General features: G+C 64.8%; 59 protein-coding genes (2 of these 59 cut by a window edge). 47 read left to right on the plus strand and 12 right to left on the minus strand.

The features are described from left to right. A protein-coding gene (gene ribA, locus AO684_RS03670; RefSeq protein ID WP_054301389.1) for a GTP cyclohydrolase II crosses the window boundary here: on the minus strand, nucleotides 1–601 show its 5' portion. 503 nt of this gene lie to the left of the window's left edge; 601 of the gene's 1104 nt are visible here — the first part of the coding sequence; the start codon lies at nucleotides 599–601; its stop codon lies off the left edge, out of view. Nucleotides 602–754: 153 nt separating this feature from the next. Here ribA and AO684_RS03675 point away from each other — a divergent pair, with 153 nt between their 5' ends. The 3 genes from AO684_RS03675 to AO684_RS03685 all read left to right on the plus strand — a co-directional run bounded on the left by AO684_RS03675 (nucleotide 755) and on the right by AO684_RS03685 (nucleotide 3004). After that, the gene (locus AO684_RS03675) at nucleotides 755–1441 is read left to right on the plus strand and encodes a response regulator transcription factor (RefSeq protein ID WP_054301390.1); all 687 of its coding nucleotides are present in this window, start codon (nucleotides 755–757) and stop codon (nucleotides 1439–1441) included. Between the two features lie 364 nt (nucleotides 1442–1805). After that, nucleotides 1806–2114: a hypothetical protein gene (locus tag AO684_RS03680; protein ID WP_108128716.1), complete on the plus strand. Its 309-nt coding sequence runs from the start codon at nucleotides 1806–1808 to the stop codon at nucleotides 2112–2114. Nucleotides 2115–2215: 101 nt separating this feature from the next. Beyond that, the gene (locus tag AO684_RS03685) at nucleotides 2216–3004 is read left to right on the plus strand and encodes an exodeoxyribonuclease III (protein ID WP_054301392.1); all 789 of its coding nucleotides are present in this window, start codon (nucleotides 2216–2218) and stop codon (nucleotides 3002–3004) included. Here AO684_RS03685 and AO684_RS03690 read toward each other — a convergent pair whose 3' ends face one another. Both AO684_RS03690 and pedF read right to left on the minus strand, forming a co-directional pair. Further along, entirely contained in the window at nucleotides 3005–3937 is a 933-nt protein-coding gene (locus tag AO684_RS03690; protein WP_054301393.1) for a transporter substrate-binding domain-containing protein, read from the minus strand. A gap of 1 nt (nucleotide 3938) precedes the next feature. Continuing rightward, on the minus strand, nucleotides 3939–4619 hold the full coding sequence (gene pedF, locus AO684_RS03695; protein ID WP_108128718.1) for a cytochrome c-550 PedF: 681 nt from the start codon (nucleotides 4617–4619) through the stop codon (nucleotides 3939–3941). A gap of 151 nt (nucleotides 4620–4770) precedes the next feature. Here pedF and AO684_RS03700 point away from each other — a divergent pair, with 151 nt between their 5' ends. The 8 genes from AO684_RS03700 (at nucleotide 4771) to AO684_RS03735 (ending at nucleotide 12074) form a co-directional block, all read left to right on the plus strand. Continuing rightward, nucleotides 4771–5961 carry an ABC transporter substrate-binding protein gene (locus tag AO684_RS03700; RefSeq protein WP_054301394.1) on the plus strand — a complete coding sequence of 397 codons (1191 nt, stop codon included), beginning with the start codon at nucleotides 4771–4773 and terminating at the stop codon, nucleotides 5959–5961. Nucleotides 5962–5965: 4 nt separating this feature from the next. Continuing rightward, nucleotides 5966–6934: a YVTN family beta-propeller repeat protein gene (locus AO684_RS03705; protein ID WP_054301395.1), complete on the plus strand. Its 969-nt coding sequence runs from the start codon at nucleotides 5966–5968 to the stop codon at nucleotides 6932–6934. A gap of 17 nt (nucleotides 6935–6951) precedes the next feature. Then, nucleotides 6952–7401, plus strand: coding sequence for a hypothetical protein (locus tag AO684_RS03710; RefSeq protein ID WP_054301396.1), 450 nt, complete (start codon nucleotides 6952–6954; stop codon nucleotides 7399–7401). Beyond that, nucleotides 7398–8117, plus strand: coding sequence for an ABC transporter ATP-binding protein (locus AO684_RS03715; RefSeq protein WP_054301397.1), 720 nt, complete (start codon nucleotides 7398–7400; stop codon nucleotides 8115–8117). Before AO684_RS03710 ends, AO684_RS03715 begins: the two co-directional genes overlap by 4 nt. Beyond that, the gene (locus AO684_RS03720; protein WP_054301398.1) at nucleotides 8114–8905 is read left to right on the plus strand and encodes an ABC transporter permease; all 792 of its coding nucleotides are present in this window, start codon (nucleotides 8114–8116) and stop codon (nucleotides 8903–8905) included. Before AO684_RS03715 ends, AO684_RS03720 begins: the two co-directional genes overlap by 4 nt. A gap of 114 nt (nucleotides 8906–9019) precedes the next feature. After that, on the plus strand, nucleotides 9020–9481 hold the full coding sequence (locus AO684_RS03725) for an Hsp20 family protein (protein ID WP_054301399.1): 462 nt from the start codon (nucleotides 9020–9022) through the stop codon (nucleotides 9479–9481). Between the two features lie 119 nt (nucleotides 9482–9600). Continuing rightward, nucleotides 9601–10140 carry an RNA polymerase sigma factor gene (locus AO684_RS03730; protein WP_054301449.1) on the plus strand — a complete coding sequence of 180 codons (540 nt, stop codon included), beginning with the start codon at nucleotides 9601–9603 and terminating at the stop codon, nucleotides 10138–10140. Beyond that, entirely contained in the window at nucleotides 10137–12074 is a 1938-nt protein-coding gene (locus AO684_RS03735; protein ID WP_054301400.1) for a VWA domain-containing protein, read from the plus strand. Before AO684_RS03730 ends, AO684_RS03735 begins: the two co-directional genes overlap by 4 nt. Nucleotides 12075–12090: 16 nt before the next feature. Here AO684_RS03735 and ade read toward each other — a convergent pair whose 3' ends face one another. Then, entirely contained in the window at nucleotides 12091–13791 is a 1701-nt protein-coding gene (gene ade / locus AO684_RS03740) for an adenine deaminase (RefSeq protein ID WP_054301401.1), read from the minus strand. 113 nt (nucleotides 13792–13904) lie between these two features. Between ade and AO684_RS03745 the strand changes: the two genes are divergently transcribed. Beyond that, nucleotides 13905–14819: a DMT family transporter gene (locus AO684_RS03745; RefSeq protein WP_108128724.1), complete on the plus strand. Its 915-nt coding sequence runs from the start codon at nucleotides 13905–13907 to the stop codon at nucleotides 14817–14819. On the opposite strand, the gene AO684_RS03750 is transcribed toward AO684_RS03745, so the two are convergent. After that, on the minus strand, nucleotides 14820–15641 hold the full coding sequence (locus tag AO684_RS03750; protein ID WP_054301403.1) for a uracil-DNA glycosylase family protein: 822 nt from the start codon (nucleotides 15639–15641) through the stop codon (nucleotides 14820–14822). Nucleotides 15642–15721: 80 nt separating this feature from the next. On the opposite strand from AO684_RS03750, the gene AO684_RS03755 reads away from it, so the two are divergent. From AO684_RS03755 to plsY, 15 genes are all read left to right on the plus strand, one after another. Then, entirely contained in the window at nucleotides 15722–16402 is a 681-nt protein-coding gene (locus AO684_RS03755) for an HAD family phosphatase (RefSeq protein WP_054301404.1), read from the plus strand. Continuing rightward, a complete protein-coding gene (locus AO684_RS03760; protein ID WP_054301405.1) occupies nucleotides 16399–17355 on the plus strand; it encodes a sugar-binding transcriptional regulator in 957 nt (318 codons plus the stop codon). The genes AO684_RS03755 and AO684_RS03760 overlap by 4 nt, the downstream gene beginning before the upstream one ends. A 119-nt stretch (nucleotides 17356–17474) precedes the next feature. Next, a complete protein-coding gene (locus AO684_RS03765) occupies nucleotides 17475–18782 on the plus strand; it encodes a sugar ABC transporter substrate-binding protein (RefSeq protein ID WP_054301450.1) in 1308 nt (435 codons plus the stop codon). Nucleotides 18783–18873: 91 nt separating this feature from the next. Beyond that, on the plus strand, nucleotides 18874–19746 hold the full coding sequence (locus AO684_RS03770) for a carbohydrate ABC transporter permease (RefSeq protein WP_054301406.1): 873 nt from the start codon (nucleotides 18874–18876) through the stop codon (nucleotides 19744–19746). A gap of 3 nt (nucleotides 19747–19749) precedes the next feature. Beyond that, complete coding sequence (locus AO684_RS03775) at nucleotides 19750–20580, plus strand: carbohydrate ABC transporter permease (protein WP_054301407.1); 831 nt, start codon at nucleotides 19750–19752, stop codon at nucleotides 20578–20580. Nucleotides 20581–20588: 8 nt separating this feature from the next. Then, on the plus strand, nucleotides 20589–21584 hold the full coding sequence (locus tag AO684_RS03780) for an ABC transporter ATP-binding protein (protein WP_054301408.1): 996 nt from the start codon (nucleotides 20589–20591) through the stop codon (nucleotides 21582–21584). Further along, nucleotides 21584–22354 carry an L-iditol 2-dehydrogenase gene (locus tag AO684_RS03785; protein WP_054301409.1) on the plus strand — a complete coding sequence of 257 codons (771 nt, stop codon included), beginning with the start codon at nucleotides 21584–21586 and terminating at the stop codon, nucleotides 22352–22354. The genes AO684_RS03780 and AO684_RS03785 overlap by 1 nt, the downstream gene beginning before the upstream one ends. Nucleotides 22355–22356: 2 nt before the next feature. After that, complete coding sequence (locus AO684_RS03790; RefSeq protein WP_054301410.1) at nucleotides 22357–23790, plus strand: mannitol dehydrogenase family protein; 1434 nt, start codon at nucleotides 22357–22359, stop codon at nucleotides 23788–23790. A 177-nt stretch (nucleotides 23791–23967) separates the two neighbouring features. Further along, on the plus strand, nucleotides 23968–26655 hold the full coding sequence (locus AO684_RS03795) for a calcium-binding protein (RefSeq protein WP_054301411.1): 2688 nt from the start codon (nucleotides 23968–23970) through the stop codon (nucleotides 26653–26655). A 78-nt stretch (nucleotides 26656–26733) separates the two neighbouring features. Further along, complete coding sequence (locus AO684_RS03800; RefSeq protein WP_054301412.1) at nucleotides 26734–27696, plus strand: aspartate carbamoyltransferase catalytic subunit; 963 nt, start codon at nucleotides 26734–26736, stop codon at nucleotides 27694–27696. Next, nucleotides 27693–28148: a hypothetical protein gene (locus tag AO684_RS03805; RefSeq protein WP_054301413.1), complete on the plus strand. Its 456-nt coding sequence runs from the start codon at nucleotides 27693–27695 to the stop codon at nucleotides 28146–28148. The genes AO684_RS03800 and AO684_RS03805 overlap by 4 nt, the downstream gene beginning before the upstream one ends. Continuing rightward, on the plus strand, nucleotides 28145–28639 hold the full coding sequence (locus AO684_RS03810; protein WP_054301414.1) for a hypothetical protein: 495 nt from the start codon (nucleotides 28145–28147) through the stop codon (nucleotides 28637–28639). Before AO684_RS03805 ends, AO684_RS03810 begins: the two co-directional genes overlap by 4 nt. Continuing rightward, a complete protein-coding gene (locus AO684_RS22480) occupies nucleotides 28636–28758 on the plus strand; it encodes a hypothetical protein (RefSeq protein WP_255349794.1) in 123 nt (40 codons plus the stop codon). Before AO684_RS03810 ends, AO684_RS22480 begins: the two co-directional genes overlap by 4 nt. 42 nt (nucleotides 28759–28800) lie before the next feature. After that, nucleotides 28801–30075 (plus strand): dihydroorotase, encoded by a 1275-nt coding sequence (pyrC, locus tag AO684_RS03815; RefSeq protein ID WP_054301415.1) that lies wholly within the window; start codon nucleotides 28801–28803, stop codon nucleotides 30073–30075. 3 nt (nucleotides 30076–30078) lie between these two features. Next, a complete protein-coding gene (plsY, locus tag AO684_RS03820; RefSeq protein ID WP_054301416.1) occupies nucleotides 30079–30684 on the plus strand; it encodes a glycerol-3-phosphate 1-O-acyltransferase PlsY in 606 nt (201 codons plus the stop codon). 33 nt (nucleotides 30685–30717) lie between these two features. On the opposite strand, the gene AO684_RS03825 is transcribed toward plsY, so the two are convergent. Genes AO684_RS03825 through AO684_RS03835 form a run of 3 tightly spaced genes read right to left on the minus strand, consistent with a single transcriptional unit; the run spans nucleotide 30718 to nucleotide 33393 of the window. After that, a complete protein-coding gene (locus AO684_RS03825; protein WP_054301417.1) occupies nucleotides 30718–32067 on the minus strand; it encodes a glutamate--cysteine ligase in 1350 nt (449 codons plus the stop codon). Between the two features lie 55 nt (nucleotides 32068–32122). Continuing rightward, a complete protein-coding gene (locus tag AO684_RS03830) occupies nucleotides 32123–32671 on the minus strand; it encodes a hypothetical protein (RefSeq protein WP_054301418.1) in 549 nt (182 codons plus the stop codon). Next, nucleotides 32668–33393, minus strand: a complete 726-nt coding sequence (locus AO684_RS03835; protein WP_054301419.1) for a 16S rRNA (uracil(1498)-N(3))-methyltransferase — start codon at nucleotides 33391–33393, stop codon at nucleotides 32668–32670. Before AO684_RS03835 ends, AO684_RS03830 begins: the two co-directional genes overlap by 4 nt. A 14-nt stretch (nucleotides 33394–33407) precedes the next feature. Here AO684_RS03835 and ubiA point away from each other — a divergent pair, with 14 nt between their 5' ends. From ubiA to AO684_RS03855, 4 genes are all read left to right on the plus strand, one after another. Continuing rightward, the gene (gene ubiA / locus AO684_RS03840) at nucleotides 33408–34382 is read left to right on the plus strand and encodes a 4-hydroxybenzoate octaprenyltransferase (protein WP_054301420.1); all 975 of its coding nucleotides are present in this window, start codon (nucleotides 33408–33410) and stop codon (nucleotides 34380–34382) included. Between the two features lie 61 nt (nucleotides 34383–34443). Continuing rightward, on the plus strand, nucleotides 34444–36480 hold the full coding sequence (locus AO684_RS03845; protein WP_054301421.1) for an OmpA family protein: 2037 nt from the start codon (nucleotides 34444–34446) through the stop codon (nucleotides 36478–36480). Nucleotides 36481–36513: 33 nt separating this feature from the next. Continuing rightward, complete coding sequence (locus tag AO684_RS03850) at nucleotides 36514–36843, plus strand: hypothetical protein (protein ID WP_054301422.1); 330 nt, start codon at nucleotides 36514–36516, stop codon at nucleotides 36841–36843. 118 nt (nucleotides 36844–36961) lie between these two features. Continuing rightward, the gene (locus AO684_RS03855) at nucleotides 36962–38440 is read left to right on the plus strand and encodes an NAD-dependent succinate-semialdehyde dehydrogenase (protein WP_054301451.1); all 1479 of its coding nucleotides are present in this window, start codon (nucleotides 36962–36964) and stop codon (nucleotides 38438–38440) included. A 54-nt stretch (nucleotides 38441–38494) separates the two neighbouring features. Here AO684_RS03855 and AO684_RS03860 read toward each other — a convergent pair whose 3' ends face one another. Continuing rightward, nucleotides 38495–39253 (minus strand): alpha/beta hydrolase, encoded by a 759-nt coding sequence (locus AO684_RS03860; protein WP_235451203.1) that lies wholly within the window; start codon nucleotides 39251–39253, stop codon nucleotides 38495–38497. Between AO684_RS03860 and AO684_RS03865 the strand changes: the two genes are divergently transcribed. From AO684_RS03865 to AO684_RS03875, 3 genes are read left to right on the plus strand one after another with little or no spacing between them, the layout of a single operon-like run. Beyond that, nucleotides 39252–39734 carry an NUDIX hydrolase gene (locus tag AO684_RS03865; protein ID WP_054301423.1) on the plus strand — a complete coding sequence of 161 codons (483 nt, stop codon included), beginning with the start codon at nucleotides 39252–39254 and terminating at the stop codon, nucleotides 39732–39734. The two genes, AO684_RS03860 and AO684_RS03865, sit on opposite strands and share 2 nt — an antisense overlap. Continuing rightward, nucleotides 39731–40231, plus strand: a complete 501-nt coding sequence (locus AO684_RS03870) for a GreA/GreB family elongation factor (RefSeq protein WP_054301424.1) — start codon at nucleotides 39731–39733, stop codon at nucleotides 40229–40231. The genes AO684_RS03865 and AO684_RS03870 overlap by 4 nt, the downstream gene beginning before the upstream one ends. After that, nucleotides 40221–40709 carry a GNAT family N-acetyltransferase gene (locus AO684_RS03875; RefSeq protein ID WP_054301425.1) on the plus strand — a complete coding sequence of 163 codons (489 nt, stop codon included), beginning with the start codon at nucleotides 40221–40223 and terminating at the stop codon, nucleotides 40707–40709. The genes AO684_RS03870 and AO684_RS03875 overlap by 11 nt, the downstream gene beginning before the upstream one ends. A 3-nt stretch (nucleotides 40710–40712) precedes the next feature. Here the strand turns inward: AO684_RS03875 and AO684_RS03880 are convergent, their stop codons facing one another. Further along, nucleotides 40713–42311 (minus strand): alpha-glucosidase, encoded by a 1599-nt coding sequence (locus AO684_RS03880; protein ID WP_054301453.1) that lies wholly within the window; start codon nucleotides 42309–42311, stop codon nucleotides 40713–40715. A gap of 47 nt (nucleotides 42312–42358) precedes the next feature. Here AO684_RS03880 and AO684_RS21755 point away from each other — a divergent pair, with 47 nt between their 5' ends. From AO684_RS21755 to AO684_RS03940, 13 genes are all read left to right on the plus strand, one after another. Next, complete coding sequence (locus AO684_RS21755) at nucleotides 42359–42529, plus strand: hypothetical protein (RefSeq protein WP_161805983.1); 171 nt, start codon at nucleotides 42359–42361, stop codon at nucleotides 42527–42529. Further along, a complete protein-coding gene (locus AO684_RS03885) occupies nucleotides 42526–43761 on the plus strand; it encodes an MFS transporter (RefSeq protein WP_054301454.1) in 1236 nt (411 codons plus the stop codon). The genes AO684_RS21755 and AO684_RS03885 overlap by 4 nt, the downstream gene beginning before the upstream one ends. Further along, the gene (locus AO684_RS03890; protein ID WP_054301426.1) at nucleotides 43761–44933 is read left to right on the plus strand and encodes an MFS transporter; all 1173 of its coding nucleotides are present in this window, start codon (nucleotides 43761–43763) and stop codon (nucleotides 44931–44933) included. The genes AO684_RS03885 and AO684_RS03890 overlap by 1 nt, the downstream gene beginning before the upstream one ends. Before the next feature lie 51 nt (nucleotides 44934–44984). Next, nucleotides 44985–46115, plus strand: a complete 1131-nt coding sequence (locus AO684_RS03895; protein WP_054301427.1) for a capsular biosynthesis protein — start codon at nucleotides 44985–44987, stop codon at nucleotides 46113–46115. Next, nucleotides 46112–46729, plus strand: coding sequence for a glycosyltransferase family 29 protein (locus AO684_RS03900; RefSeq protein ID WP_054301428.1), 618 nt, complete (start codon nucleotides 46112–46114; stop codon nucleotides 46727–46729). The genes AO684_RS03895 and AO684_RS03900 overlap by 4 nt, the downstream gene beginning before the upstream one ends. A gap of 69 nt (nucleotides 46730–46798) precedes the next feature. Then, a complete protein-coding gene (locus AO684_RS03905) occupies nucleotides 46799–47821 on the plus strand; it encodes an aspartate-semialdehyde dehydrogenase (RefSeq protein ID WP_054301455.1) in 1023 nt (340 codons plus the stop codon). Between the two features lie 125 nt (nucleotides 47822–47946). Next, nucleotides 47947–48561 (plus strand): ribonuclease D, encoded by a 615-nt coding sequence (locus AO684_RS03910; RefSeq protein ID WP_054301429.1) that lies wholly within the window; start codon nucleotides 47947–47949, stop codon nucleotides 48559–48561. Continuing rightward, nucleotides 48542–49507, plus strand: a complete 966-nt coding sequence (locus AO684_RS03915) for an SIS domain-containing protein (protein ID WP_054301430.1) — start codon at nucleotides 48542–48544, stop codon at nucleotides 49505–49507. The genes AO684_RS03910 and AO684_RS03915 overlap by 20 nt, the downstream gene beginning before the upstream one ends. 3 nt (nucleotides 49508–49510) lie before the next feature. After that, entirely contained in the window at nucleotides 49511–50110 is a 600-nt protein-coding gene (gene lptC / locus AO684_RS03920; RefSeq protein ID WP_054301431.1) for an LPS export ABC transporter periplasmic protein LptC, read from the plus strand. Nucleotides 50111–50122: 12 nt separating this feature from the next. Beyond that, nucleotides 50123–50614 carry a lipopolysaccharide transport periplasmic protein LptA gene (gene lptA / locus AO684_RS03925; RefSeq protein ID WP_054301432.1) on the plus strand — a complete coding sequence of 164 codons (492 nt, stop codon included), beginning with the start codon at nucleotides 50123–50125 and terminating at the stop codon, nucleotides 50612–50614. After that, nucleotides 50614–51366, plus strand: a complete 753-nt coding sequence (gene lptB / locus AO684_RS03930) for an LPS export ABC transporter ATP-binding protein (RefSeq protein WP_054301433.1) — start codon at nucleotides 50614–50616, stop codon at nucleotides 51364–51366. The genes lptA and lptB overlap by 1 nt, the downstream gene beginning before the upstream one ends. Before the next feature lie 240 nt (nucleotides 51367–51606). Further along, nucleotides 51607–52182: a ribosome hibernation-promoting factor, HPF/YfiA family gene (gene hpf / locus AO684_RS03935; RefSeq protein ID WP_054301434.1), complete on the plus strand. Its 576-nt coding sequence runs from the start codon at nucleotides 51607–51609 to the stop codon at nucleotides 52180–52182. Nucleotides 52183–52215: 33 nt separating this feature from the next. After that, on the plus strand, nucleotides 52216–52680 hold the full coding sequence (locus AO684_RS03940) for a PTS sugar transporter subunit IIA (protein WP_054301435.1): 465 nt from the start codon (nucleotides 52216–52218) through the stop codon (nucleotides 52678–52680). Nucleotides 52681–52683: 3 nt separating this feature from the next. On the opposite strand, the gene AO684_RS03945 is transcribed toward AO684_RS03940, so the two are convergent. Both AO684_RS03945 and AO684_RS03950 read right to left on the minus strand, forming a co-directional pair. Beyond that, entirely contained in the window at nucleotides 52684–54081 is a 1398-nt protein-coding gene (locus AO684_RS03945; protein ID WP_369814576.1) for a nodulation protein NodH, read from the minus strand. Nucleotide 54082: 1 nt separating this feature from the next. Further along, nucleotides 54083–55230, minus strand: the 3' portion of a protein-coding gene (locus AO684_RS03950) for a beta-1,6-N-acetylglucosaminyltransferase (RefSeq protein ID WP_054301437.1). It continues 550 nt past the right edge of the window; 1148 of the gene's 1698 nt are visible here — the last part of the coding sequence; the start codon falls outside the window, past its right edge; the stop codon is at nucleotides 54083–54085.

Below are 55230 nucleotides of genomic sequence, written 5' to 3' on the forward strand. Positions count from 1 at the left end.
CGTCCTCGGGACGAAAGATATGCACCCGCCCCGCCGCACTTGCGACCATCGGCAGGCGGGCCGAAACGACCTCGGACAGCGGCGAGGCGCGGTCCAGCTCCACCGCCGCTTCTGCAATGTCGATCACCGTCAGATCGGCGGCACGCGCCAGGGCAGCACCCTGCACCACCGGCACCACCACGACCGCAGGCAGCAGACGTGCCGATTTCGCCAGGGCGATGGCCGCGCGGTGCAGGCCCGGCCTGCCCCCCCGGATTTCGTGAAACGGTCCTTTCATCGGCAGGCGCAGGTCATCGGCCGGATCGGCCATGGCCGACAGCCAGTCCAGCCCCGCGTCGGCGGGCAAGGCCAGCCGCGCCAGATCGCCGTCGTAAACCCTGATCTTCAGCGTCTCCGCCCGCCGGACGGTCAACGCAAGTTCCGGCTGGCCCAGACGGCGCAGCTCCTCCAGCCGCGCGGAGCCAAGCGACTCGACCGGCACCGCGACCGCTGCGGCCTCGCCTTCGGTCAGCATCACGGGAACGCCCATGCGCAGATCGCCGCGCGCGCGGGCAAGCCGTTCGATGATGCCGGGGCCGGCGATGGCGGGGGTGCTGGTCATGCTGCGTCCTCTTGCGCCCTATGTAACGATCCGGGTGGGAAAGTGAAACATTTCCCCCCGTTGCGACACGAGGCCGTGACTCCTTCGTCGCAAATCTTGCCGGAACCGTGAAGGGGGCTCATGTGTTGGGCAAGCAACCACGGAGGCCGCACGATGGCAACGCTGCGCAAAATTCTTCTGGTCGACGACGACGACGATCTGCGCGAGGCGCTGAGCGAACAGCTTGTGATGACCGAGGATTTCGATGTTTTCGAAGCCTCTACCGGCCTTGAGGGTCTGGAGAAAGCCAAGGGCGGCGGGCATGATCTGGTGATCCTCGACGTCGGCCTGCCCGATACGGACGGGCGCGAACTGTGCCGCCGGATGCGCAAGGCGGGCGTGAAATGCCCGATCATGATGCTTACCGGACACGATACCGATGCCGATACGATCCTCGGGCTTGATTCGGGCGCAAATGACTATGTGACCAAGCCGTTCAAATTTCCTGTGCTGCTGGCCCGCATCCGGGCGCAGTTGCGGCAGCACGAACAATCCGAAGATGCGGTGTTCCAGCTTGGCCCCTATACGTTCAAACCGGCCCAGAAGCTTCTGGTGGACGAAAAGGAACGCAAGGTTCGCCTGACCGAGAAGGAAACCAATATCCTGAAGTACCTTTACCGCGCGCAACAAGGTGTTGTGGCTCGGGATGTGCTTCTCCACGAAGTCTGGGGTTATAACGCGGGGGTTACCACCCACACACTTGAAACCCACATCTATCGTCTGCGCCAGAAGATCGAGCCGGACCCCTCCAATGCACGTCTGCTGGTGACCGAATCCGGCGGATATCGGCTGGTCGCTTGACCAGTTGGAAAAAAATGGGCGACGATGGTCTTATTGTTGCCGGAATGCGTGATTATATCATGCGACAGGTTCCCCTCGCCGCGTCGGGGTCATGACGCGGCATCCTCCCTGTTGGACTAGGCCGGGCAATGCCCGGCCTTTTTTTTCCGAACAGATGTGATACAATCTATGGATGTGCTTCGAGGTGGCCTTTTCGCCCGATTCACATTCTCCCTGTTGGAAGCCTGGCCGGGCCTTGTGCCCGGCGTCTCTTCCGCCCGACAATTCCGCAGCGGCATTTGCTGGTGATGTTGGAATCCTGCATCGCGCATCCTACATATGATCAGGTGTCTGCGGCGCTTTTGCCCGAGGAGGTCCGGTGTCGATGCGATTTTCCCTTGTCTGTCTTGCCCTTGCGGGCACGACCCTTCCAGCGGCGGCGGAAAGCCTGTCCTTCACGCTGTCGAATCAATCCAATGCCGATCTCACGGAATTTTACGCCTCGCCCGTGGGCACAGAGTCCTGGGAGGAAAACATCCTGTCCACCGGCGCCTTGCCCGCCGGAGCCAGCGGCGACATCACCATCGCCGAAGCCAAGGGATGCGAATATGACTTCCGCATGGTCTTCGCCGATGGCGACGTGCTGGAAGACCGCAGCAACATCTGCGACAGCGGCGCCTATACCATCCAGTGACATCCTGGCCAGCCATCATGGTGCCTGACACCGGCGGGGCCGTTCCGGCGCTTTACGTCACGCGCCGCGCCGCCTAGACAGGTTGGCGAAAGGAAACCGCCATGCCCTTTACACTTGCCACCTGGAACATCAATTCGGTCCGTCTGCGCGAGGCAATCGTCTCGCGGCTGATGCAGGAGGAGGCGCCCGACGTCCTTTGCCTGCAAGAGATCAAGACCCCGATCGACAAATTCCCCCGCGAGGCGTTCGAGGCGCTTGGCTACCGCTATATGGTTGCGCGCGGGCAGAAGGGCTATAACGGCGTCGCCATCCTGTCGCGCCTGCCGCTGGAAGATGCGGGCGACCGCGATTTCGCCGCGCTGGGTCATGCCCGGCACGTTGCCGCGCGGCTGGAAAACGGCGTGACGGTGCACAATTTCTATGTACCCGCCGGCGGGGATATTCCCGACCGTGAGGCCAATGTGAAATTCGGGCAGAAGCTGGATTTCCTGACCGAGATGCGCGACTGGGCTCATGCGGAAAAGCCGTCGAAAGCCATTCTTGTCGGCGACCTGAACATCGCCCCGCGCGAGGATGACGTCTGGAACCACAAGGCCCTGCTGAAAATCGTCAGCCACACGCCCATCGAGGTAGAGCATCTGGGTGCGGCGCAGGACGCCGGTGGCTGGGTGGACGTGACCCGCAAGGATATCCCCGAAGGGCGACTTTATTCGTGGTGGAGCTATCGCTCCCCCGACTGGGATGCCGCTGACAAGGGCCGCCGGCTGGACCACGTCTGGGCGACGCCCGATATTGCGGGCGCCGCGCATGGCAGCCGCATTCTGCGGCCCTGCCGGGGCTGGGAGCAGCCCTCGGACCATGTGCCGGTCTTCGCCACCTTCGACCTGTGATCACCGCTCGGGCGGAGTGAAGGTCAGCCCGTAGGCAGCATAGGCGGCGGCGATACGCCCGTCGGCCAGTGCCGCCGCAACGGCATCGTCCAGCGCATAGGCAAGGTCGCGGTGGCTTTGATGAACCGCGATACCGACGGTCCAGCTTGCCAGGGCAAAGCCCGCCAGCGGCGGCTGATGCACAGCGATCCCTTCCGTCGCGCCATATTGCAGTTGCGCGCGAGGGCCCATGGCCGCCATGACCTCACCCGCCGCCAGCGCCTTCATCGCCTTGGCCATATCGGGAAAGCGATGGATGTTCGGCCCGATCTGCCCCCCCGGAAAGGCGGTCAGATAGAAGTCAGAGATTGAATCATTCTCCACCGCCACGGTGTCAAAACGGAAATAGGCGGGCACCGGCCCGCCTTCATGCCGGGGTTTGTCGGAAGGCACCGCATCCGGATAGGCGTCAAGCCGGTAGGCAATGGCCACCTCTTCCTTGGCATACTGGCCGGTAAAGACCACCTGTTCGACAAGGCAGGTGAACTCGCTGTTGTAGGGCACCCGCATCATCACATTCGATACGGGCTCCTTCTGCACGGTGCCACGCCAGATGTAGGACATCAGATCGGTCTGCACATTCTCGCCCGCCTGCACGAAGCGATATTCCGGCTTCACGCCCAGCCCCTCGGCCAGAATACGCCCGACCTCGACATCCACGCCGCGCGGCGTACCCGCGTCATCCCAGCTGTAGGGCGGAAAATCCTCGTAGACCGCAATGTTCAGGGTTCCGCGTGCAACGATATCGTCCAGCGTCTGCCCGACATACTGGCGCGAAGTGTTCTGCGGGCGGGCGCCCGGCGCCACACCTTCGCAACGGCCAAAAACGGGTGCGGCGGCGAGGCTGAAAAACCCCGCCGCCAGCCCCGCAACAAATGCGGAACGCCGATCCATGTCAGTGTGCCGCCGAAAGCCCGACCGTCAGCGCGTCGGCCGCATGTTTCGCCCCGAGGTCAGAGCCGTCCAGCAGCTTCGCCGCCCGGCTCGCCGCGCTGTCCGCCACCGGCGCCCCGGAGGCCGTCTTGACCTCGACGGCAATGGCTCCGAGTTCTTCTTTCAGTGCCGGTTGATCCGCCCCACCGGCCATCAGCGCGTCGCGGATCGCTGTCAGCCGTGCGGAATGGCCATCCAGCGCGCCATCCTCGGGCCGCGTCTCGATATAGGTGCGGATCGCCCAGCCTGCCTTCTGGCCCAGGACCTCGCCAAATGCCGGCATCTTGGTCACGCCGTCCTGGGTATAGCCGTGCTGGAACCGCTCCATGAACCATTCATCGCCATATTCCTCGGCCTCCAGAAAGCGCAGATCAGGGGCAAGACCGCCCGAAACCGCGCCGAGGCCATGGCAGCGCGCGCAGTTCTGATTGAAGGCGCTGTCGCCGATCTCGACCGCCTTGGCCCAGACCTCGTCCCCTGCCGCCGCTGCACGATAGGGATTTTCGGTCAGCCATTCCTCACCCACATCGGGCAGCGCATCGGTATTTACCGGCTGCGGGGCCACATCGCCGTGGGCAAAAGCCATGGTCGCAAGCCCCGCGAGGGCCACAGCGGCAACGAAGCCGCGGGTCATGTTCGTCATTGCGCATCCTCCCTGAGCACTTGAGCCGAGCTAACCCGTCAATGCCGCACCGCGGTATTGGACTTTCGTGCAAAGCGGCAGGGTCTTGCGACCAATGTCCAATACCCTCGGGCCGTCCCGCCGCCCAACATCCCTCTCAGGGAGACGAACGATGCCGAAAAAGACCTTGTGCCGGGTGGCCGTGGCTGCCGTGAGCGGCTTTTGCCTGATGCCCGCCAGCCGCCTGCACGCCGAGCCTCTTGCCGTCGAGGTCGTCTATCTGCGCCAGCAAGAAATGCGCCCGCCTGTGCTGTCGAACCTTGATCCGGTGCCGGAAGATCTGGGCATTGCCGGCGCCGAAGTCGCAATGGCCGACAATGCCACCACCGGCAAATTCCTTGGCCAGACCTATACGTTAAACGTGATCGACATTGCGCCGGAAGGCGATCTGCCCACCGCCGCGCGCGACGCGCTGGCCGGGGCCGGGCTGGTGCTGGTCGACGGCACCGCCGCCGAAATTCTGGCCGTGGCGGACATGCCAGAAGCCGCAGGCAAGCTGCTGTTCAATGTCGCTTCGGGGGACGAGGCGCTGCGGTCCGCCGATTGCCGGGCCAACCTGTTGCACACAATCCCCGAGGATGGTGCGCGCACCGATGCGCTGATGCAGGTTCTTGCCGCGAAACGCTGGTCAAAGCTGGCGATGATCACTGGGCCGAAGCCCGCCGATCTGGCCTATGCCGATCATTTGCGCCGGTCCGCCGCCAAGTTCGGCCTCACGCTGGTGGGTGAAAAGGCGTGGAGCTTCGACACCGACCTGCGCCGCGCCGCCACGGTTGAACTGCCGCCCTTCACGCAGGATCTGCCCGACCATGACGTGCTGCTGGTGGCGGACGAGACCGACGATTTCGGCCGTTATGTGGAAAACAACACATGGCTGCCCCGGCCCATCGCCGGGTCGGAAGGGCTGGAGCCGCAGGGCTGGACGCATGTGATGGAACAATGGGGCGCCGTGCAGTTGCAGAACCGATTTGAACAGACGGCGGGCCGCGACATGCGCAGCCGCGACTATGCCGCCTGGACCGCCGTACGCGCAATCGGCGAAGCTGTTACCCGAACCGGCAGCGCCGACCCCGCCACCCTGCGCGATTACATGCTGTCCGATGCGTTCCAGCTCGACGGATTCAAAGGGCGCGGGCTCAGCTTCCGGTCGTGGAACGGCCAGTTGCGCCAGCCCATCGCGGTGGCCAATGCCCGCGCGCTTGTGACGCTCGCCCCGGTCGAGGGGTTCCTGCACCAGCGCAACGAAACCGACACGCTTGGCCTCGACGAACCGGAGAGCCAGTGCCACGCCTTCACGGAGTAACCCGATGCGCCGCCTTGCTGCTGCCCTGCTGCTGACTGCCACGCCGCTGATCCCTGCCCCGATCCATGCCGGAGAAATCTGGGTCACCAATGAAAAGGATGACACGGTCAGCGTGATCGACACCGATACGCTGGAGGTCATCAAGACCTATCCCACCGGCGAGCGCCCGCGTGGCGTGACCTTCTCCAAGGATTTCAAGCGGCTCTACATCTGCGCTTCGGATAGTGACACCGTGCAGGTGATGGACCCCGACACCGGCGAGATCCTGCATGACCTGCCGTCGGGCGAAGACCCCGAACAATTCGTGCTCGCCCCCGATGACCGGCATCTCTACATTGCCAACGAGGATGATGCGATCACCACGGTCGTCGATACCGAAACCCGTCAGGTGGTGGCGCAGATCGACGTGGGGGTGGAACCCGAAGGCATGGCCATCAGCCCCGATGGCAAGATCGCCATTACCACCTCTGAAACCACCAATATGGCGCACTGGATCGACACGGCGACGCACAAGCTGTTTGCCAATACGCTGGTCGACAGCCGCCCGCGTCATGCCGAATTTACCGCCGATGGCAGCCAGCTTTGGGTCAGCGCCGAAATCGGCGGCACGGTCACGGTGTTTTCGGTGGCCGACCAGCGCGAGCGGGGCAAGGTGCATTTCGCCATTTCCGGGGTGAATGACGATCTGATCCAGCCCGTCGGCTTCAAGTTCTCGCCCGATGGCAAGCGTGCCTTCGTGGCGCTTGGCCCCGCCAATCATGTCGCGGTCATAGACACCGCCAGCTTCGAGGTGACGAATTACATCCTCACCGGACGGCGGGTCTGGCATATGGCCTGGTCCCCCGATCAAAGCCAGCTTTTCACCACCAACGGCGTGTCCGGCGACGTGACGGTGATCGACGTTGCCAGCGAAACACCTGTCAAATCCATCAAGGTCGGCCGCTTCCCCTGGGGCGCGGCGATGCGGCCGTAACCTGGAAAGGAAATTCCATGAAACCACTGATCCTTGCCGCGCTGCTGGCCGCCCTGCCTGTTGTCGTTCATGCCGAGGCAGAAGATGACGATGATACGGCCCTGGGCGCTGCCGGTCTGATGTCCAAAGGCAATAAAAGCGAACTGCCGCCGATCCTGTTGTCCGCCGGTACGCCGCTGGCCGATGCGCCCTGGAAGCTGAAATCCGGCCATTACTACGAGGTCGAGATCGAGGCCGATGGCAGCCAGGAGCTTGGCCTTGTCGCGCCGGAATTTTTCCGCGCCATCTGGATCGACGAAATCGTCATCGAGGGGCTGGAAGTGCGGCCGCTGGGCCTCGATTCCGTCGAGTTTGACGAGGCGGGCACCATGGAAATCGGCTTTATCGCCGTGAAGCCCGGCAGCTATGTCATGCGCGTGCCCGGCACCAAGGGCGATACGCAGAAGCTGGACATCGTCATCGAATGACCCCCGGCCTCGGCATCCATGCGGTCAGCTACAGCTATGGCGCGAAAGTGGCGCTGAGCGAGGTGACGCTTGAGGTGCCGAAGGGCCGGTTCTGTGCGCTCCTCGGGCCGAACGGGGCAGGAAAATCGACGCTGTTTTCCCTGCTCACACGGCTGTTTACCACGCGGACAGGCCGCATCGCCGTGGCGGGTCAGGATCTGGCCCGCGCGCCCCGCGCCGCGCTGGCGCGCATGGGCGTGGTGTTCCAGCAACCAACGCTGGATCTTGACCTGACGGTGCGGCGCAACCTGCTGTATTTCGCAGCCCTGCACGGCATCGGCGGGCGCGAGGCCGAGATCCGCACCGCCGAGGCGCTGGAGCGTCTGGGCATGGCCGAACGCGCGGCCGAACCCGTCCATGCCCTGAACGGTGGCCACCGCCGCCGGATGGAACTGGCGCGCGCCCTGATCCACCGGCCCGAGGTCTTGCTGCTGGACGAACCGACGGTCGGCCTTGATGCCGCCGCACGGGCAGCGATCACCGCACATGTCCACGATCTTGCCGATCAGGGGCTGGCCGTGCTCTGGGCCACGCATCTGACGGACGAGGTGCGCGACAGCGACCAGCTTGCCATTCTGCATCGCGGTCGCCTGCTCGCCTCCGGCACCACCGGCGACCTGCGCGGGGACGAGCCGCTGCGCGAGATGTTCCTGCGTCTGACGGGGGTCGAGGCATGATCTGGTGGCTGGCCTTCCGCGCCATCCTGCACCGCGAGGCGCTGCGCTTTCTGGGTCAGCGCGGACGGCTGGTTGCCGCACTGGTGCGACCGCTGGTATGGCTTCTGGTCTTTGCCGCCGGGTTCCGCGCGGCACTGGGCCTGTCGATCATCCCGCCCTACCAGACCTATATCACTTACGAAATCTACATCACCCCCGGCCTCTGCGGCATGATCTGCCTGTTCAACGGCATGCAAAGCTCGTTGAGCCTCGTCTATGACCGCGAGATGGGGTCGATGCGCCTGCTGCTGACCGCACCCTTGCCGCGCTGGTGGCTGCTGCTTGCCAAGGTCACGGCGGGGGCGATGATTTCGCTGCTGCAATGCGCGGCCTTCCTTGCCATCGCGGCGGCTTTCGGCATCCGCATGCCATGGCCGGGCTATATCGCCGCCATTCCTGCCATTCTGCTGGCCGGGCTGATGCTGGGGGCGCTGGGTCTGATGCTGTCCTCCTTCATCCGCCAGCTTGAAAACTTCGCGGGGGTGATGAACTTCGTCATCTTCCCGATGTTCTTCCTGTCCTCGGCGCTTTACCCGCTGTGGAAGATGAAAGAGGCAAGCCCCCTTCTGGCCCGGCTTTGCGCCGTGAACCCCTTTACCCATGCGGTCGAGCTGATCCGCTTCGCGCTGTACCTGCAACCCAATGCGGCGGCTGCGGGATGGGTCTTGCTGGCGCTCATGGTGTTCGGCACGGCAGCGCTTTGGGGCTATGATCCGGCGCGGGGAATGCAGGCGCGCAAAGGGTCTTGAAACCGCGAGACCGGCTTCCCAGATCACTGGAGCGGGTGCCAGTACGGGCCCGCGCTTCAACCCCGGCCCGCCCGTAACGGGGGGCCAGACAGACATCGCTCCAAGAGGATGACCATGCGTAATCTCGATTTCGCACCGCTTTACCGTGCCACCGTGGGTTTTGACCGGATCGCCGATCTGATGGATCGTGCCCTCAGCGCCGACGTGGCCCAGCCGACCTATCCCCCCTACAATATCGAAAAGACTGACGAGAACGCTTATCGCATCTCAATCGCTGTCGCGGGCTTCACGCCCGAGGAACTGAGCGTCGAGGTCAAGGAAGGCGCGCTGTTCGTGTCGGCCCGCAAGGCACCGGAAGAGGCCGAACGCAGCTACCTGCATCGCGGCATCGCCACCCGCGCGTTTGAACGCCGCTTCGCGCTGGCTGATCATGTGCGCGTCACCGGCGCCACCCATGAACACGGCATGCTGCACATCGACCTCGTGCGCGAAACGCCCGAGGCGCTGAAACCCCGCCGCATCGAAATCGCCCGCCCCGCCGGGGTGGCGCAGGTGGTGGATGCCGCCGTCAACTGACCCCGCCCGCAAGGACGGCAAGGCCCGGAGATTTCTCCGGGCCTTTTGCATTGGCGCGAAATTTTCAGGCCGCAGGCCAAGGATTGCGCAGCCCGTCGCGTCTGAATAGCGTCATGCGCATGGAAACACCGGATGAAACCCTTGCTCTGGCCGCCGCAGGCGGCGACCGCGCCGCCTTCGCGGCGCTGGTGACGCGGCATTACGACCGGGTTTACGGTCTGGGCTGGCGGCTGACCGGCTCGGCCGCGGATGCGCAGGATCTGGCGCAGGAGATTTGCGCCGCCCTGCCCGCCAAGCTGGCAAACTGGCGGGGCGAGGCGCGGTTCACCACGTGGCTTTACCGTGTCGTCGTCAATGCCGCCTCCGATCTGCGGCGGCGGCAGGCGACGCGGGCACGGGCCGCTGATGGCTGGGGCGATTGGGAAATCGCCCGTCAGGCCGAAATGGAGGAATCCCGCGCCGCGCGGCAGTGGCTGGAAGGCGCCATGGCCCGGCTGTCGCCGGAACTGCGCGAAACCGTCGCGCTGGTTCTGGGCGAGGAACTGACCCAGGCCGAGGCGGCCGAGGTGCTGGGCCTTTCCGAAGGCACGGTCGCCTGGCGCATGTCCGAGGTGAAAAAGCGGCTGCGCCGCATCGCAGCAGAGGACGAGGCGCAATGACCGATGATTTCGACAAGCTGAAATCGGCCCTGCGCGCCGCCCCGCCACCGCCCGGTGATGCGGCGCGGATGGCGGCGCTGGATGCCGCGTTGCAAAATTTCGATCTTTTGCAGGACAGCCGCCAAGAAACCGCTGCGCCCGCACGTCCCAATCCGGCAAGCCCTGAAAGGAAGGGCTTTCTGACCGGAGTCAAAGACATGCTGAAATCCCTTTCCCCCGCCGGGCTTCTGGCGGCAACGACCTCTGTCGCCGCGCTGGCCGTGGCGGTAATCGCCCTTTCCCCTGCGCTGCACCAGCCGCCCGAACCGGCGCTGGTGCGCCTTGCGCCGCAACCCGCCACGCCGGAGGCGGCCGAAGACATGGCGCCCCTCGCCGCCCCCGCGCCGCAAGCCGCCCCGCCTGCTTTGACCGCACGCAAGGCCGCTCCGACCAGCATGCCCTCCGCTGATGCGCCAATGGTGTTCGAAGCCGCGCCGGAAGCGATGATCGCGGCTGGCGGCGGAATGGCCCCGACGGACATGGTGGCCGCGCCCGAACCCGATACCTCGGCCTTCGCCAATGCCGATGCGAATCCGGTGAAATCGGTCGAGACTGACCCGGTTTCCACCTTCTCGGTCGATGTGGATACGGCCTCTTACGCCGTGATCCGCCGCGATCTGGAAGCGGGCACCCTGGCCCCGCCCGAGGCGGTGCGGATCGAGGAGATGGTGAATTACTTCCCCTATGCCTATCCCGCACCGGAAGGCGACGCGCCGTTCCGCGCCGATGTTTCGGTCATGCCGACGCCGTGGAATGCGGGCACCCGGCTGGTGCGGATCGGGTTGCAGGGCCGCCTGCCCGCGCTGGCCGACCGTCCGCCGCTCAATCTGGTGTTTCTGGTGGATACCTCGGGCAGCATGGACGAACCTGACAAGCTGCCGCTGCTGAAACAGGCGCTGCGGCTGGTGCTGCCGCAACTGCGCCCCGAGGATGAGGTGGCCATCGTCGCCTATGCCGGTTCGGCCGGTGTGGTTCTGCCGCCCACGCCCGCCCGCGAAACCGCCGCGATTTCCGCCGTGCTGGATGATCTGGCGCCCGGCGGAGGCACGGCGGGTGCCGAAGGGCTGGCCGAAGCCTATCGTCTGGCCGACCAGATGCGCGGCGAGGGTGAAATCAGCCGCGTGCTGCTGGCGACCGATGGCGATTTCAACCTCGGGATTTCCGACCCTAAGGAGCTTGAGACCTTCATCGCCAGGGAACGTGCCGGTGGCAGCTATCTGTCGGTGCTGGGCTTCGGGCGTGGCAATCTGGACGATGCCACCATGCAGGCGCTGGCACAAAGCGGCAATGGCATGGCGGCCTATATCGACACCGCACAAGAGGCCCGCAAGGTGCTGGTGGATCAGCTGTCTGGCGCGCTGTTCCCGATTGCCGACGATGTGAAGATGCAGGTCGAATGGAACCCCGCGCAGGTCGCGGAATACCGGCTGATCGGCTATGAAACCCGTGCCCTGCGGCGCGAGGATTTCAGCAATGACAAAGTGGATGCGGGCGAAATCGGCGCCGGACATCAGGTGACTGCGCTATACGAGATCACCGCGCCGGACAGCCCCGCCCGCCTGAACGAACCGCTGCGCTATGGCACGGCGACCGAGGCCACCGGACCCGCGGGGGAACTGGGCTTCCTGCGGCTGCGCTATAAGGCGCCGGGTGCGGCAGAAAGCCAGCTGATCGAAACCCCTATCCTTTCGAGCGACTTGGCCCCCGACGCGGATGCCCGCTTCGCCGCCGCTATTGCAGGCTTCGGCCAGCTTCTGACCGGCGCGACCTATCTGGGCGACTGGAGCTGGGACGATGCCATCCGACTTGCCGACGGCTCGCGGGGCGATGACCCGTTCGGCTATCGTGTCGAGGCGGTTAACCTGATGCGTCTGGCAAAAAGCCTGAACCGCTGACGCGGGTGATGCCCGCTCAGGGCATCACCTCGAAACGGTCCACGTCGATCATGCCATGGTCGGTGATCTTCAGATGTGGGATCACCGGCAGCGCAAGGAAGGCGAGTTGCAGGAACGGCTCTTCCAGCTCCACACCCAGCGACCGGGCGGCAGCGCGCAGCGTGATCAGTTCGTCACGCACCACCTCGAACGGCTGAAGGCTCATCAGCCCGGCGACGGGCAGCGCGAGTTCGGCCAGCACCTTGCCACCTTCCGTCACCACAAAGCCGCCCTCGATCTCGCCCAGCCGGTTGGCGGCCAGCGCCATATCGGCATAGTCGGCGCCAACCACTGCGATATTGTGGTGATCGTGACAGACGGTCGAGGCGATGGCGCCGCGCTTCAGGCCAAAGCCCTTGACGAAGCCGGTGGCGCGGTTGCCGTTCTTGCCGTGACGTTCGATCACCGCGATCTTGACCAGATCGCGCGCGAGGTCAGGGCGCTTGTCGCCGTCGGTCGGCGCGATGTCATAGGTCAGATGTTCGGTGATGATCTTGCCGGGCAGGAGGCCGATGACCGGAGTTTCGGCGCGGTTGCCGCCGGTGCGGAAATCCTCGGCGCGCACCGGCGGCGCCTTCACCGAATGGCGTGCGACCGGCGGCACGATCTGGCGGGTGGCGAAGGCGGCATCCCCCACCCGCACCCCGCCGGTGAACACCATTTCAGGGCGGCAGGTGGCCAGATCCTGTAGCACCACGATGTCGGCCCGCTTGCCCGGCGCGATCAGGCCCCGGTCCTTCAGGCCAAACGCCTCGGCCGCCGAAAGGCTTGCGGCGCGGTAAGCGGCCAGTGGCGGGCAGCCCAGCGCGATGGCGGTGCGGATCAGGTAATCCAGATGGCCGTGCTCGGCGATATCGAGAGGGTTGCGGTCATCGGTGCAGAAACAGCAATAGGGCGAGGTCCGTTCCGTCAGCATCGGCGCCAGCGCATGCAGGTCTTTAGAGACCGAGCCCTCGCGGATCAGCACCCGCATCCCCTTGCGCAGCTTTTCCATCGCCTCGGTGGCCGTGGTCGCCTCATGCTCCGTTCGGATACCGGCGGCGATATAGCCATTCAGGTCGCGCCCGGACAGAAGTGGCGCATGGCCATCAATATGGCCGCCGCGAAACGCCTCAAGCTTCGCCATGCAACCCGCGTCCTGATGCAGCACACCGGGGAAGTTCATGAACTCCGCCAGACCGATGACGCGGGGATGATTCATCAGCGGCACGAGATCGGCGGCCTCAAGCAGGGCGCCCGCCGTCTCCATATGGGTCGAGGGCACGCAGGAGGACAGGTTTACCCGGATGTCCATGACGGTATGGGCCGAGGCGTCGAGGAAATAACCGATGCCTTCCAGCCCACAGACATTGGCAATCTCGTGCGGGTCGCAGATCGCCGTCGTCACGCCATGGGGGCCGACGCAGCGGTCGAACTCGTAGGGCGTGACCAGCGAGCTTTCGATGTGCAGATGCGTGTCGATGAAGCCGGGGACGAGGATCTTGCCCGTTACATCCACCACTTCGCGGCCTTCGTAGGTGTCGAAAACCCCGACGATCAGCCCGCCACAGATTGCGACATCGCCTTCCAGTAATTCGCCCGTGATCACATCGAACACCCGCCCGCCGCGCAGCACCAGATCGGCGGGGGCAAGGCCACGGCCTTGCGCGATGACATCAGAAAGCGGCGGCAGGGTCATGGCGGTCTCCTTTTCCCGGCAGTGAAGCGCAGGGCGCGCGGCGCGGCAAGCCGTTTCCGGCTTGCACCTGCTGACAGGGGATGCCACCCATGGGCCAAGGAAGGAAACGCCCCATGCGACCGCTGCGCGGGATCACCTACAAGCTGCTGTCCGTTCTGGTGTTCATCACCATGTCGGGGCTGATCAAGGCCACCGCCGCGCATGTGCCCGCCGGGCAGGCCGTGTTCTTCCGGTCCTTCTTTGCCATTCCGGTGATCGTGGTCTGGCTGCTGACCCGGCGCGAGTTTCCCGCCGGGCTGCGGGTGCAAAGCCCGATGGGCCATGTCTGGCGCGGCGTGGCAGGCACCTGCGCCATGGGTTTCGGTTTTGCCGGTCTGGCCTGGCTGCCGCTACCCGAGGTCACCGCCATCGGCTATGCCGCGCCGCTGCTGACCGTGGTTTTCGCCGCAATGTTTCTGGGCGAAGAGGTGCGCGCCTTCCGCATTTCCGCCGTGGCCCTGGGCATGTGTGGCGTGCTGATCGTGCTCTGGCCCCGCCTGACGCTGAGCCGCGAGGGCGTCGATCATGCGCAGGCGATGGGCGCGATGCTGGTGCTGACCGGCGCGGTCTTTGCCGCACTGGCGCAGGTCTTCGTGCGCAAGATGGTGGCCACCGAAAAGACACCCGCCATCGTGTTCTGGTTCTCGCTCACCTCGACGCTCCTGTCGCTCATCACGCTGCCGTTCGGCTGGGTGGTGCCCACGGCGCAAGAGGCGGCGCTTCTGGTGATGGCGGGGCTCTTGGGCGGGATCGGGCAGATCCTGCTGACATCGAGCTACCGTGAGGCTGATGCCTCGCTGGTAGCGCCGTTCGATTATGCCTCGATGCTGTTCGCGCTGGCGATCGGCTATTTCATCTTCGCCGAAGTGCCAACCCTCCCCATGCTGGGCGGGGCCAGTCTGATCATCACGGCGGGCATCCTGATCATCTGGCGCGAACGTCGGCTGGGGCTGGAACGCGCGCGGCAACGCAAGGCAATGACTCCCTGATCAGGCGTTGAGGTGATCCTGAAGCGTCAGCAGGTCGGCCCATGTGTCGCGCTTCGCATGCGGATTGCGCAAGAGGTAGGCGGGGTGCAGCATCGGCAGCACAGGCTTGCCCCAGGCCTCGGCCCATTTGCCGCGCAGACGGGTGATACCCCGCTGACGCAGCACCGCCTGAGCGGGCGTGTTGCCCATGATGACAATCACCCCCGGATCGGCCAGTTCGACATGGCGGCGCAGGAAGGGCACCATCATCGCCATTTCCTCGGGCGTGGGTTCGCGGTTCGAGGGCGGGCGCCAGGGCATGACATTGCTGATGTAAAGCGCGCGCTCCACGTCGGGGCTTTGGCGGCCAAGGCCGATGGCGGCGAACATGCGGTCCAGCAACTGCCCGGCACGGCCGACAAAGGGCAGGCCCTGCATATCCTCGTCGCGGCCCGGCGCCTCACCGATGACCATGACGCGGGCGGCGGGGTTGCCATCTGCAAAGACGGTATTCCGGGCGCCGCGCTTCAGGTCGCAATGCGCATAGGCGCCCAACGCCTCGCGCAGTGCCTCCAGCGTCGGCGCGCTCTGCGCCGTTTCCCGCGCCACAGCGACCGGATCAATCTTCGCCGGCTCGGGTGGTGGTTCGGGCGACTGCCGTTGTGCCGGGCCACGCGCCGGAGCCGGGGCAGCGGCGCGGGCGGGCGGGGCCTCCCGTTCGGCCAGATCATAGCGATCCAGCGGCGCATCCAGCACCGGCTCCGTCACACCAAGTTCGTGCAGCCACTGAAGTGCTGCGGCAGAGGCGTGCCAGTCGGCGAGGATGTCGGCGTCGATTCCCATATCCGCCAACCTATGCCCCGCCGCCTTCCGGGGCAACAGCGCCAGATTGCCCGACGAAGGCGGTTGTGCCAGAACGGGGCATGGCGAGACGGGTTCCCAGGCTTCTGATCCTCGATTGTGACGGCGTGTTGATCGACAGTGAGATCATCAGCGCCCGTATGCTGGTTGCCGAACTGTCGCGCCTGGGTGTGCAGATCGACCTGCCCTATGTGTCGCAGCATTTCCTTGGCCGCAGCTATCCGACCGTCATGGCGACGATCCGGCGCGAATTCGGGCTGGATCTGCCCCCAGAATTTGAAACCCGCTACCGCGAGGCGCTGCTGGAGGCGTTCGGCCGCGAGCTGAAGATCATGCCGGGTGTTGCGGACATGCTGGATGACCTGTCGGTCCCGACCTGTGTCGCCACCTCCTCCAGCCCGCGGCGGGTGGAAATGTCCTTGCGGCTGGTGGGGCTGTGGGACCGGCTGGCGCCGCATATCTTCACCGCATCCGAGGTGTCGCGCGGCAAGCCCGCACCTGACCTGTTCCTGCATGCCGCTGCGCGGATGGGCGCCGCGCCGCAAGACTGCCTTGTGATCGAGGACAGCCTGACCGGCGTGCGCGCTGCCCTTGCGGCGGGGATGGAGGTCTGGCGTTTCACCGGCGGCAGCCATATGGGCCCCGATACCCCGCCCGAACCCGAAGATGCGCGTCCGCATCATCGCTTTGCCTCTTTCGGCGATTTCTACCGGATCGCCCCCGACCTACGGAGCACGCCATGAGCCGCGCCGAACCCGAGACCTCACCACAGGACGATGCCGCGCGGGCGGCCTGGCTTTACTACGTCGGGGGCATGACGCAGGACCAGATCGCGGGTGAACTGGGCATCAGCCGCCAGCGGGCGCAGCGGCTGGTCAGCCGGGCGATGGCGGAGGGATTGATCCATGTGCGGCTGAACCACCGCATCGCCGCCTGTCTGGATCTGGAAACCGCGCTGAAGGACAGGTTTGGCTTGATGCGCTGCCGCGTGGTGCCCTCTCTGGGGGCGGGGGCCGATCCGGTCACCGCCATCGGCAGTGCTGCCGCCGCTGAGATGGAACGCTTCCTGCGCATGCCTGATCCGCTGGTCATCGCTCTTGGCACCGGGCGGGCGCTGCGCGGCATGGTGGATGCGCTGACCCCGATGGAGGCAGAACAACATCGCCTCGTATCGCTGATCGGCAATATCGCCCCCGATGGCTCGGCCAGCTTCTTCGACGTGGTGATGCGGATTGCCGACAAGGTGCGCGCGCCCCATTACCCGATGCCGGTGCCGGTGATCAGCCCCACCCCGGAGGAACGCGCCGCCTTCCACGCGCTTGCCCCGGTGCAGCGGGTGGTGGAGCTTGCGCGCAAGGCAGATGTCGTGGTCGTAGGCGTCGGGCAGATGTCCGACGACGCGCCGCTGCTGGCCGATGGATTCGTCAGCCGGGCGGAACTGGACGAGATGCAGGCGGCGGGCGCCGTCGGCGAGGTCGCGGGCTGGGTTTTCGATTCGGCGGGCAATTACCTTGATCTGGGCACCAACCGTCGTACGGGCGGGGTGCGGGTGACACCGGGGCTGGATCGGCCCGCCGTCGGCATCGCTGCGGGCGCAAGCAAGGTCCCGGCGATCATCGGCGCGATGAAATCGCGCATAATCAACAGTCTGGTGACAGACGAAGCCACCGCGACGGCCATTCTGGACCGCCCGTAAGCCTTGTTTCATTCGCATTTGCGGCGAATCCGGGGACTTGACGGTAGCGCCATCATGTGAGCAATTACCCATAGTGCGATGATTTGCTCATTCGCATACAGGGAGGATCACTGATGAACATGACACTCCGCGCCATGCTTGGCGCGACGGTTTCGCTTACGCTCGCGGGTGCAGCGCTGGCTGAAACCACGATCACCGTCGCCACCGTGAACAACGGCGACATGATCCGCATGCAAGGGCTGATGGACGACTTCAACACCAAGCACCCCGACATCAAGGTCGAGTGGGTAACGCTGGAAGAAAACGTCCTGCGCCAGAAAGTCACCACCGACATCGCCACCAAGGGCGGCCAGTTCGACGTCATGACCATCGGCACCTATGAGGCCCCGATCTGGGGCAAGCAGGGCTGGCTGGTGCCACTGAACGATCTGCCCGCCGATTATGACGTGGACGATCTGCTGCCTGCCATCCGTGGTGGCCTGACCGTTGACGGCAATCTGGTCGCGGCACCGTTCTACGGCGAAAGCTCGATGGTGATGTATCGCACCGACCTGATGGAGAAGGCCGGGCTGACCATGCCTGACGCCCCCACTTGGGACTTCATCAGGGAAGCCGCCGAAAAGATGACTGACAAGGCCGGCGAGGTCTATGGTATCTGCCTGCGCGGCAAGGCCGGCTGGGGCGAGAACATGGCCTTCCTGACCGCCATGTCCAATTCCTTCGGAGCCAAGTGGTTCGACATGGACTGGAAACCCCAGTTCGACCAGCAGCCCTGGAAGGACACGCTGACCTTCTATCTGGACCTGATGAACAACTACGGCCCGCCCGGCGCGTCGAACAACGGATTCAACGAGAACCTCGCGCTGTTCCAGCAGGGCAAGTGCGGCATGTGGATCGACGCGACCGTTGCGGCGAGCTTCGTGACCAATCCGAAGGATTCGACCGTGGCCGACAAGGTCGGCTTTGCGCTGGCCCCCGACAAGGGGCTGGGCAAGCGCGGCAACTGGCTCTGGGCCTGGAACCTCGCCATCCCGGCGGGCACCCAGAAGGAAGAGGCCGCCAAGACCTTCGTCGCCTGGGCAACCTCGAAAGAGTATCTGGCGCTGGTCGCCGAGAAAGAGGGCTGGGCCAACGTGCCGCCGGGCACCCGCACCTCGCTGTATGAGAATGCCGAATACCAGAAAGTGCCGTTTGCCAAGATGACGCTGGAAAGCATCAACGCGGCCGATCCGACCCATCCGACCGTGGATGAAGTGCCTTATGTCGGCGTGCAGTTCGTGGCGATCCCAGAATTCCAGGGCCTTGGCACCGCTGTCGGCCAGATGTTCTCGGCCGCGCTGGCGGGTACCACCTCGGCGGATGATGCACTGGCACAGGCGCAGGCCATGGTGACCACGGAAATGACCCGCTCGGGTTATATCAAGTAAGGAACGCCTGTCGTTCCTCCCTGGGCGGGGCTGGCCCTCTCACATCCGCTGGCCCCGCCGTTTCATTCCCCTCCGACATTCAGGAAACGCCATGGCAACCGAACATTCGCGGACGGCGGCGCGCCTCATGGTCTCTCCCGCGGTCATCCTGCTGTTCCTGTGGATGATCGTTCCTCTGGGCATGACCATCTATTTCAGCTTCCTGCGCTACAACCTGCTGATGCCCGGCATGGAAAGCTGGACCGGCTTTGACAATTATTACTACTTCATCACGCAACACGCCTTCTGGGATGCGCTGGTGAACACGCTCCTGCTGGTGGGGGGCGTGTTGCTTATCACCGTCGTCGGTGGTGTGGCACTGGCGTTGCTGCTGGACCAGCCGTTCAGGGGACAGGGCATCGTGCGCGTCATGGTGATCGCGCCCTTCTTCGTGATGCCCACCGTTTCGGCGCTGGTCTGGAAGAACATGTTCATGAACCCCGTGAACGGCATGTTCGCCCATATCGCCAAGGCGTTTGGCTTGCAGCCCTTCGACTTCCTGTCCCATGCGCCGCTGGCCTCGATCATCCTGATCGTCGCGTGGAGCTGGCTACCCTTTGCCACCCTGATCCTGCTGACCGCCCTGCAAAGCCTTGACCGCGAGCAGATGGAGGCGGCCAAGATGGACGGCGCAAGCTGGCTGAACCGCTTCATCTATCTGACGGTGCCGCATCTGACGCGGTCGATCACCGTGGTCGTGCTGATCCAGACCATCTTCCTGCTGTCGGTCTTTGCCGAAATCCTTGTCACCACCAACGGCGGCCCCGGCACGGCTTCGACCAACCTGCCCTACCTCGTCTATGCGCAATCGCTGCTGAACTATGACGTGGGCGGCGGCAGCGCGGGCGGCATCATCGCCGTGATCCTGGCCAATATCGTTGCGATCTTCCTGATGCGGATGATCGGCAAGAACCTGGAGACCTGAGCCATGTCGCGCAAATCTACCGCCACCCGGCAGGCCGTCGTCACGGTCGCGGCCTGGACCATCGGCTTCCTGATCTTCTTTCCGATCCTCTGGACCATCATCCTCAGCTTCAAATCCGAGGGCGACGCCATCAAGGCGCCGCTGGATGTGCTGACCTCGACCTGGACGATGGAAAGCTATCACGAGGTGCAGGAACGCTCGAACTACCTGAAGCATTTCTGGAACTCGGTCGTCCTGTCGCTGGGTTCCACCCTGCTGGCGCTGTTGATCGCCATTCCGGCCGCCTGGTCAATGGCCTTCGTGCCCGGCAAACGCACCAAGGATCTGCTGATGTGGATGCTGTCGACCAAGATGATGCCCGCCGTGGGCGTGCTGGTGCCGATGTATCTGATGTTCCGCGATTTCGGCCTCCTGGACACCCGCATCGGGCTGGTCGTGGTGCTGACGCTGATCAATCTGCCGATCGTGGTCTGGATGCTTTACACCTACTTCAAGGAAATCCCCGGCGAGATCCTTGAGGCGGCGCGGATGGACGGCGCCAACCTGCGGTCGGAAATCCTTTACATCCTGACGCCGATGGCCGTGCCCGGCATCGCCTCGACTCTGCTTCTGAACATCATCCTGGCCTGGAACGAGGCGTTCTGGACCCTGCAACTGACCACTTCGAACGCGGCGCCGCTGACCCAGTTCATCGCCAGCTATTCGTCGCCCGAGGGGCTGTTCTACGCGAAACTTTCGGCGGCCTCGACCATGGCCATTGCGCCGATCCTTATCCTCGGCTGGTTCAGCCAGAAACAACTCGTCCGCGGCCTGACCTTCGGCGCGGTGAAGTGAGGTAACCCATGGGACAGATTACCCTTTCCTCGATCACGAAAAGCTTCGGCGACGTGAATGTCATCCCGCCGCTGGATCTGACGATCAACGATGGCGAATTCGTGGTCTTCGTCGGCCCCTCGGGGTGCGGCAAGTCCACCCTGCTGCGGCTGATCGCCGGGCTTGAGGACATCTCCTCGGGCAAGATCGAGATCGACGGACGCAATGCCACCGATGCGGCCCCGGCCGAACGCGGCCTTGCGATGGTGTTTCAAAGCTATGCGCTTTACCCACATATGTCGGTCAGGAAGAACATCGCCTTCCCGCTGAAGATGGCGAAGATGCCGCAGGCCGAACAGGACCGGAAGGTTGAAAACGCGGCGCGTATCCTCAACCTTTCCAGCTATCTGGATCGCCGTCCGGGGCAGTTGTCGGGCGGTCAGCGCCAGCGCGTCGCCATTGGCCGCGCCATCGTGCGCGAACCGGCGGCTTTCCTGTTCGACGAACCGCTGTCGAACCTCGATGCGGCGCTGCGCGTCACGATGCGGCAGGAAATCAGCGAGCTGCACCAGACGCTGAAAACCACGATGATCTACGTCACCCACGACCAGGTGGAGGCCATGACCATGGCCGACAAGATCGTGGTGCTGAACGCGGGCCGGATCGAACAGGTGGGTTCCCCGCTGGAGCTGTATCGCAGCCCGCGCAACCTGTTTGTCGCAGGCTTCATCGGCAGCCCGAAGATGAACTTCATCACCGGGGCCGAGGCCGACAGGCACGGCTGTGCCACCCTTGGTGTGCGGCCCGAACATCTGGAAGTCACGGCGGATGGCCCGTGGAAGGGCGTGATCGGGCTGGCGGAGCATCTGGGGTCGGATACCTTCCTCAAGGTCGCTGTGGAAGGCGTGGGCGATCTGACGGTGCGGGTCCCGGGTGAACGCGGGTTGCATCATGGCCAGGCCATCAGCCTTCTGCCGCCCGCCGACAAACTTTACCGCTTCGACGCCAACGGGATGGCACTTTGATGCGGCTGGCGGGGAAAACGGCCCTGATCACCGGGGCAGCACGCGGCATCGGGCTGGAGTTCGCCCGCGCCTATATCGCCGAGGGCGCGACGGTGACGCTGGCCGACGTCAATGCGGCTGCCGCCGAAGCCGCAGCGGCGAAGCTTGGTCCGCAGGCCCATGCGGTGCAGATGGATGTGACAGATCAGGCCAGCATCGAGGCCGGTTTCGCCAGCGCCATCGCGCGGATGGGCAAGCTCGACATCCTTGTGAACAATGCGGCGCTGTTCACCGCCCAGCCCATCGCCGAGATCACCCGCGCCGATTACGACCGCATCTTCGCGGTCAATGTCGCGGGCACGCTGTTCTGCATGCAGGCGGCGGCGCGGCACATGATCGACCGGGGCGAAGGCGGCAAGATCATCAACATGGCCAGTCAGGCCGGACGGCGCGGCGAAAGCCTCGTGGCGATCTATTGCGCCTCGAAAGCCGCCGTCATCAGCCTGACCCAAAGCGCCGGTCTGAACCTCATCGCGCATGGCATCAACGTCAATGCCATCGCCCCCGGCGTGGTGGACGGCGAACATTGGGATCATGTCGACAGCCTGTTCGCCCGCTTTGAAGGCAAGCCCCCCGGCCAGAAGAAACGCGAGGTCGGCGCTGCCGTGCCCTTCGGGCGCATGGGCACGGCGCAGGATCTGACGGGCATGGCGATCTTCCTCGCCACGCCGGAAGCCGATTACATCGTCGCCCAGTGCTTCGGCGTGGACGGCGGCAACTGGATGGCCTGACCATGACTGTAGAAACTCCGCGCTACGACCGCAGCAAGCTGACCCCTGGCATCGTCCATATCGGGCTGGGCAATTTTCACCGCGCGCATATGGCCGTCTATCTGGACGACCTGTTCAACCTCGGCCTCGGGCATGACTGGGCGATCCTCGGCGCCGGGGTGCGCGCGCCGGATGCAAAGATGCGGGATGCGCTGAAGGGGCAGGATTGCCTTTCAACGGTGATCGAGCTTGATCCGGCAGGAAAGACCTGCCGTCGTGTCGGCAGCATGATCGACTTCCTGCCAGTCGAAGCGGGCAATGCCAGCCTGATCGCCGCGATGACCCAGCCCGAAATCCGCATTGTCAGCCTGACGGTGACGGAGGGCGGCTATTTCATCAACGCGGCCACTGGCCAATTCGACCCCGCCGCACCCGAGATCATGGCCGATGCCGCAAATCCCGACGCGCCGGGCACCGCCTTCGGCGCCATCGTCGCGGCGCTGAAAGCCCGGCGGGCGGCGGGCGTGCCGCCCTTCACCGTCATGTGCTGCGACAACCTGCCGGGCAACGGCCATGTCACCCGCGCCGCCGTGGTCGGTCTTGCCCGCCTTTCAGACCCCGAGCTTGCTGGCTGGATCGACACGCATGTCGCCTTCCCCAATGCGATGGTGGACCGCATCACCCCCGCCACCGGCCCGCGCGAACGTGCCATGGCGGCGAGCTTCGGTCTGGCAGACGATCCGGTGCCGGTGACGTGTGAGCCGTTCCGGCAATGGGTGGTGGAAGACCATTTCCCCGCAGGCCGCCCGCCGCTGGAACAGGTGGGCGTCACCTTCTCTGACCATGTTCATGCCTATGAGATGATGAAGATCCGCATCCTTAACGGCGGACACGCGATCATCGCCTATCCGGGCGGGCTGATGGACATTGAATATGTGCACGAGGCAATGGCACATCCGCTGATTTCCGCCCTGCTGGACAAGGTGGAGCGCGAGGCGGTCATCCCTTATGTGCCGCCGGTACCCGATACCGATATCCCGGCCTATTTCGATCTGATCCGCGCGCGCTTTGCCAATCCGGAGGTGGCGGATACCGAACGCAGGCTCTGCCTCGACGGGTCCAACCGGCAGCCGAAGTTCATCATCCCCTCGGTGCGTGATGCGCTGGCGGCGGGGCGTCCGGCGCGGGGGCTGGCGCTGGTTTCGGCGATGTGGTGCCGGTATTGCGCGGGCCGCACCGACAGCGGCGCCGAAATCGCACCCAACGACCCGAACTGGGACGTGCTGCAAGGGCTTGCCCGGCAGGCGCAGGAACAGCCGCATGTCTGGCTGGAACAGCGCACGATCTATGGCGATCTGGCCGACCATGCAGGATTCGCGGCGGATTTCGCGCATTGGCTGCGCAGCCTTGCGACACAGGGCACCGAAGCGACGCTGCGCGCCTATCTGGCAAGCTGAACAGCGCCCTGCCTCCCCTGATCAGGGGAGGCTTTGGCCCAAGACACTTGCCCGTCCGCCCGGCATCGCGTTACGCTTTAAAGACCCCGGCAGGCCCGGGGTCTTCCAGTTCAGTTCTATCGCGATGCATTGATCCGAAGGCCTTGCCTTTTCCACCCGCCATGAAGGGGGACCAGAATGCCGATCAGAGACATGGCCCATAGCTGGCTCACATCCGACGATACTTCTGTGACGCTGGGCGAAGCCGATGATTTCGTATCCGGCGGCCGGATGATCCCGTTCGAACTGGAACGGGTCTGGACTGGCAGCTGGTATGACTACCGGATCGCCACCCCCACCTTCAACGGCCGGTTCACCGTCGATCTGGGCGCGGGTGACGATGTGTTTCAGGTCAGCAGCGGCGATGATGACGTAGAAGGCGGCGCAGGCTTCGACCTGCTGGATTTCCGCATCGACACCTTTGCAGAGGGTGAGCTTTATGGATGGGAGTTCGATCTGCCCTATCCGCGTTACTACGCCAATGTCGATCTGGCCGCCGGAACTGCATCCTGGCAGGGCCGTGACATCGTGCAGGAAGAATCCTCGACGATCTGGGACAACGGCAAGGCCGTCGGCACCAAGCATTTCAGCTTTTCGATCACGAACTGGGGTGGCTACACCGACAGCCTGCGCAACTTCGAGGCCGTGATCGGATCGGAAGGCAATGACATCATCAGCGGCAGCGATGGCGAGGTGGAGTTCTACGACCTCAGCGAGGGCGGCAGCGATACGGTCAACGGGCGTGGGGGGATCGACTGGATCGGTTATGGCCGGGGCTCTGGCGGCTCGCTTTTCCCCGATGACCTCACGGCGATCCGCGCGGACCTGAAGGCGGGCACCGTGCAGACCCGCGGTGGCTATTACGAGGATTACGCAACCATCGTCACCTCGCTGAAGGGGATCGAGAATATCCTGGGGTCACCCAGCAAGGACATCATCAAGGGTGACAACAAGGCCAATGCGATCTCGGGCGGGCTGGATGACGACACGCTGGACGGGCGGGGCGGTGTCGATACGCTGGTGACCGAATTTCACCTGACCGACGCCTTTGACGATCTGCTGGAAACCTCGTGGGAGGCCTTTAACGGCGAACGCCCTGACCCGGATCTGGGGGTCGAGGTCGATCTGGCGGAGGGCTTTGCCAGGGATGGCAACGACACAGACTCGATCCGTAACTTCGAGAATGTCACCGGCACATCGCGCAATGACACCATCGCGGGCGACCACAAGGGAAACCTGCTGGAAGGCGGCAAGGGGGCTGACCTGCTGTCCGGTGCGGCGGGCAAGGATACGCTGGATGGCGGCGAGGGTGTCGATACCCTGACCGGCGGTGACGGCAAGGATGTCTTTGTCATCACGCCGGGGGCCACCAACGGGCCAGACAAGATCACCGATTTCACCTTTGGCACCGATGCACTCAGCATCAGGCAACCCGCCGCGACAGGAGTTTCCGCAATGATCAAGCTGGGTGGCAATCTGATCAAGCTGATGGACGGGCTGGAGGGGTATCTCAACACCAGCGGCAAGAACATCATTGTCAGCGATGCGACCAAGACCGCGCTGGTCGAACTATCGAACGGTGTGGCTCAGCTTGCGACCCATCTGACCGACACGATTATCAAGCCGACGGACAAGAGCATCGGCACCTCGGGCGATGATGTGCTGGTGGGCAAGGCTGCGGCGGACAAGCTGGTCGGTCTGGATGGCAACGATGTATTGCGCGGCAATGGCGGCAATGACGATCTTTCGGGCGGCGCGGGCAAGGACCGGCTGCTGGGCGGATCTGGCAACGATGTGCTGTCCGGCGATGCGGGCAATGACGTTTTGTTCGGTGACGAAGGCAATGACCGCCTCTCGGGCGGCGACGGCGCGGATGAACTGCGCGGCGGGGCCGGGGCGGATACGCTGGAAGGCGGGGCGGGCAACGACACGCTGATCGGCGGCGCGGGCAAGGACCGTTTCATCTTCGGCCAGAACGGCGGCGTCGACCGGATCGAGGGCTATGAGCGCGGCGATGTGCTGGATATCTCCGGCTTCGCCCAGATCGGGCTGAAACCGTCGCGCGGCGATCTTGCGATCGAATGGGCCAACAAGGCGCAGCGCATCGCGCTGGTGACGCTGGACGATCCGCTGAGTTCCAAGGACATCGCGCTGTTCGAGGTGGAACTGGGCAAGAAGGACACGCTCAGTTCTTTCCTCGACAATGCGAATTTCGCCTTCAAGGGCGGGCTGGCCACCATCTTTGCCGATCTGGGCGATGCGATCACCAAAGGCACCAGCAAGATCAACCATATTGTCGGCAGTGTCGGGCAGGATGTGCTGCGCGGTCTGGGCGGCAATGACATTCTGGAAGGCAATGCCGGCAACGACAAGATCGACGGCGGCGCGGGCGATGACCAGATTTCCGGCGGCACCGGAAACGACCGGCTGATAGGGGGGGCAGGCAATGACAAGCTGGTCAGCGACGCGGGCAATGACACGCTGGACGGCGGCGACGGCAATGACATGCTGGTCGGCGGCACCGGCAAGCTGTTGCTGCGCGGCGGCGCGGGCAACGACACGCTGGTCGCCAATGGCGGCACGACACAACTGGTAGGCGGCGAGGGCGAGGATACTTTCGTGCTCAGCAAGGATGCCCTGACGAAGGGCAAGATCGACCTCGTGGATTTCAACCCCGATGAAGACCGCCTGCTGATCGACCCGTCGCTGGATCTCGAAAAGATGAACCTGACCATCAAGAACAATCTGATGACCATCGAAAGTCTGAACGAGGCCTTCCAGATGCGGGCAGACCTGTGGGATGACATCCTGGGCAGTATCCGCTGAGACCTGTGCCGATTTCACCGATTGATCCGCCTTCCCCGGCTGCCTATAACGCGGCAACCGCTGCCGAGGGAGGTTTCCATGTCGTTCCGCGCCCGTCATCTGCTCGGCATCGAACACCTCGCCCCTGACGAGATCCGCAGCGTTCTGGATCTGGCCGAACGCTATGTCGATCTGAACCGGCGCACCGTCAAAAGCTCTGACGCGCTGGAGGGGATGACCCAGATCAACATGTTCTTCGAAAACTCGACCCGCACGCAGGCGAGTTTCGAGCTGGCGGGCAAGCGCCTTGGCGCCGATGTGATGAACATGAGCGTTGCGCAGTCGAGCGTGAAGAAGGGCGAGACGCTGATCGACACCGCGCTGACGCTGAACGCGATGCACCCCGACCTGCTGGTGGTGCGGCATCCGAACTCGGGCGCAGTCAACCTTTTGGCCAGCAAGGTGAATTGCGCCGTGCTGAACGCGGGCGACGGCAAGCATGAACATCCGACGCAGGCGCTGCTGGATGCGCTGACCATCCGCCGTGCCAAGGGTCGCATCCAGCGGCTGACCGTGGCGATCTGCGGCGACATCGCGCACAGCCGGGTGGCGCGCTCGAACCTGATCCTTCTGGGCAAGATGGAAAACCGCGTGCGGCTGATCGGGCCGCCAACGCTCATGCCGTCCGGCGTGGCCGAATTCGGCTGCGAGGTCTTCGACGACATGCGCGAGGGGCTGAAGGGCGCCGATGTGGTGATGATGCTGCGGCTTCAGAAAGAACGGATGGACGGCGGCTTTATCCCGTCCGAGCGCGAATACTATCACCGCTACGGTCTGGACGGGGAAAAGCTGTCGGTTGCCGCGCCGGATGCCATCATCATGCATCCCGGCCCGATGAACCGCGGGGTGGAGATCGACGGCGAGCTGGCCGACGACATCAACCGCAGCGTGATTCAGGATCAGGTAGAGATGGGCGTCGCGGTGCGCATGGCCTGCATGGACCTCCTGGCCCGCAACCTGCGCGCCGAACGCGGCGCAAAGGCGGCGGAGACCATGGTATGACCGATGGCCCCGCCCGCGACAGCCTGTTTCGCGGTCCGCAGCCGCTGGCCGAAGGTGAGCGGCTGGTGGAAACCTTTCGCGCTGACCGCACGGTCTACTGGCGCAACACCCTGATCCTTGTGGTGGTTTTCGGCACGCTGGCCGGGGCCGCGCTGCTGGCGCTTGGCAACCCCTATCCATGGATCGGGCCGGTCGCGGCGGTGCTGGCGCTGGGCCTGCGGTCAGGCTGGCTCGCCTCCGAGGCGCTGGCGGCGGAATGGCGGCTGACTGACCGGCGGCTTTTGGGCCCCGCCGGGCAGGCGATCCCGCTGGGTGATATCGCCGATGTGAAGCCGGTGTTCGGCGATCTGGTCGTCATCACCCGCTCGGGCGAGAAATTCCTGATGAAATACCTGCGCGACGGCGCCGCCACCCGTGCGCGGATCGAAGCGGCACGGGGCGGGCGGGCATGACCGATTTGCAGCCGGGCGAGCGTATCCTGTGGGAAGGGCGGCCCGAGCCGGGCGGCCTTCTGGATGTCTCGCGGCCCGGCGAAATGATCTTTGGCCTCGCCTTCATCGCTTTTTCGCTCTTCTGGATGACCAAGGCGCTGGAACAGGGCGCCTTCTGGCTGTTCGGCCTGCCCTTTCTGGTTGTTGGCCTGAAACTCGCGTTCTGGCGGGCCTATCAGCCGCGCCTGCGGGCGAAGTTCGCGCGCTACACGCTGACCGACCGCCGCGCCATCGTGGCGATGCACTGGCCGCTGGCCGGGGTGCAGGAACAGGCGCTGACGCTGAGCCCCGCCACCATCGTCGACAGCGAGGGCGATCCCGCCACCATCACGCTGCGCCAGCAGATGACCGGCCCGCGCGGCGCGGTGACCGAAAGCCTGACCTTCGACCGCATCGACGAAGGTGCGCAGGTGCTGGCGCTGATCCGGCAGGTGCAAAGGGGGGCGGCATGAAACCCGATCCGAACCGCAAGCCCACGAAAGAGGAAATGCGCGCCGGCGGCATGGTGGCCGTCGCCGTTCTGGTGTTCCTCGGGCTTTTCACTCTCGTTTTCGTGCTGGGGTCTGGCTGATGCCCGCCCCTGCATTTCAATCCTACCCCCGGAGGGCATGACATGACCCTGCATTTCACCAATGCCCGCCTGATCGACCCCGAGGCGCTGACCGATGCACCCGGCAGCCTGACGCTGCGCGGCGGGCAGATCGTCGCAGTGAACGAACCCGCGCCCGAAGGGGCCGAGATCGTGGATTGCGGCGGCAAATGTCTTGCCCCCGGCATCGTGGATCTTGGCGTCAAGATCGGCGAGCCGGGCGAACGGCACCGCGAAAGCTTTCGGTCCGCCGGGCTGGCGGCGGCGGCGGGCGGGGTGACGACAATCATCGCACGCCCCGATACCGCGCCCGCCATCGACACGCCCGAGGTGCTGGAATTCGTGACGCGCCGCGCGGCCGAAGCCAGCCCGGTGCGCATCCGCCACATGGCCGCGCTGACCAAGGGCCGTCAGGGCCACGAGATGACCGAGATCGGCTTTCTTCTGGATGCGGGCGCGGTTGCCTTCACCGATGCCGATGCGGTCAGCACCGATACCAAGGCGCTGGGGCGGGCCTTCACCTATGCCCGCAGCCTTGGCGCGCTGGTGATCGGCCATCCGCAGGAACCCGGCCTGTCGAAAGGCGCCGCCGTGACCAGCGGCAAGTTCGCCTCTCTGCGCGGTCTGCCGGGTGTGCATCCGATGGCGGAACGCATGGGTTTTGACCGCGACATCGGCTTGGTCGAGATGACCGGCGTGCGCTATCACGCCGACCAGATCACCTGCGCCCGCACCCTGCCCGCACTGGAGCGCGCGCGGAAGAACGGGTTCGACGTGACGGCGGGGGTGTCGATCCATCACCTGACGCTGAACGAGATCGACGTGGGCGACTATCGCACCTTCTTCCGCATGACCCCGCCGCTGCGGTCCGAGGAGGACCGTCTGGCCATGGTCGAGGCAGTGGGGTCGGGGCTGATCGACGTGATCTGTTCCATGCACACCCCTGCCGACGAAGAAAGCAAGCGCCTGCCCTATGAAGAGGCCGCCTCGGGCGCTGTCGGACTTGAAACCCTGCTGCCCGCCGCAATGCGCCTTTACCACGCCGGGCACCTGAGCCTGCCACAGCTTTGGCGCGCGCTCAGCCTCAACCCCGCGCGGCGTCTGGGTCTGCCGCAGGGCCGGCTGGCAACAGGCGCCCCCGCCGATCTGGTGCTGTTCGACCCGGATGCGCCCTTCGTGCTGGACCGTTTCACCCTGCGCTCCAAGTCAAAGAACACCCCCTTTGACGGGCAGCGGATGGAGGGTAAGGTGCTCGCCACATGGGTGGGCGGCACCCGTGTCTTTGCGGCAGGAGAATAACGGATGCCGGGCCTGACGACCGATCCCACGACACTGTTTCTGGTTGCCTTCTTTGCCTATCTGCTCGGGTCGGTACCCTTTGGTGTGGTCATCACGCGCCTGATGGGGCTGGGTGACCTGCGGCAGATCGGTTCGGGCAATATCGGTGCAACCAATGTCCTGCGCACCGGCAACAAGGGGGCCGCAGCGGCAACCCTGCTGCTGGATGGAGCCAAGGGGGCGGTGGCGGTGCTGATCGCGCGGACCGTGGCGGGCGAGGACGCGGCGCAGCTTGCCGGTCTGGCGGCCTTTCTGGGCCACCTGTATCCGGTGTTCCTGAACTTCAGGGGCGGCAAGGGTGTGGCAACCTTTCTGGGCGTCCTGCTGGCACTGGCCTGGCCCGTCGGCCTTGCCTGCTGTGCCACCTGGCTGGCGGTTGCCATCCTCGCCCGGATTTCTTCACTGTCGGCGCTGGCCGCAGCGGCGAGTTCGACCATCTGGATGCTGGTTCTGGGTCAGGGCCAGATGCTGTTTCTGGGCATGATCCTGACGCTTCTGGTGTTCTTCCGCCATGCAGCCAACATCCAGCGGCTGCGCACCGGGACGGAACCGAAGATCGGCAAGAAGTGAGGCATCGGGGCGCAGGCCCCGCGCCCCGGCTCGTCACACCACGCGCGCAGCCTGATAGAGCGGCGCGAGGCTGCCGCCCCATTCCCCGTGATAGGCGGCAAGGAAGCGATCTGCCTGCACCTGCCCGCTGCCAAGGCTTTGCATCAGGGGCGCCAGCAGGCGCTCCTCGCCCAGACCGCGCGCGGCAAGTCCGGCATGCGACAGGCCCACGGTGGCATGTGCAAGGTCAATCAGCTTCACGCCATTCGCCTCACCCGCCAGTGCGGAAACGGAAGCCGCAACCCGCAGCCCCTCGCGCGTTTCCGCATCGAAGCCTTTCACCAGATCCCATGCGGCATCCAGCGCGGCATCGTCATACATCAGCCCGACCCAATAGGCGGGCAGTGCCACGATATGCGGCTGATCGCCACAATCGGCGCCGCGCATCTCGATGTATTTCTTCACCCGCGCTTCGGGGAAAACGGTGGTCAGATGGTCCGCCCAATCCGACAGCGTGGGCTTTTCGCCCGGCAGCGCCGGCAGTTCACCGCGCAGGAAATCGCGGAAGCTCTGGCCCAGCGCATTGATGTATTTGCCGTCGCGGTAGACGAAATACATCGGCACATCCAGCACCCAATCGACATAGCGCTGAAAGCCCATGCCGGGTTCAAAGGCGAAGGGCAGCATGCCGGTGCGCGCGTCATCAAGGCCCCGCCAGATGCGTGAACGCCAGGACCGATGGCCGTTCGGCTTGCCATCAAAGAACGGCGAGGAGGCGAAGAGCGCCGTCGCCACGGGTTGCAGCGCCAGCGCGACGCGCAGCTTCTTCACCATGTCGGCCTCAGAAGCGTAATCGAGGTTCACCTGCGTCGTCGAGGTGCGATACATCATCTGCGTGCCATGGGTGCCGACGCGGCCCATGTATTCGGTCATCAGCCGATAACGCCCCTTGGGCATCACCGGCATCTGGTCATGGGTCCATTCCGGCGCGGCACCCAGGCCAAGGAAGCCAACGCCCCAGCCCTCGGTCACGGCGCGCACCTCGTCGAAGTGGTTCTGCAATTCGGCGGCGGTGTCGTGCAGGCTGGCCACCGGGGCGCCCGAAAGCTCGAACTGGCCACCCGGCTCCAGCGAGATATTGGCGCCGTTGCGGCTGAGGCCGATGATATGCTCGCCTTCCAGCACAGGCTGCCAGTTGAAACGGTCGCGCAGCCCTTCCAGCAGCACCTTCACCGAATGCGCACCATCATAGGGTAGCGGCAGGTGGCTGTCGGTCAGGAAGCCGAATTTCTCGTGCTCGGTGCCGATGCGCCATTCGGCTTTCGGTTTGCAACCCGAGGCGAGGTATTCGGCCAGTTGCTCGAACCGCTCGATGGGGCCGCCACCGGATTGAGGAATGGACATGGGGAAGGCTCCGTTCGATGCGGGTCGGGCGCTAACAGGTGGCGCGCGTTCGCGGTCAAGTCAAGGCACGCCGCGCAGGGCGATGCCAGATGACAGGCCCGAGCGTATCTGTCGCAGAGGCAGGCAGGCCGCCTGACGCGGCGCCCCCTATGGGGGCGAGGGCGGCAACAAGAGCATGGCTGTCCATCCCCGGCAGGGCCGAGAAGGCATCGAACAGACGTTCGGCACCGCTGGCATCCACCGGCACCAGCAGGGCCTGCCCATCCGCCTGTTTCAGCCGCCAGAAACGTCGCCCGCCGCGCGCAAGCAGTCGCAACTCGACCAGTTCGCGCAGTGAAACCGCCCCGCCGCCGGTCGGGCCGAAATAGGTGATCTGGCTTTCGTCCAGCTCCACCAGCCCCGGACCGATACTGTTCTGCCGGAACCGCGCGCGACGCAGGGCGAGGATGAGGAAGGCCGTGCCCGCCGCCGCAAGCGCCAGCCCCAGCGGCCCGAAGACCCAGCCACCGCGACCGGCAAGCCACAGGCCGAAAGCGCCCAAGGCGAGGGCAAAGCCGCTTTCGCGCCAGCGGGAGAGCGTGGCCAGAGCCTCGGGGCGAATCACTTCCAGTCTCCCAATGCCGACTGCCACAGCGTCAGCGCCGCGAGCGCCGCCGTTTCGGCACGCAGGATGCGGGGGCCAAGGCTTGCCTCCACCACCTGCGGCAGGGCGGCAAGCTTTGCACGCTCGCGGTCGGAAAAGCCGCCCTCGGGGCCGATCAGGATGGCCCAAGGCCCGGCGGGTTGCCCGGCCAGCGCGGTGGCTACACCCGCCTTCGCTTCATTGCACCACAGGATGCGACGTCCGGCGGGCCAGCCCGCAAGAAGCCGGTCGAGCGGTTGCAGCTCGGCCACCTCGGGCACGAAAGTCGCGCCGCATTGCTCCGCCGCCTCGACCGCATGGGCCTGCTGACGATCCGCGCGCAGACGTTCGGAATTGGTGAAGTGAGTCTGCACCGGCAGGATGCGCGCCACGCCCAGTTCCACCGCCTTTTCCACGATGAAATCGGTGCGCGCCTTCTTGACCGGGGCAAAGACCAGCCACAGATCCGGCGGCGCCTGCAAGCGCCGGGTCTGCGACTGGCAGACCAGCCGCCCGCCGCGCTTGCCCGCCTCGGCCACCTCGGCCAGCCATTCGCCATCCCGGCCGTTGAACAGCAGCACCAGCGCGCCGGGTTGCAGCCGCATCACGGCGAACAGATAGCGTGCCTGATCCTCGGTCAGCGGAACCGATTGCCCCCCGGCAAGAGGGTGGTCTACATAAAGCCTGATCTTCGCATCTGCCATGACAGGCCAAACCTATGACCGAGCGCGCCAAAACGCCAGAGGCCCAAGCAAGCGTCGCCGATGCGCCGAAGGGGAACTGGGTCGATCTTTACGCCCCCGCTGCGCTGCGCCCCTATCTGCGGCTCAGCCGGGCCGACAGACCCATCGGGACGTGGCTGCTGCTTCTGCCCTGCTACTGGGGCCTGTGGCTGGCGGCTGCCGCCGATCCGGCGGGCATCGGCTGGCGCGATCTGTGGATCTTCGCGGGCTGCACGGTTGGCGCAGCCGTCATGCGGGGCGCTGGCTGCACATGGAACGACATCACCGACCGCGAGTTTGATGCGGCTGTGGCGCGCACCCGGTCGCGCCCCCTGCCCTCCGGTCAGGTCAGCGTGCGGCAGGCCGTGGTCTGGATGGCGCTGCAATGCCTGATCGGGGCGGCGATCCTGTTCACCTTCACCCCTATGGCCATCGCGCTGGGGGTGGCCTCGCTGGCGCTGGTGGCGATCTATCCTTTCGCCAAGCGGTTCACCTGGTGGCCGCAGTTCTTTCTTGGCCTCGCCTTTAACTGGGGCGCACTGGTGGCCTGGGCCGCCCATACCGGCAGCCTGAGCCTGCCGCCGGTCATCCTGTGGGTGGCGGGCATCCTGTGGACGCTGTTCTACGACACGATCTATGCGCATCAGGACAAGGAGGACGACGCGCTGATCGGCGTCAAATCCACCGCGCGGCTGTTCGGCGATGACAGTTCGCGGCTCTGGCTGACACGCTTCCTGATCGGATCGGTCAGCCTCGCGGCGCTGGCCGTCATCGCGGCGCTGATCGAGGCCGGATCGGTCTGGCCGATGGCGCTGGGGTTGCTGGGGGTGATGTTGTTCGGCTGGCACCTGCGCTGGCAACTGGCGCGGCTGGATACCACCGACACGGAAAACTGCCTGCATCTCTTCCGGTCGAATCGCGATGCAGGGCTGATTCTTGCGCTGTTTCTTGCCGGTGCGGCGACGGTCTGATTGATCCGTTCGTCCCGGCACCCTAAGGAAGCAACAACATAAAGGTTCCGAAGGCCCACCGATGAGATTACGCACCCCGCTCCTGACGACGGCCGCTTTTGTCGGCGGGGGGGTGGTTTCCATCGTGATCGCCTGGACAGCCGCCATGCTGATCGAGAACCGGACAGAGGCGGCGGTGCGGTCACAACTGCTGACCGCCGGCATGACATGGACCCATGTGCGCACGACGGGGCTTCAGGTTCGCCTGTCGGGTGAAGCGCCGAACGAGGCCGCGCGGTTCCGGGCGGTCAACCTTGTCGGCGCAGTGGTCGATTCTTCGCGCGTGCGTGACCGGATGTCAGTGGCCCCGGTGCGTGCGATCGAGGCGCCGCGCTTTTCGGTGGAAATGCTGCGCAATACCGACGGGCTTTCGGTTATCGGGTTGCTGCCCGCTTCGGTGCGGCTGAACCCGGCCGATCCCGAACCGGAAGCCGCCGATCAGTTGCTGCGCGACGAGGTTTCAGCCATCGCAGGCGATTTGCCAGTATCGGACATGCTGGAAACCGCCGCATTTCCGGCGCCTGAGCGGTGGTCCGAGGCGCTGGCCTTCGGAACCGAAGCGCTGAAACTGCTGCCACGCTCCAAGATCTCGGTCGCGGCGGATCGGGTGGCGGTGACGGCAATTTCCGACAGCGACGCGCAGAAACGGCGGCTGGAAACCGAACTGGCCAAGATCAGGCCCGCAGGGCTGGAGGTTGTGGTCGAGATTTCGGCACCGCGCCCGGTGCTGACGCCCTTCACCCTGCGGTTCATCAAGGATGCCGAGGGCGCACGCTTTGATGCCTGTTCCGCCGACACTGATCGCGCGCGTGACCGCATCCTGCGCGCTGGTACGGCGGCGGGCGTGCAGGGCACCTCGATCTGTACCGTGGGTCTGGGTGTGCCGACCCCCAGTTGGGCCGAAGCGGTAGAAGCCGGGATCAAGGCCGTGGAGGCTTTGGGCGGTGGCAGCATCACCTTCTCCGACGCCGATGTCACGCTGCTGGCGGAACCGGGCGCCTCGCAGGCAACCTTCGATCAGGTGGTGGGCGAATTGCAGACCGCGCTTCCCGCCGTCTTCTCGCTGAAATCCACCCTGCCGCCGAAACCCGATGCCAAGGCGCAGGGCCCGGCCGAATTTACCGCCACGCTGTCGCCCGAGGGGCGGGTGCAGTTGCGCGGCCGCCTGACCGATGCGCTGCTGAAATCGGCGGTCGACAGCTACGCCCGCGCGCGGTTCGGGGCCGATCAGGTTTATACCGCAACACGCTTCGACGAGGATCTGCCCGATGGCTGGCCCGTGCGCGTTCTGGCCGGGCTGGAGGCGCTGGCCGAACTGCATGACGGCAGGCTGACCGTGCGCGCCGATACGGTGGACCTGACCGGGGTCAGCGGCAATCAGGGCAGCCGGGCGCGGGTGTCGCAGATCCTGTCCGGCAAGCTGGGTCAGGGCCAGCCTTTCCGCGTCAATGTGCGCTACGACGAGGCGCTGGACCCGTTCGCCGCCCTGCCCAGCCCGCAGGAATGTGCAGCCGAGCTGAACAGGGCCGTGGCCACCAGCAAAATCAACTTTGCCCCCGGTTCCGCCGAGATTGATGGGCCGACAGGCGAAACGATGGAAGCTCTGGCCAAGATCCTGCTGGGCTGCCCGGTGATGAAGCTGGAAATCGCCGGTCATACCGACGCGCAGGGATCGACCGAGGGGAACCTCGCGCTCAGCCAGGCGCGGGCCGAGGCGGTACTGCTGGCGCTGCAAGGGCGGCGCGTCGACATCAGCGGCATGGTGGCCAAGGGCTATGGCGAAGGGCTGCCGATTGCCGACAACGGCACCGAGGAAGGGCGCGAGGCGAACCGCCGCATCGAATTCACACTGCTGGAAACTGCCGCACCGGCCGAAGCTGCCGAGGAAGATCAGGTCGAGGCCACCGCCGAGGCGGCAGAAGGTGAAGCCGCGCCGGAATCCGCACCTGCCGCTTCCGCCGGGGAGGACGGCCCGGATTTCTCGAATGATACCAGCCCTTCGATCGCCCCGAAGGAAATCACCACAAGGCCGAAACCCCGGCCCGCACAGAACAACTGACCGATGACGACCCGAGCTTGAGGACCGCACAGCATGAACCGCAATGAATTCGTCATCGTCTCGGCCGTCGTTCTGATGCTGGCCTTCACTCTGGGCTGGTTCGCCAACTGGCTGGTGCACCGCTTCCGTCGCGTCTCGGCCGCCGATATGGGAGAGCTGGAGCGTCTGGCGCAATCGCTGCACGAGGCCGAGGAAACCCGCGATCAGGCGATTATCTATCTGGAACAGCGCGAGGCAGAGCTGAGCAACCAGATCGCCCAGACCGAGGCGGAACTGCGCGCCGCGATGGAAGGTCTGCGCGATGCCCGACACGAGGCCGAGGAAATGCGTGCTTATATCGAGCGGATGCATTCCAACGGCTGACCGCTACGCGGTGATTTTTGATCAAAACATGCAGAATCCACCGGAAACCGTCGTTGCCGAACTGGACAGCGGCGGCGCAAAGGAGTTTCCTGCGCGCGACCCGAATGAGGAGGCTTCCATGCTTGATTCCGTGACCGACCTGCGCGCGCTGCTGAAAGACCCGTCGCTGCTGGCGACCCAGGCTTATGTTGCCGGGGAATGGATCGACGCCGATGACGGCAGCACCTTCGAAGTGACGAACCCCGCCCGTGGTGATGTGATCTGCACTGTGCCGAACCTTGGCCGCGCCGAAACCGCGCGCGCCATTGCCGCCGCCGAAAAGGCGCAGAAGGAATGGGCCGCCCGCACCGGCAAGGAACGCGCCGCCGTAATGCGCAAGTGGTTCGAGCTGATGATGGCGAACCAGGACGACCTTGGCGCGATCCTGACCGCAGAAATGGGCAAGCCGCTGGCCGAGGCGAAAGGCGAGATCGCCTATGGCGCCAGCTTCATCGAATGGTTCGGCGAAGAGGCCAAGCGCATCTATGGCGAAACCATTCCCGGCCACCAGCGCGACAAGCGCATCACCGTGATCAAGCAGCCCATCGGGGTTGTCGGTTCGATCACGCCGTGGAACTTCCCGAATGCGATGATCACCCGCAAATGCGGCCCGGCCATCGCGGTGGGCTGTGGCTTCGTCGCCCGCCCTGCGGCGGAAACTCCGCTGTCGGCGCTGGCGCTGGCGGTGCTGGGCGAACGCGCCGGGCTGCCGAAGGGCCTTTTTTCGGTGATCACCTCAAAACGCGCCTCGGATATCGGCAAGGAGTTCTGCGAAAACCACGCCGTCCGCAAACTGACCTTCACCGGCTCAACTGAGGTGGGCCGCATCCTGCTGCGTCAGGCTGCGGATCAGGTGATGAAATGCTCGATGGAGCTGGGCGGCAACGCACCCTTCATCGTGTTCGACGACGCTGATCTGGACGCGGCGGTCGAAGGCGCGATGATGTCGAAGTTCCGCAACAACGGCCAGACCTGCGTCTGCGCCAACCGCATCTATGTGCAGGCTGGCGTCTATGATGCATTCGCCGAAAAGCTGGCCGCCGCCGTGCGCAAGCTGAACGTCGGTGACGGGCTGGAGGCTGGCGTGACCACCGGCCCGCTGATCAATATGGATGCGGTCGAGAAGGTCGAGGAACATATCACCGATGCTCTGGGCAAGGGCGCGCAGATCATCACTGGCGGCAAACGTCATGATCTGGGCGGCACCTTCTTCCAGCCGACCGTTGTGGCCAATGTCACCGACGAGATGCTGGTGACGAACGAGGAAACCTTTGGCCCGCTGGCGCCGCTGTTCAAATTCGAGACCGAGGAAGAGGTGGTCGAGAAGGCCAATGCCACCATCTTCGGCCTTGCCTCCTACTTCTATGCCCGTGACATCGGCCGCATCACCCGCGTTCAGGAAGCGCTGGAATACGGCATCGTCGGCGTGAATACCGGGATCATCTCGACCGAGGTGGCACCTTTCGGTGGCGTCAAGCAATCCGGCCTTGGCCGCGAGGGCTCGCGTCACGGGATGGAGGATTATCTGGAGATGAAATACATCTGCCTCAGCATCTGATCCACCCGGATCTTTCGCAAGCGGCCGTCGGGGACCCCCGGCGGCCGTTCGCGCTCAGGGCGCCTCGCCCAGCGTAATCTCCACGGCACGGGCATAGGTCATGTCAGCATCGAACCGGCCTTCCTTCAGGAAAAGCACGGTCTGGGCAATGACCTCGGGGCTGAGCATCATGAAAGTATGGGTCACCGGCAGGGTGATATGCGCCTTCATACCTGCCACCTTGGTCGAGGCGACGGAAACCTTGCCATCGTCGCGCCCCGTGATGATCGAGGAATAGATCGGGTTCAGCGAACGGTTGCCTGCGATCACGCCCAGTTCGTAATCCGGCAGCGGCAGGGCACGCGGCACCGATCCGGCGCCGGTGCCCAACTCCAGCCCGGCGGGGCCGTTCAGCCATTCAAAGGCACCAATCTGGCCGAAGGCATCCACCAGTTCAGAGCCGTGGTTGGGCGGCGCCAGCATGACGACACGCCCCATCACCTCGGGCTTGTGATCCTTCAGCCAGACGCGCGCCAGAATGCCACCCATCGAATGCGTGACGAAATGCACCGGGCCGGTCGCGCATTGCGCGACCCCCTCGCCCACCAGCGGGGCCAGATCGCGGATCGGCGCCTCGGTCGAGGGATAGCCCTCGTTCACCACCTGATAGCCCTGGGCCTCCAGCGCCTCCTGCATCGCCAGAAGCGAAGCCTCGCTGCGGGCAAGGCCGTGCAGCAGCACGACGCAATCAGCCTGCACCGCACTGGCGGTCAGACTGGTTGCAAGGGCAAGGCTCAGGACAAGATCGCGGCACAGGCTCATGCGGCGGAGCATGGACAAAGCCGCGTGCATCGGCAAGGCTCGACCCATGAAAACCCCGTGTCCCCGTCTCGCCGTTCGTGCCCTCATCCTGCATGAAAACCGCCTTTTGCTGGTCAATGCCTGGGGCGGGGGCGTGTCCGACCTGTGGTGCGCGCCCGGAGGCGGCGTGGAACGCGGCGCCTCGCTGCCCGACAACCTGATCCGTGAAGTGCATGAGGAATGCGGGCTGACTGTCGCTGTGGGCGAGGTGGCGCTGGTAAACGAGTTCCACGATCCGAACGGGCCGTTTCATCAGGTGGACGTCTATTTCCGCTGCACCATCGTCGCGGGCGACGTGCGGGCGGACTGGCGCGACCCCGAGGGCGTGGTGACCGAGCGCCGCTTCTTCGCCCGCCACGATCTGGCGCATATCCGCTACAAGCCCGACAGCCTGCCGGTCGCCGCATGGGATGGTGGCGTGACCTATGACCCGCTGGAGCCGATCATCCGATGAGCCGCGCTTTCGTCAAGGAAGATACCAATGATCTGGCGCCGCTGCCCGACCTGCCGGTGTCGCCGCATCCGAATTACGTCACCCCGCGCGGGCTGGCGGCCTTGCAGGCGCGGCTTCTGGCGGTGCAGGCAGAACTCGCCCAGTTGCGCGCGCGGGCAGAGCGGCTGGACCGGCTGCCCGAGGCGGCGGCGGAGCGGGACATCCGCTACCTTGAGGCCCGGCTGCGCAGTGCCATCCTGATTGATCCGGCCAGCCATGGCACGACCGAAGTTGCCTTTGGCCATCGCGTGACAGTGGCGGATGAGGACGGCGCGGAGGTGGCTTATGAAATCACCGGCGAGGATGAGGCCGATGCCGCACTTGGCCGCATCGCCCCGCAATCGCCGCTGGCGCGGGCGCTGATCGGGGCGCGGGTCGGCGATGTGGTGACATGGCGCCGCCCGGCCGGGGCGGTGGAACTGGAAATCCTGAAGATCGAGGTGCCCGATGATCCGTGATCTGGACCCGCAGACCGACCTTGCGGCGGTGGAGGCGCTGTTCCGCGCCGCCGCAGATTATGTCGATCTTGAAAGCGGCGCGGCGGTCGATGGCTCGCAGGCCGCCGGTTTCTTCACCGATGCCCCGCCCGGGATCGACCCGACGACCAGCCTGCGTCTCGGGATGTTTGCCGCTGACCGGCTGATCGGCAAGGTGGATGTCGCCTTCGGCTATCCCGAGGCCGGAGACGCCTATATCGGCCTCATGGTCTTTGCGCCAGAGGCACGCGGCTCCGGCCAGGGCGCGCGGCTGCTGCGCGAGGTCGAGGCGCGTGCCAGGGCGCGCGGCGCCACAAGGCTGTTCATCGCGGCGCTGGAGGCGAATGCGAAGGGCCGCGCCTTCTGGGCACGCGAAGGATTTCAGCCCGATCAGGTTTTCCCCGACCGGGACTATGGCGCGCGGCGCCATACCGTGCACCGGATGGTGAAGGCGCTCTAAGGCTCAGGCCCGCGCAGCCGTGTCGCAGGAGGCCCAGACCCAGCCGCAGGGGGCAAGGCTCAGCTTGTCGCCCGCCAGCGTTGCCCCCTCTTGCGGCCCGTCCAGCGCGGTCAGACCCTTGACGGGCAGGCTCACCGGCTTGTCCGACAGGTTGAAGGCGCAGAACACAGACCCCTCCGCCCCGTCGCGCCGGAAGGACAGCACGGGGGCCTTCACATCAAAGAACGTGCTGCGCCCGGCCACCAGCGCCGAGCCTTTGCGCCACGCCAGCAGGCTGCGATAGCACTCCAGCACCGACCCCACTCCCTGCGCCGCCACGTTGCGCGCCAGTTGCGGCGGTTTCACCGGCAACCAGGGTTTGCCGGTGGTGAACCCGCCATGGGCCGAGCCATCCCAGACCATCGGCGTGCGGCATCCGTCACGGCCCTTGTAATCCGGCCAGAAGCGGAAACCCGGCGGGTCGGTCAGCTCGTGATATTCGATGTCGGTCTCGGTCTGGCCCAGTTCTTCGCCCTGATAGAGACAGATCGAGCCCTCAAGGCTCAGCAGCATCGCGGCCGCCAGCTTTGCCACCGCGTCCAGCGGGCCATGATCGGCCCAGCGCGAGACATGGCGGATCACGTCATGGTTGGAAAAGGCCCACATCGGCCAGCCATTCGGTGCGGCGGTAAAGAAGCCTTCGACGCGCGACCGGAAATGCGCAGGCGTGAACTTCGGTCCCAGCATGTCGAAACTATAGGCCATGTGCAGCCGGTGGCCCGAGGTATATTCTTCCATGATACGCAGAGCACGGCGCGGGCCTTCGCCCACCTCGCCCACCATGGTGCGGGCATCGAATTCGTCGAGCAGTTCACGCATCCGTTCCAGAAACGGCAGATTTTCCGGGCGGCATTTGGAATATTCGTGGTCCTGCATGTCATAGGGGTTCACGGCGGGAATGTTTTCCTCGCGTGGCTCCGGCCCGTTGTCACGCAGCTTCGCATCGTGGAAGTAGTAGTTCACCGTATCCAGCCGGAAGCCATCGACCCCGCGTTCCAGCCAGAAGCGCATGGTGCCCAGCAGGTAGTCCTGCACCTCCGGGTTGTGGAAATTGAAGTCCGGTTGCGAAGTCAGGAAGTTGTGCAGGTAATACTGCCGCCGGCGCGAATCCCACTCCCACGCGCTGCCGCCAAAGACCGAAAGCCAGTTCGACGGCGGGCTGCCATCGGGCTTCGGATCGGCCCAGACATACCAGTCGGCCCTGGGGTTGCTGCGGTCCTTGCGGCTTTCGACAAAGGCGTGGTGCTGGTCCGACGAATGGCTGATGACCTGATCAATGATGACCTTCAGCCCCAGATCATGCGCCCGCGCAACCAGCGCGTCAAAGTCCTCCAGCGTGCCGAACAGCGGGTCGATGTCGCAATAATCGCTGACATCATATCCCATGTCGGCCATCGGGCTTCTGAACACCGGCGACAGCCAGATCGCATCAACGCCAAGCCCCGCCACATGATCCAGCCGGGCGGTGATACCCTTCAGATCGCCGATGCCGTCACCATCACTGTCCTGAAAGCTGCGCGGATAGATCTGATAGACCACCGCGCCGCGCCACCAATCCGTCATCCGAAACCCCATAAATGTTCGCGCTAACATCGCGACGAGCCGTCTGCATGGCAAGCGGGATCGGCAGCGGGCGGCATAAATTCCTGCCGATTGTGGCCGCAGGGGCGAAATCGCTGCCGGAAGCATCAGGAACGGTCATTGTATGCATCACAAAAATCAAATTGACCCTGCCGCAGGCGCGCATCACCTTGCACCGAACCCCCGGAGCGCGCCGATGACCAAAGCCCCCCTTTTCACGCCAGTCCTGATCGCGGGCTGTGCCATCCTGCTGCTGAACTTTGCCCTCAGGGCAAGTTTCGGTATGTTCCAGATCCCGATTGGCGAGGAATTCGGCTGGCCGCGCGCGGAATTTTCGCTGGCCATCGCCATCCAGAACCTTGCCTGGGGCATTGGCCAGCCGCTGTTCGGTGCGGTGGCGGAACGGTTCGGTGATCGCAAGGCGATCATCGGCGGAGCCATTCTGTATGCACTGGGTCTGGTACTGTCATCCTATGCGATGACGCCACTGGAAATGCAGCTTTACGAAGTGCTGGTAGGCTTCGGCATCGCAGGCACCGGCTTTGGCGTGGTGCTGGCGGTGGTGGGGCGCGCGTCGTCGCCGGAAAACCGCTCGCTCGCGCTGGGGATCGCCACGGCGGCCGGGTCGGCCGGTCAGGTGGTCGGCGCGCCCCTGGCCGAAATTCTGCTGCAAAGCTTTCCGTGGCAGACGGTGTTCCTGATCTTCGCCGCAATCATCATGGCGACGCTGCTGGCGCTGCCCTTCCTGCGCTCGCCCGAGATGGCAACCAGACAGGAGCTGGAGGAAAGCCTTGGCACGGTGCTGAAACGCGCCTTCACCGACCCGTCCTATATCATGATCTTCCTCGGGTTCTTTTCCTGCGGCTACCAGCTTGCTTTCATCACCGCGCATTTTCCGGCCTTCGTGACCGAGATGTGCGGCCCGATCGACCCGAACGGCCCGCTGGCCGCCATGGGGATCGAGACGACCTCGGCCCTGGGCGCCGTTGCCATCGCGGTGATTGGTCTTGCCAATATCGTGGGCACCATTACCGCCGGGATGCTGGGCAAGAAATACACCAAGAAATACCTGCTGGCCGGGGTTTATACCGCGCGGACCATCGTGGCGGCGCTGTTCATCCTGCTGCCGATGACACCGACAACTGTGCTGCTGTTCTCGCTGTCCATGGGGGCACTTTGGCTGGCAACCGTGCCGCTGACCAGCGGGCTGGTCGCACATATCTACGGGCTGCGCTACATGGGCACGCTTTACGGCTTCGTCTTCCTGTCGCACCAGATCGGCGGCTTCCTCGGCGTCTGGCTGGGCGGCAAGATGTATGACCTGACGGGCGGCTATACGCTGGTCTGGTGGATCGGCGTCGGGGTCGGTGCCTTCTCGGCGCTGGTGCATCTGCCGATCCGCGAAAAACCCTGGGCGCCGCAGGCCGCCTGATGCGCGCCGGGATCGCTGCGCTGGTCGCCGCCTATGTCCTCAGCCAGTTCTACCGCGCTTTTCTTGCGGTCATGGCGCCGGTTCTGAAAACCGATCTCGGGATCGGGGCTGAGGATCTGGCGGCGGCCTCGGGCCTGTGGTTCCTGACCTTCGCGGCGGCACAGATCCCGGTCGGTTCTGCGCTGGACAGGATCGGGCCGCGCCGCACGGCGGCGGTTCTGTTCGGCCTTTGCGCAGGCGGCGGGGCATTGGTGTTCGCGGCCGCCTCCTCCGCATGGCAGATCCAGCTTGCCATGGCGCTGATCGGGGTGGGCTGTTCGCCCGTCTTGATGGCGACCTATTACATCTTCGCCCGCACCTACGCGCCCGCAATCTTCGGAACGCTGGCAGGGGCGGTCATCGGCATCGGCAATCTGGGCAATATCGCGGGCTCCCTTCCGCTGGCGTGGGCGGTGGAGAGTTTCGGCTGGCGCGAAACGCTGGTGGCGCTGGCGACCGTATCGCTGGTCATCGCGGGGCTGGTTGCCCTGCTGACGCGCGACCCGGAACGGGTGGAGGGGCAGGCGCGCGGCTCGGTGCTGGATCTGCTGCGCATGCCCGCGATCTGGCCGATCCTTGCCATGATGTCAGTGGCCTATATGCCGCCCGCCGCGCTGCGCGGGCTGTGGGCCGGGCCTTACTATGCCGATGTCTTTGGCGCCGATACCGCGCGCATCGGGCAGGTGACGCTGGCGATGGGGCTGGCGATGGTGGCCGGGAATTTTGCCTATGGCCCGCTGGACCGGCTGTTCCGCTCGCGCAAGCGGGTGATTCTGACCGGCAACCTGATCTGCGCCGGCGGCTTTCTGGCGCTTTGGGCCATGCCCGCGGCCGGGGGTTGGGTAACGCCGGGCCTGATGGTTCTGATCGGGCTGACCGGCGCCACTTTCGCGGTGATCATCGCGCATGGCCGGGCCTTCTTCCCACCGCATCTGGTGGGACGCGGGGTCACGCTGATCAACCTGTTCGGCATGGGCAGCGTCGGGATTTCGCAGATGATCACCGGGCGGCTGCATGCCGCCATTGCGCCGACACCACCCGAGGCGCCCTATCAGGCGCTGTTCCTGTTCTATGCGCTGGTCATGCTGGCTGGATGCGCCATCTACCTTCTGGCACAGGATCGCACGGACTGAGCTTTCCCTTGTCGCACCGCGCCCCTATCTTGTGGCGCGAAAGGCAGGCCGATGATCGTCTATCCCGCTGAGTACAATGCCCGGAAAGAGGCGGTCTTTGCCGCCCTTGCGCAGGTGGAGGGCGAAGCCCGCCGCCTGCCCTTCGCGCCGCTGCGCTTCCGCGACTGGCCCGAGACCGGCGCGCGCGTGGCCACCGCGCTGATGCAGGCAAAGCGGCAGCCGCGCGGACCCGTGATGCGCTGGCTGAAGCGACAGCTTTTGCGCGGGCAATACAACTGGGCACGCAGCTATTTCGCCGCGCATCCTGACCGGCTGGCGGTAGCGTGGAACGGGCTGACCGGCTCGCGCATGGCCTGGCTTCAGGGCGCCCGCGACGCGGGCGCACCTGTGCTGCATGCCGAACTCGCGCCCCTGCCGGGGCGGATCACGCTGGACCCGACTGGGGTGAATGCCGAAAGCAGCGTGCCGCAGGACCCGGAATTCTTTCGCGCCTGGGCCGCGTTGCATGAAACCCACCGCTGGCGCGAGGCGGGCGCTGGGCTCAGCGCGCGCGCCTCACGCCGGGCCGATGTGGGGCAGGCCGGGGCCGATGGACTGCCCGATACGACTTTCCTGTTCTGCCCGCTTCAGGTGCCCGATGACAGTCAGGTCCGGCTGTTCGCCGGATGGTGCGGCGGGATGGCCGGGTTTCTGACCGCTCTTGCGCAGGCAGTGCCGCATCTGCCCGAGGGCTGGCACCTGCGGGTGAAGGAGCACCCTTCCGCTAAACAGGCGCTGGGGCCGCTGCTGGAGCCGCTGCTGGCGACCGGACGGGTGGTGGTGGACAATGCAACCGATAGCTTCGCCCAGCTTGCCGCCGCGCGCGGGGTGGTGACGCTGAACTCCTCGATGGGGTTGCAGGCGTTCTTTCACGACCGGCCGGTGGTGACGCTGGGCCGAGCCTTCTTCAACCTGCCCGGACTGGTGCATCATGCGGGGGGGCAAGAAGCGCTGAACGCACTGTTCGCCGCACCTGAGACGCTGGGCTATGACGAAACCCTGCGCGCGGCCTTCGTGGCATGGCTGGCAGAGGTCTATTATCCGCGGTTCAGCCACGAACCCGGCCAGCCGCCCAGCTTTGACCGGCCCGCCTTCGCCGCCAAACTGGCCGAAGCCCGCGCAGCTGCCGGGGGGCGGGAATGAACCGGCTGGGCTACCTGATTGCCAAATACGGCCGGAATGACGCGGCCTTTCAGGCCGCCTCTATTCCCGAAGGCGAATTGCTCGCCCCGCTGGTGGGCAAGCGCATCGCACTGGTCGGCAATGCGCGCGCGCTGGCGCAAGGCGATTACGGGGCCGAGATCGACGCCGCCGATCTGGTGATCCGCATTAACGCCGCGCCGATCCCCTCCGCCCGGTCACATGGCACACGAACCGACTGGGTGGGCCTTGCCGTTCGCATGCCAGCCGCGCGGCACCGGCTGCTGGGCCAGCCGCGCCTGTTGTGGATGTCGCCCAGGCTGCACCGCATTTCATGGCTGGTGGCATCGCAGCCGGGGTTCTTCCGCTATCCGCGCCCCCGCTACGATGCCCTGCGCGCGAAACTGGGGGTCGGCCCGACCACGGGCATCATGCTGATCGACCTGCTGGCGGATTCAGACCTGGCAGAGCTGCGGCTTTACGGGTTTGACTTCTTCGCCTCGCTGTCGCTGTCAGGCCCGCGCACGGCGGCGGATGTGGGGCATAATTTCGCGGGCGAGGCGGATTTCGTGGCCGATCTGACAAAGCGCGACCCGCGTATCCTTCACCGGCGATGATCGCGCTTTCCCTCGCCGGGGGATTGGGCTAAGGGGCCTCGTCTTCTCTGTGAAATGGAGGTCCCCCCGATGGGCTACAGAGTCGCCGTCGTCGGCGCCACGGGTAACGTGGGCAAAGAAATGCTGAACATCCTCGCCGAGCGCGAGTTCCCGGTGGACGAGATCGTGGCGCTTGCGTCGCGCAATTCGCTGGGCACTGAAGTCAGCTTCGGCGACAAGACTTTGAAGACCAAGGATCTGGCCGAGTTCGATTTCACCGGCTGGGACATCGCCTTCTTCGCCATCGGTTCCGATGCAACGAAGGTCTATGCGCCCAAGGCGGCCTCGCAGGGTTGCGTGGTGATCGACAACTCGTCGCTGTATCGCTACGACCCGGAAATCCCGCTGGTCGTGCCGGAAGTGAACGCCGAGGCGGTGGACAACTACAAGAACAAGAACATCATCGCGAACCCCAACTGCTCGACCGCGCAGATGGTTGTGGCGCTAAAACCGCTGCATGACCGCGCGAAGATCAAGCGTGTTGTCGTCGCCACCTACCAGTCGGTGTCCGGCACGGGCAAAGAGGCGATGGACGAACTGTGGAACCAGACCAAGGGCGTTTTCGTCCCCGGTCAGGAAGTTGCGCCGAAGGTCTATCCCAAGCAGATCGCCTTCAACGTGATCCCGCATATCGACGTTTTCCTGGACGATGGCTCGACCAAGGAAGAATGGAAGATGGTCGCCGAGACCAAGAAGATTCTCGACAAGTCGATCAAGCTGACCGCGACCTGCGTGCGCGTGCCGGTGTTCGTGGGTCACTCGGAAGCGATCAACGTCGAATTCGAGGAGCCGCTGGACTGGCAGGAGGCGCAGGCCATCCTGCGTGAAGCGCCCGGTATCCTCGTCGTCGACAAGCGCGAGGCCGGCGGCTACATCACCCCGGTAGAATGCGTCGGTGAATACGCGACCTATGTCAGCCGCATCCGCGAGGATTCGACTGTGGAAAACGGCCTGAGCTTCTGGTGCGTGTCCGACAACCTGCGCAAGGGCGCCGCGCTGAATGCGGTGCAGATCGCCGAGGTTCTGGGCAAGCGCTGCCTCAAGAAAGGCTGAGCCGCATCTGACGGTACGTCAAAGGCCCCGCTTCTGCGGGGCCTTTTCGCTTGTGGCGCTGGCCTGACGTTGACCACAGGCGCGGGCGGGTCTATCCCCCACCCATACGGCCAGCGGAGGCGAGATTGACGATTTACCTGCATCAGAATGACCTGCCCGACGGGCTGGACCTCGGCCCGGTGGTGGCGATCGACACCGAAACCATGGGCCTGGACCCGCGCCGCGACCGGCTTTGCGTGGTGCAGCTTTCAGCGGGCGACGGCCATGCGCATCTGGTGCAGATCGCGCGCGGACAGACCCGCGCGCCGAATCTGGAGCGCCTGCTGACCGATCCGGCGGTGGTGAAACTGTTCCACTTTGGCCGTTTCGACATCGCGGCGATGCAGAAGGCCTTCGGCGTGACCACCGCCCCGGTCTGGTGCACCAAGATCGCGTCAAAACTGATCCGCACCTTCACCGACCGGCACGGGTTGAAATACCTGCTGGCCGAGCTGGTGGGGGTGGATGTCTCGAAACAGCAGCAGACCTCGGACTGGGGGTCGGCCGAGCTGACCGAGGCGCAGAAGGAATATGCGGCGTCGGACGTGCTTTACCTGCACAAGCTGAAAGCGGCGCTGGAGGCGCGGCTGATCCGCGAGGGCCGGATGGAGCTGGCGCAGAAGTGTTTCGATTTCCTGCCAACGCGGGCAGAACTCGATCTGCTGGGCTGGGAGGAACCGAATGACCTCTTCCACCACTGATTTCCTTGCCGTCGGCCGTCGCGTCATCCGCCGCGAATCGGAGGCGCTGGACCTGCTGGCCGATACGCTGGACGGCACCTTCGGCGCGGCGGTCGATCTGATCCTGAAGGCGCGCGGGCGGGTCATCGTCTGCGGCATGGGCAAATCGGGCCATATCGCCCGCAAGATCGCCGCCACCTTTGCTTCGACCGGCACGCCGGCGCAATTCGTCCATCCTGGCGAGGCGAGCCACGGCGATCTGGGCATGGTGACCGCAGATGATGTGGCGCTGGTACTGTCAAACTCCGGCGAGACGCCGGAGCTTGCGGATGTCATCGCCCATACGCGGAGGTTCAGCATTCCGCTGATCGGGGTCGCCAGCCGGGCGGGTTCGACCCTGCTCAGGCAGTCGGATGTGGCGATCCTGCTGCCCCCCGCGCCAGAGGCCTGCGAAACCGGGATCGTGCCGACGACCTCGACCACCATGACCCTGGCACTGGGGGACGCGCTGGCCGTCGCGCTGATGGAACACCGGCAGTTCACGCCCGACCAGTTCCGGGTCTTCCACCCCGGCGGCAAGCTGGGTGCGAAACTCGCCACCGTGCGGCATCTGATGCATGCCGACCTGCCACTGGTCAGCGGCGCAACCCCGATGAGCGAGGCACTGCTGGTGATGAGCCAGAAGGGCTTCGGCGTGCTGGGCGTGATCGACGCTGACCGCCATCTGATCGGTGTGGTGACGGACGGTGACTTGCGGCGGCATATGGACGGTCTGCTGTCCCTGTCAGCCGAACAGGTGATGACGCGCCATCCGCGCACCATCGGCCCCGAGGCACTTGCTGAAAAGGCGGTGGCCGAAATGAACGCCCGCAAGATCACCTCGCTTTTCGTGGTGGACCCCGAGGGTTCGCAACAGGTGGTCGGGCTGATCCACATTCACGACTGCCTGCGCGCGGGCGTGGTCTAGGCCATGGCGAGGGATGCCCATTCGCGACTGGTGGGATGGCTGAAGGTCATCCTGCCGCTGTCTGCGCTGGCGATTCTCTCGACGCTGTTCCTTGTCGCACGCACGGTCGATCCCGATGCGGCAATCCCTTATTCCGATGTCGAGATCGCCGAACGCCTGCGCGAGCCACGCATGACGGCGCCCACGCTCGCCGGAGTAACCCGCGACGGGGCGACGATCACAGTAACTGCCGCCGAGGCCCGCCCTGCCGAAGAGGCAGGCACCTCCGCCAGCAGCGTCCGCGCGCGTCTGGAAACCCCGGATGGCGCGCATACCGCCCTTTCGGCGGGTCAGGCGCAGGCGGATGCCAGCGGCACGCTAGTCACGCTGGATTCGGGTGTTCTGCTGTCCAACTCCGCCGGATATGAGATGAAGACCGAGGCGCTGCAACTGCGTCTGGACACCACACAGGCGACCAGCACCGGCCCGGTCGAAGGCTTCGGCCCGCCCGGCCAGATCGAGGCGGGTGGAATGGAGATTACGGAAGCCTCCGGCGCTCCGGGCCAGTATGTTCTGGTTTTCAACGGTGGCGTTCGCCTGATATACCAGCCGCGTAACCCCTGACAGAGGCCGATCATGCGCTGCCGCCCCCTTCTTGCCCTCGCCCTGAGCTGCCTGCTTCTGCCGGTCGCCGCAGGCGCGCAGCAGGCGAATATCGCATTTGGCGGGCTAAAGCAGGATACCAGCCTGCCAGTGCAGGTGGAGGCCGATAACCTGACCGTCGAACAGGCCACCGGCACCGCAGTATTCAGCGGCAATGTCCGGGTGGCGCAGGGGGATCTGAAACTCGCCGCTGCGCGGGTGCAGGTAGAATATGCCGCCGACGGCAAGGCCATCGAGCGGTTGCATGCCTCGGGCGGCGTGACCATGGCCAATGCGACCGACGCGGCCGAGTCGAAAGAGGCGGTCTACACCATCGGCTCCGGCAATCTGGTGATGACGGGCGATGTTCTGCTGACCCAGGGCAAAAGCGCCATTGCCGGGCAGAAGCTGGTGATCGACCTCAAGGCAGGGACCGGCACCATGCAGGGGCGGGTCTCCACCACCTTTGTGCCGGGCAACAAGTGATGACGGATCTGGCGGTGACAGAGGGTTCAGCCGGGCTGCATGTGCGTGGCTTGCGGAAAAGCTACAAGAAACGGCCTGTGATCCGCGATGTGACGCTGGATCTGCAACGCGGCGAGGTCGTGGCACTTCTGGGCCCCAACGGCTCGGGCAAGACGACCTGTTTCTACTCCATCGCTGGTCTGGTGACGCCCGAGGGCGGGCAGGTGCTGATCGACGGCAAGGATGTGACCACCTTGCCGATGTATCGCCGCGCACGGCTGGGCGTGGGCTATCTGCCACAGGAAATGTCGATCTTCCGCGGGCTTTCGGTCGAGGACAACATCCTCGCCGTGCTGGAGATTCGCGAGCCCGACGGCCACAAGCGGCGCGAGCGGCTGGAAGAACTGCTGTCTGAATTTTCCATCACCCACCTGCGCCGCGCACCTGCGCTGGCGCTGTCGGGCGGGGAAAGACGACGGGTCGAAATCGCGCGCTGTCTTGCCGCCGATCCCAAGTATCTGCTGCTGGACGAACCCTTTGCCGGGGTGGACCCGATCGCGGTGGGTGAGATCCGTCATCTGGTGCAGGATCTGAAGCTGCGCGGCCTTGGCGTGCTGATCACCGACCACAATGTCCGCGAGACGCTGGGCATCGTGGACCGCGCCTATATCCTGCATGACGGCCATGTCCTGATGAGCGGCACAACCGACGAGATCGTACGCGACGAAACCGTGCGGCGGGTCTATCTGGGCCAGAGCTTCCGGTTGGGCTGAGCCCTCACCGGCGCGACAAACCGCCTGTCATGCGGACTTCATGTACCTGTTGACAAGTCACGTCATCCTGCCGCCAAATACCCGGGATGCGTGCGAGAACCGCCCCCGACTCCAGCCCTGACCGGCAGCTTCCTGCCGAGCCGACTGGTATCCAAGTGCAGGCGGCCCCATGTAAAATTCATCAGCGGGTAACCCTGCATGATGCAGGATTTGCCGTGCTGTTTTCGTGAAGGAGGAGCCATGCGTTACCAGATCAGTGGAAAACAGATTGATATCGGTGAGGCGCTTCAGACCCATGTGAAGGCCGAACTGGGCGAGGTGGTGGAAAAATACGCCCAGCGCCCGACCGACGCTGTGATTGTGTTTTCCAAGGCCGCGCACGAATTCGTATGCGAGGCCACGATCCACCTTTCCACCGGGCTGAATGCCAGTGCGAAAGGCAGCGCATCCGAAGTCTATGCCGCGTTCGAGGCCTGCCGCGAGAAGATGGACAAGCAATTGCGCCGTCACAAACGCCGCCTGCGCGACCACCACCACAAGCGCACGGCCCCTGTTGAATTCGACGGCGGTTCCTCCTATATCCTCGCCCCGACCGATGAGGGCGACGAGAGCGAGGCAATCTCTGATCAGCCCATCGTCATCGCCGAGATGGAGACGAAGATTCCTTCGATCACCGTCGGCGAGGCGGTGATGCAGTTGGAGTTGGCCGGGCAGAAGATGCTCGTCTTCCGCAATGAAGGACATGGCGGGGTGAACGTCGTATATCGCCGGGATGACGGCAATATCGGCTGGATCGACCCGCGCAACAGCAAATAGCGCCTGCGAGGCGCGGAATAGACGGCGACCCTGATGGAAATTTCAAAGATTCTCAATCCTGAGTCCGTCAGGGTCGTTAGTCAGCTGACCAGCAAGAAGCGCCTGTTTCAGGAGCTGGGTGAAATGGCGGCACAGGCTTACAAGCTGAATGCCTCCATCGCCATTGATGGTTTGCAGGAACGCGAAAGCCTTGGTCCGACCGGCGTGGGCCATGGCATCGCCCTGCCACATGCGCGTCTGGAAGACCTGAACAGAATCGTCGGTGTGTTTGTGCGTCTGGAAAAGCCGCTGGACTATGACAGCGTCGATCGCCAGCCGGTCGATCTTGTGTTCGGCCTGTTCGCACCCAAGGATTCGGGGGTCGAGCATCTGAAGGCGCTGGCGCTGGTCAGCCGTACCATGCGCGATTCCGGCATCTGCACCAAGCTGCGTGCCAACACCGATCCGGCAAAGCTGTTCGCCATTCTGACCGAAAGCCGGGCGCCGCAGGCGGCCTGACGGTCAGTCGCGCCAGCGACCGAAACCATAGCCTATGTAATCCCGCTGATAGGCGTCGCGCGCGGCGTCTTCCAGTTCCGCATCATGGATGCGGAACAGCGCCTCGGCCAGGGTCAGATCACAGGACAGGTCCGGCATGACGACGCCCATCTCATCACACAACCAGGTCAGCCCTTCTGCCAGACGATCCTCGCGCAGCACGGCATCCGGCCCCTGGAATTGCGCGAAGCCTTGCAAGACGGCGGTCTGCGAGGCAAAGCGCGGGTCGATCTTCTGCCCGGTCTGCCCCGAAAGATAGAGCTTAAGCCAGCGCAGCACCGCCAGAAAGGCCGTGCGTTCCTCCTCTGCCGTCAGCGGTTGCCCCGGTACGGGCAGATCCAGCTTGTAGCTGCGGGTCAGCAGACGATAGAGGTCGCCTCCCTCCATCACCACAGCCCGAAAGCCGGCATAGGCCCGCAACAGAGGGTGGCGCAGCACGGTGAAGCTGCGGTGCGGAGCGTTCTGCCGTTTCCACTGTCGCAGGGTTTTCTGCACGAAATCCGTGACGATCCCGCCGGTTCCCAGACGGCCCAGCCAGTCGCGCAACTCTGCCTCCGGCCCACCGCGCAGGGGCATGTAGAGCAGCGGCGCATCCGCAGCCGCGACGAAGCCCGGTATGCCGGGCGTGCGGCGCGGTTCAAAATTCGGGGTGCGCGCAAGGTTGAAACGATCCAGCCGGGCCAGAGACCGCTCCATCTCGGCCGGATTGCTGACCTTGTCTGCGATTTCCTCGGGGTTCTGCTTCTTGAGCTTCGGGTCCAGCGCCGTCAGCCGGGCCGGAACCCCCAGAAAGGCGGCAAGGCCGTTCAGGACATCCAGATCGTTCAGATCCTCGTAGTCGATGTAGAAGGCAGTTTGCCCCGACACCTGCAAGCCGTGGAGCAGATGCACCTGAAACTCCTGCGCCGCGCGCAGATGGGCCTCAAACTCTGCCGGATCGAACCGCGCGCGCGCAGTTTTCAGCTTTGCCGCATTCTGCAACTTCCACTGGCCGGTATCCTGCGCGATCTTCAGGCTGACATAGCTTTCGACCGGATTGCGGGTGAGGATGATCTTTGCGCAGGCCGGATCGGCCAGAACCGCCCCGATCACGCGGGCATCATGGTCGTGGAAGCATCGAAATCCCACCATGCCCTGCGTCGCCGCACGCATCGCGGCCAGCACCGGAAAAGGATCGGCATCGCGCTCGGCAATGTCGATACCCCAGAGCGACAGGTTGTCCTTCTTGCCCATGAAATGCGGGTTGAACACCTCGCCATGACAGGTCACCCCCTCAAGCGCGTTCAGGTTCGCCTCCAGAAAGTTGGAACCCGTCCGCATTTCGGCGAACATCACGAAAGAGGTGAATCCGGTCGGGGGCAAATCACTTCACCAGATAGGGGCGGCCGCGCCGCGTGGTCGAGGGGCGCGGGTCATCCCCGGCAGGAAAATCACCCATCAGGACAGGCTGCATACCCTGATTGCGCAGATTTTGCAGGAACTGGCCGAAACCGACCAGATCCGACATGCGCGGCGCCTCGGTCAGGCGGCGGCTGGAGCGTGGGCTGATTTCGTCGATGATGGTCTGCAACGGCTCCATCGGGTTCTCGATAAATTCGGCCAGCGTCCAGATCCGTACCCGTGCCTTAACGTGCAGGGACCGCAGTTGGGCCAGATGGTCGGCCTCGATCTTCTGAAGACGGGCCGCCTCTTTGCGGATATCACCGAAATTGCGGTTGGAATGGAACAGCGGCACAGCCCAGGCGCCCGAGATGACCGAGACCTGCGCATTCGGATCACGGGCCAGGAAGGGGCCGATCTTCTGGTTGTCACGCGGGCCGAACTGGAAGCACTGCCTCTCGCCCCGCGTGTTCCACATCAGGTTCCCCATAAAGCCGCGCAGGTTATAATCGCGCAGTGCGGGACTATCGGACAGGGCGCCGTTATAGACCGTCTCGCCCCCCGCGAATTCCACACGGTCAGGCGCGAACAAATGTCCATGTACCCGCGATCCGGTGACCTTGCCCAGCCAGATGTCAAAATTCTCGAACAGATCGGAAAAGCCTTCGAACACAGAATAGGGCGCAGCGGTCATGCCGTTTTCCCAATCGAGGTTCGGGAAGCGGCTTTGCATGTACAGTCCGGCCCGGCCCTTGGTCCGTCGTTCCACCGCCTTGGCAAACAGCCGGTCGATCTTGCCCGGGTTCGGTTCTGCCGCTGGTTGGCGGGCCAGATCGTCGGACAGGAAGATGCGGTAAAGCTTGTCCGCATGCGGCCAGATCTTGCGCGCCACAAAGCAATCGGACCGGCGCAGCAATTGCAGGTGATCGTCGTAGAAGATGTGCGGCTTGCCCTGAAAATCGAACTTCGACAGCGTGAGCGAGCGGCTTTCGACATTGACCGAAACCTGCCGCACAAGCGTCTGGAAGTAGCTTTCATCAGGAATCCAGACCTTGCGGAAGTAGCGGTCATAGGCCGGGCGTTCCGGGTCTTCCAGGATGGCAGACAGGGTTTGCCGGGTCAGACACCACC

Source organism: Gemmobacter sp. LW-1, from assembly GCF_001303875.1.
In the GTDB taxonomy this organism is placed as follows: Bacteria; Pseudomonadota; Alphaproteobacteria; order Rhodobacterales; family Rhodobacteraceae; genus Gemmobacter; species Gemmobacter caeni.

Excerpts from the sequence above, each read along its gene's own strand:
- AO684_RS03675 (WP_054301390.1), top strand. The coding sequence starts at position 755 with ATGGCAACGCTGCGCAAAATTCTTCTGGTCGACGACGACGACGATCTG.
- AO684_RS03680 (WP_108128716.1), top strand. The coding sequence starts at position 1,806 with ATGCGATTTTCCCTTGTCTGTCTTGCCCTTGCGGGCACGACCCTTCCA.
- AO684_RS03685 (WP_054301392.1), top strand. The coding sequence starts at position 2,216 with ATGCCCTTTACACTTGCCACCTGGAACATCAATTCGGTCCGTCTGCGC.
- AO684_RS03690 (WP_054301393.1), bottom strand. The coding sequence starts at position 3,937 with ATGGATCGGCGTTCCGCATTTGTTGCGGGGCTGGCGGCGGGGTTTTTC.
- pedF (WP_108128718.1), bottom strand. The coding sequence starts at position 4,619 with ATGACGAACATGACCCGCGGCTTCGTTGCCGCTGTGGCCCTCGCGGGG.
- AO684_RS03700 (WP_054301394.1), top strand. The coding sequence starts at position 4,771 with ATGCCGAAAAAGACCTTGTGCCGGGTGGCCGTGGCTGCCGTGAGCGGC.
- AO684_RS03705 (WP_054301395.1), top strand. The coding sequence starts at position 5,966 with ATGCGCCGCCTTGCTGCTGCCCTGCTGCTGACTGCCACGCCGCTGATC.
- AO684_RS03710 (WP_054301396.1), top strand. The coding sequence starts at position 6,952 with ATGAAACCACTGATCCTTGCCGCGCTGCTGGCCGCCCTGCCTGTTGTC.
- AO684_RS03715 (WP_054301397.1), top strand. The coding sequence starts at position 7,398 with ATGACCCCCGGCCTCGGCATCCATGCGGTCAGCTACAGCTATGGCGCG.
- AO684_RS03720 (WP_054301398.1), top strand. The coding sequence starts at position 8,114 with ATGATCTGGTGGCTGGCCTTCCGCGCCATCCTGCACCGCGAGGCGCTG.
- AO684_RS03725 (WP_054301399.1), top strand. The coding sequence starts at position 9,020 with ATGCGTAATCTCGATTTCGCACCGCTTTACCGTGCCACCGTGGGTTTT.
- AO684_RS03730 (WP_054301449.1), top strand. The coding sequence starts at position 9,601 with ATGGAAACACCGGATGAAACCCTTGCTCTGGCCGCCGCAGGCGGCGAC.
- AO684_RS03735 (WP_054301400.1), top strand. The coding sequence starts at position 10,137 with ATGACCGATGATTTCGACAAGCTGAAATCGGCCCTGCGCGCCGCCCCG.
- ade (WP_054301401.1), bottom strand. The coding sequence starts at position 13,791 with ATGACCCTGCCGCCGCTTTCTGATGTCATCGCGCAAGGCCGTGGCCTT.
- AO684_RS03745 (WP_108128724.1), top strand. The coding sequence starts at position 13,905 with ATGCGACCGCTGCGCGGGATCACCTACAAGCTGCTGTCCGTTCTGGTG.
- AO684_RS03750 (WP_054301403.1), bottom strand. The coding sequence starts at position 15,641 with ATGGGAATCGACGCCGACATCCTCGCCGACTGGCACGCCTCTGCCGCA.
- AO684_RS03755 (WP_054301404.1), top strand. The coding sequence starts at position 15,722 with ATGGCGAGACGGGTTCCCAGGCTTCTGATCCTCGATTGTGACGGCGTG.
- AO684_RS03760 (WP_054301405.1), top strand. The coding sequence starts at position 16,399 with ATGAGCCGCGCCGAACCCGAGACCTCACCACAGGACGATGCCGCGCGG.
- AO684_RS03765 (WP_054301450.1), top strand. The coding sequence starts at position 17,475 with ATGACACTCCGCGCCATGCTTGGCGCGACGGTTTCGCTTACGCTCGCG.
- AO684_RS03770 (WP_054301406.1), top strand. The coding sequence starts at position 18,874 with ATGGCAACCGAACATTCGCGGACGGCGGCGCGCCTCATGGTCTCTCCC.
- AO684_RS03775 (WP_054301407.1), top strand. The coding sequence starts at position 19,750 with ATGTCGCGCAAATCTACCGCCACCCGGCAGGCCGTCGTCACGGTCGCG.
- AO684_RS03780 (WP_054301408.1), top strand. The coding sequence starts at position 20,589 with ATGGGACAGATTACCCTTTCCTCGATCACGAAAAGCTTCGGCGACGTG.
- AO684_RS03785 (WP_054301409.1), top strand. The coding sequence starts at position 21,584 with ATGCGGCTGGCGGGGAAAACGGCCCTGATCACCGGGGCAGCACGCGGC.
- AO684_RS03790 (WP_054301410.1), top strand. The coding sequence starts at position 22,357 with ATGACTGTAGAAACTCCGCGCTACGACCGCAGCAAGCTGACCCCTGGC.
- AO684_RS03795 (WP_054301411.1), top strand. The coding sequence starts at position 23,968 with ATGCCGATCAGAGACATGGCCCATAGCTGGCTCACATCCGACGATACT.
- AO684_RS03800 (WP_054301412.1), top strand. The coding sequence starts at position 26,734 with ATGTCGTTCCGCGCCCGTCATCTGCTCGGCATCGAACACCTCGCCCCT.
- AO684_RS03805 (WP_054301413.1), top strand. The coding sequence starts at position 27,693 with ATGACCGATGGCCCCGCCCGCGACAGCCTGTTTCGCGGTCCGCAGCCG.
- AO684_RS03810 (WP_054301414.1), top strand. The coding sequence starts at position 28,145 with ATGACCGATTTGCAGCCGGGCGAGCGTATCCTGTGGGAAGGGCGGCCC.
- AO684_RS22480 (WP_255349794.1), top strand. The coding sequence starts at position 28,636 with ATGAAACCCGATCCGAACCGCAAGCCCACGAAAGAGGAAATGCGCGCC.
- pyrC (WP_054301415.1), top strand. The coding sequence starts at position 28,801 with ATGACCCTGCATTTCACCAATGCCCGCCTGATCGACCCCGAGGCGCTG.
- plsY (WP_054301416.1), top strand. The coding sequence starts at position 30,079 with ATGCCGGGCCTGACGACCGATCCCACGACACTGTTTCTGGTTGCCTTC.
- AO684_RS03825 (WP_054301417.1), bottom strand. The coding sequence starts at position 32,067 with ATGTCCATTCCTCAATCCGGTGGCGGCCCCATCGAGCGGTTCGAGCAA.
- AO684_RS03835 (WP_054301419.1), bottom strand. The coding sequence starts at position 33,393 with ATGGCAGATGCGAAGATCAGGCTTTATGTAGACCACCCTCTTGCCGGG.
- ubiA (WP_054301420.1), top strand. The coding sequence starts at position 33,408 with ATGACCGAGCGCGCCAAAACGCCAGAGGCCCAAGCAAGCGTCGCCGAT.
- AO684_RS03845 (WP_054301421.1), top strand. The coding sequence starts at position 34,444 with ATGAGATTACGCACCCCGCTCCTGACGACGGCCGCTTTTGTCGGCGGG.
- AO684_RS03850 (WP_054301422.1), top strand. The coding sequence starts at position 36,514 with ATGAACCGCAATGAATTCGTCATCGTCTCGGCCGTCGTTCTGATGCTG.
- AO684_RS03855 (WP_054301451.1), top strand. The coding sequence starts at position 36,962 with ATGCTTGATTCCGTGACCGACCTGCGCGCGCTGCTGAAAGACCCGTCG.
- AO684_RS03865 (WP_054301423.1), top strand. The coding sequence starts at position 39,252 with ATGGACAAAGCCGCGTGCATCGGCAAGGCTCGACCCATGAAAACCCCG.
- AO684_RS03860 (WP_235451203.1), bottom strand. The coding sequence starts at position 39,253 with ATGCTCCGCCGCATGAGCCTGTGCCGCGATCTTGTCCTGAGCCTTGCC.
- AO684_RS03870 (WP_054301424.1), top strand. The coding sequence starts at position 39,731 with ATGAGCCGCGCTTTCGTCAAGGAAGATACCAATGATCTGGCGCCGCTG.
- AO684_RS03875 (WP_054301425.1), top strand. The coding sequence starts at position 40,221 with ATGATCCGTGATCTGGACCCGCAGACCGACCTTGCGGCGGTGGAGGCG.
- AO684_RS03880 (WP_054301453.1), bottom strand. The coding sequence starts at position 42,311 with ATGACGGATTGGTGGCGCGGCGCGGTGGTCTATCAGATCTATCCGCGC.
- AO684_RS21755 (WP_161805983.1), top strand. The coding sequence starts at position 42,359 with ATGGCAAGCGGGATCGGCAGCGGGCGGCATAAATTCCTGCCGATTGTG.
- AO684_RS03885 (WP_054301454.1), top strand. The coding sequence starts at position 42,526 with ATGACCAAAGCCCCCCTTTTCACGCCAGTCCTGATCGCGGGCTGTGCC.
- AO684_RS03890 (WP_054301426.1), top strand. The coding sequence starts at position 43,761 with ATGCGCGCCGGGATCGCTGCGCTGGTCGCCGCCTATGTCCTCAGCCAG.
- AO684_RS03895 (WP_054301427.1), top strand. The coding sequence starts at position 44,985 with ATGATCGTCTATCCCGCTGAGTACAATGCCCGGAAAGAGGCGGTCTTT.
- AO684_RS03900 (WP_054301428.1), top strand. The coding sequence starts at position 46,112 with ATGAACCGGCTGGGCTACCTGATTGCCAAATACGGCCGGAATGACGCG.
- AO684_RS03905 (WP_054301455.1), top strand. The coding sequence starts at position 46,799 with ATGGGCTACAGAGTCGCCGTCGTCGGCGCCACGGGTAACGTGGGCAAA.
- AO684_RS03915 (WP_054301430.1), top strand. The coding sequence starts at position 48,542 with ATGACCTCTTCCACCACTGATTTCCTTGCCGTCGGCCGTCGCGTCATC.
- lptC (WP_054301431.1), top strand. The coding sequence starts at position 49,511 with ATGGCGAGGGATGCCCATTCGCGACTGGTGGGATGGCTGAAGGTCATC.
- lptA (WP_054301432.1), top strand. The coding sequence starts at position 50,123 with ATGCGCTGCCGCCCCCTTCTTGCCCTCGCCCTGAGCTGCCTGCTTCTG.
- lptB (WP_054301433.1), top strand. The coding sequence starts at position 50,614 with ATGACGGATCTGGCGGTGACAGAGGGTTCAGCCGGGCTGCATGTGCGT.
- hpf (WP_054301434.1), top strand. The coding sequence starts at position 51,607 with ATGCGTTACCAGATCAGTGGAAAACAGATTGATATCGGTGAGGCGCTT.
- AO684_RS03940 (WP_054301435.1), top strand. The coding sequence starts at position 52,216 with ATGGAAATTTCAAAGATTCTCAATCCTGAGTCCGTCAGGGTCGTTAGT.